At 48.7% G+C, this 52,835-nt stretch carries 30 protein-coding genes (1 of these 30 only partly in view); 10 read left to right on the forward strand and 20 right to left on the reverse strand.

Going from position 1 to position 52,835, the window contains the following annotated elements:
- The 3 genes in view from C233_RS0109545 to C233_RS0109555 are tightly spaced (at most 37 nt apart) and all read left to right on the forward strand, a layout consistent with a single transcriptional unit that may run on beyond the window.
- Window positions 1-2,034 carry the 3' portion of a glycosyl hydrolase family 95 catalytic domain-containing protein gene (locus tag C233_RS0109545; protein ID WP_039747434.1) on the forward strand. The gene continues 1,158 nt to the left of window position 1, outside the view, so only the last 2,034 of its 3,192 coding nucleotides appear in the window; its start codon lies beyond the left edge, outside the window; it ends in the stop codon at window positions 2,032-2,034.
- 37 nt (window positions 2,035-2,071) lie between these two features.
- Window positions 2,072-3,661 (forward strand): glycoside hydrolase family 43 protein, encoded by a 1,590-nt coding sequence (locus C233_RS0109550; RefSeq protein ID WP_018667376.1) that lies wholly within the window; start codon window positions 2,072-2,074, stop codon window positions 3,659-3,661.
- 14 nt (window positions 3,662-3,675) lie between these two features.
- Window positions 3,676-6,264: a glycosyl hydrolase 115 family protein gene (locus C233_RS0109555; protein WP_026314812.1), complete on the forward strand. Its 2,589-nt coding sequence runs from the start codon at window positions 3,676-3,678 to the stop codon at window positions 6,262-6,264.
- On the opposite strand, the gene C233_RS0109560 is transcribed toward C233_RS0109555, so the two are convergent.
- Window positions 6,245-10,336 carry a two-component regulator propeller domain-containing protein gene (locus tag C233_RS0109560; protein ID WP_018667378.1) on the reverse strand — a complete coding sequence of 1,364 codons (4,092 nt, stop codon included), beginning with the start codon at window positions 10,334-10,336 and terminating at the stop codon, window positions 6,245-6,247. The genes C233_RS0109555 and C233_RS0109560 overlap by 20 nt on opposite strands.
- Window positions 10,337-10,664: 328 nt before the next feature.
- Here C233_RS0109560 and C233_RS24500 point away from each other — a divergent pair, with 328 nt between their 5' ends.
- Window positions 10,665-10,889 carry a hypothetical protein gene (locus C233_RS24500; RefSeq protein ID WP_128081900.1) on the forward strand — a complete coding sequence of 75 codons (225 nt, stop codon included), beginning with the start codon at window positions 10,665-10,667 and terminating at the stop codon, window positions 10,887-10,889.
- Window positions 10,890-10,924: 35 nt separating this feature from the next.
- On the opposite strand, the gene C233_RS0109565 is transcribed toward C233_RS24500, so the two are convergent.
- From C233_RS0109565 to C233_RS0109590, 6 genes are all read right to left on the reverse strand, one after another.
- Window positions 10,925-12,901, reverse strand: a complete 1,977-nt coding sequence (locus C233_RS0109565) for an alpha-glucuronidase (protein ID WP_241217469.1) — start codon at window positions 12,899-12,901, stop codon at window positions 10,925-10,927.
- A gap of 73 nt (window positions 12,902-12,974) precedes the next feature.
- Entirely contained in the window at window positions 12,975-13,946 is a 972-nt protein-coding gene (locus tag C233_RS0109570; protein ID WP_018667380.1) for a glycoside hydrolase family 43 protein, read from the reverse strand.
- A 204-nt stretch (window positions 13,947-14,150) separates the two neighbouring features.
- The gene (locus C233_RS25160) at window positions 14,151-16,883 is read right to left on the reverse strand and encodes an endo-1,4-beta-xylanase (RefSeq protein ID WP_018667381.1); all 2,733 of its coding nucleotides are present in this window, start codon (window positions 16,881-16,883) and stop codon (window positions 14,151-14,153) included.
- A gap of 21 nt (window positions 16,884-16,904) precedes the next feature.
- On the reverse strand, window positions 16,905-18,401 hold the full coding sequence (locus C233_RS0109580) for an MFS transporter (RefSeq protein WP_025068720.1): 1,497 nt from the start codon (window positions 18,399-18,401) through the stop codon (window positions 16,905-16,907).
- Window positions 18,402-18,445: 44 nt separating this feature from the next.
- Window positions 18,446-20,077: a sialate O-acetylesterase gene (locus C233_RS0109585; protein ID WP_026314813.1), complete on the reverse strand. Its 1,632-nt coding sequence runs from the start codon at window positions 20,075-20,077 to the stop codon at window positions 18,446-18,448.
- 45 nt (window positions 20,078-20,122) lie between these two features.
- The gene (locus C233_RS0109590) at window positions 20,123-21,838 is read right to left on the reverse strand and encodes a GH35 family beta-galactosidase (protein WP_025068721.1); all 1,716 of its coding nucleotides are present in this window, start codon (window positions 21,836-21,838) and stop codon (window positions 20,123-20,125) included.
- Window positions 21,839-22,286: 448 nt separating this feature from the next.
- Here C233_RS0109590 and C233_RS0109595 point away from each other — a divergent pair, with 448 nt between their 5' ends.
- Together C233_RS0109595 and C233_RS22555 are read left to right on the forward strand one after the other, a co-directional pair.
- Complete coding sequence (locus C233_RS0109595) at window positions 22,287-24,158, forward strand: sialate O-acetylesterase (RefSeq protein WP_025068722.1); 1,872 nt, start codon at window positions 22,287-22,289, stop codon at window positions 24,156-24,158.
- 44 nt (window positions 24,159-24,202) lie between these two features.
- On the forward strand, window positions 24,203-25,312 hold the full coding sequence (locus C233_RS22555) for an endo-1,4-beta-xylanase (protein WP_018667386.1): 1,110 nt from the start codon (window positions 24,203-24,205) through the stop codon (window positions 25,310-25,312).
- Between the two features lie 83 nt (window positions 25,313-25,395).
- Here C233_RS22555 and C233_RS0109605 read toward each other — a convergent pair whose 3' ends face one another.
- The 4 genes from C233_RS0109605 to C233_RS0109620 form a co-directional block, all read right to left on the reverse strand.
- Window positions 25,396-27,408, reverse strand: coding sequence for an alpha-glucuronidase (locus tag C233_RS0109605; protein ID WP_018667387.1), 2,013 nt, complete (start codon window positions 27,406-27,408; stop codon window positions 25,396-25,398).
- 8 nt (window positions 27,409-27,416) lie between these two features.
- Entirely contained in the window at window positions 27,417-29,876 is a 2,460-nt protein-coding gene (locus tag C233_RS0109610) for a glycosyl hydrolase 115 family protein (RefSeq protein ID WP_026314814.1), read from the reverse strand.
- A gap of 97 nt (window positions 29,877-29,973) precedes the next feature.
- Window positions 29,974-31,920, reverse strand: coding sequence for a RagB/SusD family nutrient uptake outer membrane protein (locus C233_RS0109615; RefSeq protein ID WP_026314815.1), 1,947 nt, complete (start codon window positions 31,918-31,920; stop codon window positions 29,974-29,976).
- A gap of 15 nt (window positions 31,921-31,935) precedes the next feature.
- Window positions 31,936-35,001 (reverse strand): SusC/RagA family TonB-linked outer membrane protein, encoded by a 3,066-nt coding sequence (locus tag C233_RS0109620; protein ID WP_026314816.1) that lies wholly within the window; start codon window positions 34,999-35,001, stop codon window positions 31,936-31,938.
- Window positions 35,002-35,447: 446 nt separating this feature from the next.
- Between C233_RS0109620 and C233_RS0109625 the strand changes: the two genes are divergently transcribed.
- Window positions 35,448-39,530 (forward strand): hybrid sensor histidine kinase/response regulator transcription factor, encoded by a 4,083-nt coding sequence (locus tag C233_RS0109625; RefSeq protein WP_018667391.1) that lies wholly within the window; start codon window positions 35,448-35,450, stop codon window positions 39,528-39,530.
- A 214-nt stretch (window positions 39,531-39,744) separates the two neighbouring features.
- On the opposite strand, the gene C233_RS0109630 is transcribed toward C233_RS0109625, so the two are convergent.
- From C233_RS0109630 to C233_RS0109670, 9 genes are all read right to left on the reverse strand, one after another.
- Window positions 39,745-40,959, reverse strand: a complete 1,215-nt coding sequence (locus tag C233_RS0109630; protein WP_018667392.1) for a hypothetical protein — start codon at window positions 40,957-40,959, stop codon at window positions 39,745-39,747.
- A 12-nt stretch (window positions 40,960-40,971) separates the two neighbouring features.
- Complete coding sequence (locus tag C233_RS0109635; RefSeq protein ID WP_018667393.1) at window positions 40,972-41,616, reverse strand: ATP-binding cassette domain-containing protein; 645 nt, start codon at window positions 41,614-41,616, stop codon at window positions 40,972-40,974.
- A gap of 47 nt (window positions 41,617-41,663) precedes the next feature.
- Entirely contained in the window at window positions 41,664-42,764 is a 1,101-nt protein-coding gene (locus C233_RS0109640) for a DUF4836 family protein (RefSeq protein WP_018667394.1), read from the reverse strand.
- 6 nt (window positions 42,765-42,770) lie between these two features.
- On the reverse strand, window positions 42,771-43,469 hold the full coding sequence (locus tag C233_RS0109645; protein WP_018667395.1) for a 16S rRNA (uracil(1498)-N(3))-methyltransferase: 699 nt from the start codon (window positions 43,467-43,469) through the stop codon (window positions 42,771-42,773).
- A gap of 6 nt (window positions 43,470-43,475) precedes the next feature.
- The gene (locus C233_RS0109650; protein WP_018667396.1) at window positions 43,476-44,054 is read right to left on the reverse strand and encodes a bifunctional nuclease family protein; all 579 of its coding nucleotides are present in this window, start codon (window positions 44,052-44,054) and stop codon (window positions 43,476-43,478) included.
- Between the two features lie 18 nt (window positions 44,055-44,072).
- Entirely contained in the window at window positions 44,073-45,323 is a 1,251-nt protein-coding gene (locus C233_RS0109655; RefSeq protein ID WP_018667397.1) for a nucleoside permease, read from the reverse strand.
- Window positions 45,324-45,738: 415 nt separating this feature from the next.
- Window positions 45,739-46,920 carry a class I SAM-dependent rRNA methyltransferase gene (locus tag C233_RS0109660; RefSeq protein WP_018667398.1) on the reverse strand — a complete coding sequence of 394 codons (1,182 nt, stop codon included), beginning with the start codon at window positions 46,918-46,920 and terminating at the stop codon, window positions 45,739-45,741.
- 123 nt (window positions 46,921-47,043) lie between these two features.
- The gene (locus C233_RS0109665) at window positions 47,044-47,703 is read right to left on the reverse strand and encodes a 3'-5' exonuclease (RefSeq protein ID WP_018667399.1); all 660 of its coding nucleotides are present in this window, start codon (window positions 47,701-47,703) and stop codon (window positions 47,044-47,046) included.
- A 10-nt stretch (window positions 47,704-47,713) separates the two neighbouring features.
- Window positions 47,714-48,268, reverse strand: coding sequence for a DUF5063 domain-containing protein (locus tag C233_RS0109670; RefSeq protein WP_026314817.1), 555 nt, complete (start codon window positions 48,266-48,268; stop codon window positions 47,714-47,716).
- Between the two features lie 110 nt (window positions 48,269-48,378).
- Between C233_RS0109670 and C233_RS0109675 the strand changes: the two genes are divergently transcribed.
- The 3 genes from C233_RS0109675 to trxB are packed head-to-tail and all read left to right on the forward strand — an operon-like array spanning window position 48,379 to window position 52,508.
- Window positions 48,379-50,886, forward strand: a complete 2,508-nt coding sequence (locus tag C233_RS0109675) for an FtsK/SpoIIIE family DNA translocase (protein WP_018667401.1) — start codon at window positions 48,379-48,381, stop codon at window positions 50,884-50,886.
- A 20-nt stretch (window positions 50,887-50,906) separates the two neighbouring features.
- Entirely contained in the window at window positions 50,907-51,545 is a 639-nt protein-coding gene (gene lolA1 / locus C233_RS0109680; RefSeq protein ID WP_025068723.1) for an outer membrane lipoprotein periplasmic chaperone LolA1, read from the forward strand.
- A 27-nt stretch (window positions 51,546-51,572) separates the two neighbouring features.
- A complete protein-coding gene (gene trxB, locus C233_RS0109685; RefSeq protein ID WP_025068724.1) occupies window positions 51,573-52,508 on the forward strand; it encodes a thioredoxin-disulfide reductase in 936 nt (311 codons plus the stop codon).
- The last annotated feature ends 327 nt before the right edge of the window (window positions 52,509-52,835 follow it).

Genomic DNA, 52,835 nt, shown 5'->3' on the forward strand with positions numbered 1-52,835 from the left:
ATAGAGAATGCTACGGCCGTTACCCGTTACGTTGCAGGCGGGGTAACATATACCCGTACCGTCTTTTCATCGCTTGCCGACGATGTGATTATCGTACGCATGGAAGCGGACAAACCGGGAGCGCTGGATTTTAGCCTGAACTACGGCTCTCCTTTGAAACATACCGTGAAGGCGAAAGGCAATGAACTGATTGTGAAGTGCGAAGGTGCGGAACAGGAAGGAGTACCTGCGGCGCTGAATGCCGAGTGCCGGGTGCTGGTGAAACACGATGGGAAGTCCGGTAAATCCGACGAATCCGTAGTTGTGAACCGGGCTACCGTAGCCACCCTTTATATAGCCGCCGCAACGAATTTTGTGAATTACCGCGATGTGAGCGGAAATGCGTCTAAGCGTGTTTCCTCCGTTTTGAAGCGGGCGGTGAAAGTTCCTTATGAGCAAGCCCTTGCCAATCATATTGCCGCCTACAAGGAACAGTTCGACCGCGTGAAGTTTTCCATACCTTCTACCGCCGCTTCCACATTGGAGACGGATAAGCGGGTCGCCGCTTTTGCCGGCGGAGACGACCTGAACCTCGTGGCGCTGATGTTCCAGTATGGCCGTTACCTGCTAATCTCTTCTTCGCAGCCCAGCGGCCAGCCCGCCAACCTGCAAGGCTTGTGGTGCGGCAGCGTCAATGCCCCCTGGGACAGCAAATACACAATCAATATCAATGCGGAAATGAACTACTGGCCTGCCGAGGTAACGAACCTGTCGGAAAACCACCAGCCGCTTTTCGATATGGTGAGCGAGCTGAGCACGACCGGCAGGAAAACCGCCGGAACACTTTACGGAGCGCGAGGCTGGGTAGCCCACCACAATACCGATATATGGCGCGCCAGCGGGCCGGTGGATGCCGCTTATTTCGGCATGTGGCCTAATGGCGGAGCCTGGCTGGCGCAACACTTGTGGCAACACTACCTTTTCACCGGCGACAAAGAGTTCTTGCAGCGGTATTATCCGGTACTGAAAGGCACTGCCGATTTCTACCTGAGCCATTTGGTGAAACACCCCGGCAACGGCTGGCTGGTAACAGCCCCTTCCATGTCGCCCGAACACGGTTATGCCGGTTCCTCCATTACCGCCGGATGTACTATGGATAACCAGATAGCGTTCGATGCACTCTATAACACGATGCTTGCCGCCCGCATATTGGGCGAGCCGCAGGCATACCGGGACTCATTGGCTATCGCTGTCAAGCAATTGCCGCCTATGCAGATAGGACATTATAACCAGCTCCAGGAATGGCTGGCAGATGCCGATAATCCCCGCGACGACCACCGTCACATCTCGCATCTCTACGGCTTGTACCCCAGCAACCAGATTTCGCCGAGGCTTCATCCCGAACTATTCCAGGCTGCCCGGAATACGCTCTTGCAGCGGGGCGATGCTGCGACGGGCTGGAGTATCGGCTGGAAGATAAACTTCTGGGCACGTATGCTCGACGGCAACCACGCCTACAAGATTATAAAGAATATGCTCCGCATCCTTCCGGGCGATGACAAGACGCGGGAGTTTCCGCAGGGGCGTACCTATCCCAACCTGTTCGATGCACATCCGCCTTTCCAGATAGACGGTAACTTCGGCTATACGGCAGGAGTGGCCGAGATGCTTCTCCAAAGCCACGACGGAGCGGTGCAGTTACTCCCTGCCCTGCCCGAAGAATGGAGCGAAGGCAGCATCAGCGGTCTGGTAGCCCGCGGCGGTTTTGTGGTGGATATGAAGTGGAGCGGTGCACAACTGCTTCATGCCAAAGTCCGCTCACGCATAGGAGGCGTGCTGCGCATCCGCAGTTATGTACCTTTGAAGGGAACGGGGCTGCAACCGGCAAAAGGCGATTGCCCCAACATGCTGTATGCACCGGCAATGATTGCCGAGCCCTTGAAATCCGAAGCGTTGAAAACACCCCAGCTCCCCATACTCTATAAAGTATATGAGTACGATGTGCAGACGGAACCCGGTAAAGAATATATATTCGAACGGGCTGCCCTGGATTGAGAAACACGTATATGGAACGATACTTAAATAATAACCTATGAATTTAAAGAAAATAACTGTCTCGGCCGTTCTGCTTCTTCTCTCGTTGGGAGCGGCTGCGCAGCAGCAGGAAACATTCAGCAATCCGGTAATAAATGCCGATGTGCCCGACCCGTCGATGATAAGGGTGGGCGATTATTACTACCTGGTGAGTACTACCATGCATCTGATGCCCGGTTGTCCGGTGATGCGTTCGAAAGACCTGGTACATTGGGAAACTATCAGCTACGTATTCCAGAAACTCACCGACCTGCCCCGTTACGATTTGAAGGAAGGAACCGCATACGGCCGCGGACAGTGGGCATCGAGCATCCGCTATCACGACGGGCGGTTCTATGTATGGTTCTCGCCCAATGACGAACCCTACCGCGGTTATATCTATACCGCCGAAGACCCTGCCGGCGAGTGGACCTTGGTTTCGCGTCCGCCTCATCATCACGATGCCTCGTTGCTTTTCGACGACGACGGTAAAGTCTACCTGTTTTACGGAACGGGACAGTTGCGCCAGCTCAAGAGCGACCTCAGCGACGTGGAACCCGGCGGCATAGATATGAAAATATTCGAACGCGATGCCGACGAACAAGGACTGTTGGAAGGAAGCCAGGCTTTCAAACATAACGGCAAGTACTACCTGATGATGATATCCATGGACTGGAGCATACCCGGCAGGCTGCGCCGCGAGGTATGCTACCGTGCCGACAAGATTACCGGTCCGTATGAGAAGAAAGTCATCCTCGAAACCGAGTTCCAGGGCTACGGCGGCGTGGGGCAAGGCTGCATCGTGGATACCCCCGACGGCAACTGGTACGGATTTATCTTCCAAGACCGGGGCGGCATAGGGCGCGTACCTACCCTGATGCCCTGCCGCTGGGTAGACGGCTGGCCGATGCTGGGCGATGCCGAAGGGCGCGTGCCCGAGTCGATGACGATGACCACCTATCCCGACGAATGCAAGGGGAGCATTATGGGAAGCGACGATTTCAGTACCGGCAAGCTGAGCCTTAACTGGCAGTGGAACCACAACCCGCTGGACGATTGCTGGTCGCTGACCGAGCGTCCGGGCTTTCTGCGGCTGAAAACGGGGCGGGTGGCAGACAACCTGTTCCTCGCTCCCAATACACTGACCCAACGCATGAGCGGACCCCGGTGCAGCGGCGTAATTGCCATGGACGTGTCGAAGATGAAAGAGGGAGACGTAGCAGGCTTCAGCGCTTTCAACGGTTTGTCGGGAGTACTTGCCGTGGTAAAGGAGAACGGGAAGAAACACCTGGTGATGTCCACCCAGTCCGTCAGCCTGTCGGAAAAGAAAAAACGGGTGACGGCAGTGGATGTAGCAGAGAAAGAACGTGTAGCTTGTGAGAAAGATTTTGTTTATCTTCGCATCGACGGCGACTTTGCCGACAAGAAAGACGAAGCCACTTTCTATTACAGCTACGACAACAAAGAGTGGAAGCGGATAGGAGAACCCTGTAAGATGATTTTCGACTATACCAAGTTCTTTATGGGAAGTAAGTTCGCTATATTCAATTATGCGACGAAATCCTTGGGAGGCTATGTAGATGTAGACTATTTTAAATACGATAACTAAACGATATGAATACGATGAAAATGAAAAAAAGTTTGGGAATATTGCTGTTTTCCCTTTTCTGCCTGGATGCAGGAGCCATAGACCATAAAGGCATCACCTCCGCCCGGTTGGCTCCCGACCGCTTTACGCTTGTAGAGAACGGCGTTCCCGATGCTATCCTGATAGACGAACAGGAAGATGCCGGCGTAATGATAGCGGCGAAAAACCTCCGGAGCGACTTTAAGCGGGTAACCGGCAAGGCTGCCGATTTGCAGTTCGAACCCCGTGCAAAACGTATGATTATAGTGGGTACGCTCCACAGCCGCTATATAAAAGAACTGGCGAAAGCCAAGAAGATAGACGCCTCGTTGCTGAAATCCAAGAACGAAAAATACTTGATGACCGTAGTATCCGCCCCTTTGGAGAATGTGGACGAGGCGCTGGTTATTGCGGGAAGCGATAAGCGCGGAACGATTTATGGAATATACGAGCTTTCGGAGCAGATAGGCGTCTCGCCGTGGTATGACTGGGCTGATGTGCCGGTAGTGCCGCAGCAGAACTTATCCATTGCCCGCGGAAGCTATACGGCGGGCGAACCGGCAGTGAAGTACCGCGGTATCTTCCTGAATGACGAGGCTCCTTGCCTTACGGGGTGGGTAAAGCACACCTATGGAACGGATTACGGCGACCACCGTTTTTATGCCCGCGTGTTCGAGCTGATTCTCCGTTTGCGCGGCAACTTCATGTGGCCTGCCATGTGGGGCTGGAGCTTCTATGCCGACGACCCCGAGAACAGCAAGACCGCCAATGAAATGGGCGTCATTATGGGAACCTCCCACCACGAACCTATGGCGCGCAATCATCAGGAATGGGCGAGAAAGCGCAAGGAATACGGAGTATGGGACTATGCCTCCAACCAGGAAGTCATCGACCGCTTCTTCCGCGAAGGTATCGAACGGGCAGCCGGTACGGAAGATTTGATAACTATCGGCATGCGCGGCGACGGCGATACCCCCATGGGCGGAAAAGAAGGAGAAGACGACAAGTATGTACCGCGCGACGAAGAGAATATGCGCTTAATGGAGAAAATCTTCAAGAACCAGCGGCGCATCATTAAGGAAGTAACGGGGAAGGCTCCGGAAAAGCGTCCGCAGGTATGGGCTATCTATAAAGAAGTACAGCGCTACTACGATATGGGGCTCAGAGTACCCGACGATGTCATCATGCTGCTGAGCGACGACAACTGGGGCAATGTGCGCCGCCTGCCCAATGCGGAAGAGAGGAAACATCCCGGAGGCTGGGGCATGTACTATCATGTGGACTACGTAGGTGCGCCCCGTAATACGAAATGGCTCAACGTAACCCCTATCCAGAACATGTGGGAACAGTTGCAACTGACCTACGACTATGGAGTAGACAAGTTATGGATACTCAATGTGGGCGACCTGAAGCCCATGGAATACCCCATTACCCTGTTCCTCGACATGGCATGGAACCCTAAACGCTACACGGCGGACAACCTGCTGGAGCATCCGCGCGGGTTCTGCGCCCAGCAGTTCGGCGAGGAGCAGGCGGATGAAGCCATGCGCATCCTGAACCTGTACAGCAAATACGCCGGCAGGGTTACCGCCGAGATGCTCGATAGCGGAACTTATAACCTGGAAACCGGAGAATGGAAGCAGGTTTCGGACGAGTTTATAAAGCTCGAGGCGGAAGCGTTACGCCAGTATATATCGCTCGAGCCGGCGTACAAGGATGCGTACAAGCAACTCATCCTGTTCCCGGTCCAGGCAATGGCCAACCTGTACGAGATGTACTATGCGCAGGCCATGAACCACAAGCTCTACAAAGAGAACAACCCGCAGGCAAATTACTGGGCGGATAAGGTAGAGCAGGCTTTTAAGCGGGATAAAGACTTGTGCCACGACTACAACAACGTGATGTCCGGCGGCAAGTGGAAGAATATGATGATACAGAAACACATCGGCTATACCTCATGGAACGACAACTTCCCGGAGGACAAACTGCCGGAAACATATCGCGTGGAAGCGCCGGAGCAGGCGGCGGGCGGCTATGTATTCAAGTCCCGTAACGGAGTAGTGGCAATGGAAGCCGAGCACTATTTCGAGAAAAAAGACGCTGCCGGGGCACAGTGGACGGTTATCCCCTATATGGGACGCACATTGAGCGGAATGGCGCTGATGCCTTACTCGAAAGAGGTTGCCGGAGCCTCCCTTTCCTATAAAATGGAAATCCCCGAAGATGTTACCGAAGTAACCGTGCATGTCGTCGTAAAGTCCACGCTGGCGTTCCATGATACAAAAGGGCACGAATATGAAGTCGGTTTCACCGGCGGCGATACGCAAACGGTTAACTTCAATGCCAACCTGAACGAAGAACCGGAGAATGTGTACTCGGTATTCTATCCGACCGTTGCCCGGAGAGTGGTCGAGAGCCAGGTGAAGCTGAAGCTGCCGGCTGCCGGCGACAAGCTGCGCACCCTCACGTTGAAACCTTTAGACCCGGGAATCGTATTTGAAAAGATTGTGGTCGATTTAGGCGGATACCGGAAAACCTATCTGTATATGGACGAGTCGCCCTGCTTCATTCCCCGTCCGGAGTAGGCGGTTGCAGGCTCTGCTCCATGTAGGCGGTGGGCGTCATTCCATATAACTCCTTGAAAGCAGTCGAGAAGTAGGCTACATTGGTGAAACCCGTCAAGGCGGCGATTTCATTGATGTTATGCCTCTTCTTGGACAGCAAGTCCGCAGCCTGCTTTAGCCGGACATTGCGTATCAGGTCGCGGGTAGACTGGTTGGTGAGCTCCTTCAGCTTGCGGTGCAAGTGTACGCGGCTGATGCCTACGGTTCCGGCAATCATTTCGACATTCAGTCCCGGATTGCTTATATTGTCGTTGATAACCTTCATTATACGGTTCAGCAGGCGTTCGTCCGGCGACTCCACCTCTAACTTCTGTATCCGTTCCTCCTGTTCCTGGCTGCCCCGGAAGCTGTTTTTCAGCACTTCCCGGCTCTTAATCAGGTTGAGGGCGGTTTGCCGGAGTATCTCGATGCTGAAAGGCTTGGTAATATAGGCATCCGCCCCGGTGCTGAGGCCTTCCAGATTATCTTCCTCCCGTGTCTTGGCGGTAAGCAGGATAACGGGGATATGGTTGATGTTGATATTCTGCTTAATCTTCGTACAAAGAGCCATACCGTCCATTTCGGGCATCATAATGTCGCTGATAATCAAGTCCGGCGCTTTCTTCAATACCCGTGCAAGCGCCTCCTTGCCGTTGCCGCACTCCTGTGTGTGGAAGTCGCTGCCCAGCTCCCGGCAGATGTAGCGGCGTATCTCCTCGTCGTCCTCTACCACCAGTACGCGGTACCTGGACTTGGCATGTATCTTTCCGGGCTCCTCCGCAAGCGGCGGGGTGGGCAACGCCGTGGTTATGTGCACGGCGGCCGGCGCTGTTGCCGGGTCGTCCAGTTCTTCCGGCGTCAGGTGGTCTTTTCCTAAAGGCAGGCGGATGATGAAACGGCATCCGGCAGCCCCCTTGTTGTTTTCGGCAGTAACAGTACCGTGGTGCAGCTCCACCAGCGAGCGGGTGAGGTGCAACCCGATGCCTGTACCGATGTCCGAAGTGTTCCGGCTGTTGCGCACCTGGTAGAAGCGGTCGAAGATGCGCTCTATCTCGGTTTCGTCGATACCGGTTCCGCTGTCCTCTATGCTGATTTCGAAGTAACGGCGCAAGGCTGCCTGCGGTGCGTCCGGGTTGCTGCCGGTGCTCAGGCGGATACATATGCTGCCGTTCTCCGGCGTAAACTTGAAGGCGTTGGAAAGCACGTTCAGGATAACCTTGTCGAAGTTCTTCGGGTCTATCCAGGCTTTCAGCTCTTCCGTTTCCGGCAGAAAACTCATCGTGATGTGCTTGGCGGTTGCCTGGTATTCGAAAGTGTAATATAAATCCTGCAAGAAGCTCACGAGCTCCGTCTCCCGGAACTTGAGCTGCATCTGTCCTTTGTCTATCTTGCGGATGTCCATAAGCTGGTTGACGAGCCGGAGAATTCGCTCGGCGTTGCGGTAAATCGTGTTGTAGTTCCGCTGGCGTTCCCGGTCGCTGTCCGTGCTCATCAGCTTTTGCAGCGGGCTTATGATGAGCGACATCGGAGTACGTATCTCGTGGGAGATGTTGATGAAGAACTGCAACTTCGCCTCATTCAACTGTTCGGCATGGATGTGCTCCAACATTCTCTGGCGGGCGCGGTATCGTTGCCGCACCTGGTACATGATGAAAGAGGCGAGGAGAACGAATGCCAGGCAGTACGCCGTTTTCGCCCACCAGGATACATACCAGGGCGGGGAGATGACGATAGTCAGGTTGCGGGTGTCGGAGCAGGAGTCATAGTCGCGCGCCTTTACCTTGAAGTGGTAAGTACCCGGCGCCAGGTCGCTGAACGATACCCGGTTGACTCCGGGTTGCAGGTTCACCCACGTGTCGTTGTTGAATGCGTACGAGTAGCTGATGCGCTCGGGAGCGTAAAACTCCATGGCGGAGAATTCGATACTGAAAGAGTTGTCCTTGTAAGACAGGCGGAACTTGTCGGCATTCATCACGGCAGTCGTAACGATATCGTGTCGCCCCGACTTCATTCCTGCTACGACCGCCTTGTCGTGGATGTAGAAGTCCGTGATGCGTATTTCCGGTTTCTTGTTGGGGCTCGTTATCTCCTGCGGATTGAAGTAGGTGATGCCGTTGGTTCCGCCGAAGATGATTTCGCCCTGGCGTCCGGCAAAGGATACCCCTTTGCTGAATTCGTTGCCCTGCAAGCCGTCGCCCGCATAGAAGTTGACGAAAGCCTGCGTATCCGGGTTGAACCGGCAGATGCCGAAGTTGGTGCTTATCCACAAATTGCCGTTCGCATCTCCTTCAATAGCGGAAATGGAATTGCTGGGAAGGCCGTCTGCCTGGGTGTAGCTGCGGATTTCCTGCGTCCGGGGATTGAGCCGTTTCAGCCCTTGTGAAGTACCTGCCCAGATATCGCCTGCCGCATCTTCGTGCAGCGCATAGATTACTTCGCCTTGCAGCAGGCGGTTCACCCGGTAGGTGGAGGCGAAGTTCATCGTCGGGATGTCGAGGCAGCCCAGCCCGTCGTAAGTGCCTATGTAAAGTTTGTCGCCGGCGGTGTACAGCAGGCAGTTAATCCATGAGTTGTGCAGTATGTTACCGTCCAGGCGGTATTCGAGACCGCTTGTCGGGGTAGGACAGCGGAATACCTCCCGGTTTTTCAGGTCGATGCGGTACAGCCCTGCTCCCATAGCCCCTACCCATAACTGCTTGTGCTTGTCCTCTACGATGCTGTATATGCTTTGTACGTGTCTCTTGTTCCGGTCTGGCAGGGGGACGTATTCGAAGTACCCGGTTTGCGGGTTCATCCTGGCAAGCCCGTCGCGGTAGGAGCCTATCCAGATAGTGTGCTCCGAATCCTCGCAGATGCTCATAATGGTGGGCGATACCGAGTGCCCGGCGTCTTTGCCCGGTTCGAAATGTGCTTCGAGGGTTCCGTCCGGAGCGATTTTGTACAGCCCGTCGTTGTCCGTGCCTATCCAGAATGTGCCGTTGTGGTCTTTGCATACCGACATGATGCAACTGGAACCTATCGTGTTGTGGGTGGAAGATTTGTAACCCATGTACTTGAAGTTGTTGGTTACGGGCGGAATTATCATAACCCCCTTCTGGAAGAATCCTAACCAGATGTTTCCCTGCCTGTCCTTCAGTATGGAGTGTATCTTGGCCTTGTCGAAGTTGAAACTGGTGATGTTGAGGCGGCTTTCCTCTATTGTCCCCTTCCGGATATCGTACACCTTCATCCCGTTACCGTCTGTCCCGATGTATATCTCGTCCTGGTTCATCGAATACAGCGTTTTTACGGGCAGGTGAGGGTTGGGTGCATACGGGATGCGGACAAATGTGCCGGCCTTGGGATTGTATTTGAACAGCCCGTTCTTCATACATCCTACATATATGTTGCCGGCTTTGTCTTCGCAGATAGAGGAAGGCCATGCCATTTCCTTTTCATGCCGGTGGTGTACCAGGCGGTTGTCCTGTCCGATGCTGTACACTCCCTTGTCGCCGGTGATTATCCATAGCCGTCCTTTCGAGTCTTCGTAGAGCCGGTCTATCAGGAAGCTGGGAACCAGCCCAGGCTGCTGCCGGGCTACGAAGCGCCCTTCTTCCGTGTGCAGGGAGAATATTCCGTGCCCCGACGTGCCTATCAGTATGTCGCCGTTTTTGCGTTCGATGATAGCGGATACATTGGCTTCCATTGTTTCGCCGCTGTCGAAAAGCATGGGGATGTCGGTAAAGACGCCGGTTGCGCGGTGGTAGGTCTGTATACCGCTGAGCGTACCTATGAAGAAATTGTCCTGCAAGTCCTCGAACAGGATGCGGACGTAGTTGTTGCATAAAGAGTGTTCGTTGCCGGGATTGTGTTTGTAGACTGTGAATTTGGCGCCGTCGTACCGGTTCAGCCCGTCCTCCGTGGCTATCCATACGATGCCTTCCTTGTCTTGGTAAATGCTGTTGAGCATACTGCTCGACAGTTCCCTGTCTACGGTAAAAAGTTTGCCTTTCTGCCCGTAGCATAGGGCGGCCGAGAGCAGGTATAAGATACAAAGCGTTATTCTTGAATTCATAGTATATCGTTTCTGCTGACAAATTTACGGAATTTCTTCAATAGTATCATGGGGGCTTTTGCGAATATAACCGCGATTTTTGTGTTTTATAGTGCACCCGGCGGGCTTTTGTACCGGAACGGCGGTTTCCCGTCCGTTGGACGATGTGTTTTCCTATGGGGTGAAACTATCTGTTTTGCTTGTCGGAACAAAGTGTTCTACCCGTTGGAACACTTTGTTTTCTATATATGAAACACTTTGTTCTCCCTGGTGAAACACTTTGTTTTTCCGGCATGGAACACTTTGTTTTTATAGGTCGGAACACTTTGTTTTTTCAGGCTGGAACACTTTGTTCTTTCGGGCTGGAACACTTTGTTCCGCCATTCGGAACAACGGTTATCATACGGAAGGACGGCATTTACCCCTGCTGCTGATGCCGGCAGGCGTGCGTGCCGGGGATGCTTGTCCTATGGACGAATGCAGCGTAACAGGCAGGTGTGATAAAAGGTGTCTATCACATCTGCCTGCCACGCTGCAACTGTTTTCTGCCGGAATCCTGCATCCTTCCGCATGATAGCCTGGCGGATGTTTCCCGGAGGGCGGTTTATCTTATCTGTTCCTGTTCAGCAGTTCTTCCGTGGGACACTCGAAGTTGCTGATAGGAAGGTGCACTTCCTGCAAATCTTTCAGGCTGTGTACAGGCCGCTCGATGTCGTAGGGTATGGGCATGCCTGAGAATTTCTGGAAGTAGAGCAGGCAGGCGTCTTTCCACCATACGGCGTCGCGGGCTTGTATCCTCAGGTGCGACTGTACTTCGCGGAAACGTTCCGCATCGATGTACTTTTCGGCGGCATCCCATACTTTCTGGAACTCCCTTACCTGGCGTACACCGCTGTCGTAGCGGTAGCAAAGCTCGTCCCACAGGTTACGGCCGTTCTTCATCCGGTAAGTCCAGGGTACGTGGTGGAACCATAACAGGTATTCTTCGGGGCAGGTGTCGATGTTACCGTACTGCTTTGCCAGCGCTTCGGGGTATTGTGCAACGGCATTGCTTCCCTTGCTGCTGCGGTCGAAGCCTATTCCTTGCTTGTCCGCTCTATGGTAGTAAGACGGAAGCCAGTCGGGACGCGCACCGGGAATGATACACCACGGCTCGGGACCGTAGTGGTGTCCCCAGGCAAAGATATGGTGCAGGCCGAGGGGCATCATGTAGTTTACTACCGCTTCGCGGCTGTCGAGCATCATCTTTTTCAGCCGGGAGCCGGTTTCGTTTCCGAGCGGCTGGAAAGTCTGTGCTAGCCATTCGCCGGCAATGTCTTCCGATGATAAGGAGGGTTGCCATGCCAGGCGTCCGAAGGCATACCAGTTGGCTTGCGCAAAGGTGTGTCCGCACCAGTTGGTGTCCGTGCCTATGTTGGCAACGCCGGCTATCGCTTTTAAGGAAGCGGGCGGTACGAGCTCGAAGAACTCTTTCCACATCGGAGCCAGGTAGGCTATGTGGTTGGAGTGTCCCAGGTATTCTTGCGTTACCTGGAATTCCGCCATTAAGGGGGTATGCTGCATGGCGCCGAACAGCGGGCTGTACGGCTCGCGGGGCTGGAAGTCTATCGGTCCGTTCTTTACCTGGACGATGACGTTGCTACGGAATTGTCCGTCCAGGGGTTTGAATTCCAGGTATGCTTGCTTGGCACGGTCGGCATCGGAGGGGCTGTACACGAAGGCGCGCCACATAACGATGCCTTTGTAGGGCTTCAATGCGTCTGCCAGCATGTTGGCGCCTTCGGCATGGGTACGCCCGAAGTCGCAGGGGCCGGGCTGTCCTTCCGAGTTGGCTTTCACCAGGAAGCCGCCGAAGTCGGGGATGATGCGGTAGATTTCCTTGACCTTGTTTTTCCACCAGCGGATAACTTCCTTATCCAGTGGGTCGGCGGTGCTCAGGCTGTCCAATATCATGGGCGAGGCGAAGTTTACGGAGAGGTAAACACGCAGTCCGTACGGGCGGAATATGTCTGCCAGCGCCTTTACTTTTTGCAGGTATCCGGCGGAGAGTATCTTAGGAGAGGCGTTTACGTTGTTCAGCACCTTACCGTTAATGCCGATAGAGGCATTGGCACGGGCATATGCCTCGTACCTGCCGGAAAGGGTATCGGGCAGTTCTTCCCAGTTCCAGAGCGACTGTCCTGCATAGCCGCGCTCTACGGTGCGGTTTAGGTTGTCCCAGTGGTTGAGGATACGCAGGCTGTATGCGGGGTTCTCCGTGAGTTGGAAATCGGGAGCCGAGAACGGTGAGCCGGTTGTGCAACGTCCGGTTTCTTGTAGCCTGAGCAGGTGGTAGGCGGCATAGAGCAGCCCGGTTTCGGTGGGAGAGGCGAGCACGATGCGGCCGTCCTTGCGCTGGATGCGGAAGCCTTCCGGCTGCAACTGTTTGTCTTTCTTCACGATTAGCTGTACGGGAGCGCCTTTCCATGCTTGTTGCAACTCGCTCACGGCGATGTCCAGCGTAGGCGAGGAGCGGGGTGCGGATACTTGTGCCTGTGCGCCGGCAGGCAGCCGGAGCCACAAATGGCTACCGTCCTCGGCAGCCATTTGGGTTATGAATACTATTGCGACGCAGAAAAGCGAAAAGATTCTGTGTTTCATGGTTCTATGCAATGAGGGGTTATTGTCCATCGATAGTGATTATCTTGCCGTCGGCATCGTATTCCAGTTCGCAGACTTTCAGGCTGCGGAGCCATGTCTTGCCGTTGGAGGGTACGCAGTCGTGGTGGAACAGATACCATTTGCCTTTGTACTCTGCAATGGCGTGGTGGGTAGTCCAGCCTACCACCGGGGTTAGGATAACGCCCTGGTAGGTGAAGGGGCCGTAAGGGTTGTCACCGATAGCATAGCATAGGCGGTGCGTATCGCCGGTGGAGTAGGAGAAGTAGTACTTGCCGTTGTACTTGTGCATCCAGCTTGCCTCGAAGAAGCGGCGTTCGGTGTCGCCCGCGGTCAGCGGTTTACCGTTTTCGTCCAGTATGATAACGGCTTTCGGTTCTTCTGCAAATTCCAGCATGTCCTCGCTGAGCTTGGCTACGCGGGAGGGCAGTGCCGGTTCGTCGCCTTCGGGCAAGACGGCACTTTCCAATGCTTTGTTGTCGCGGTAGCGTTGCAACTGTCCGCCCCACAGACCGCCGAAGTAGATGTAGCGGTTGCCGTCTCCGTCGTCGAATACTGCGGGGTCGATGCTGTAACTGCCTTTCATCGGATTGGCTTGCGGAACGAACGGGCCTTCGGGCTTGTCGCTGATAGCTACGCCGATACGGAAAATATCGTTCTGGTCTTTCAGCGGGAAGTACATGTAGTACTTTCCGTCTTTCGGAATGACGTCGCAGTCCCATAACTGGCGGCCTGCCCAGGGAATGTCTTCCACCCGGAGCACTACACCGTGGTCTTTGATTTCACCGTGCATGATGTCGTCGGTGGAGAAGACGTGATAGTCTTTCATATTGAAGTGGTCGCCGTTGTCGTTTTCTTCGACGCCGCTTTCCCAGTCGTGGCTGGGGTAGATATATACTCTATCGTTAAAAACGTGTACGGCAGGGTCTGCCATGTAATCTCCCGGAACTAAGTATCTCATTTCTTTTTTCATGGTGAAGCGAATTTAGTTATAAATCGGTTATTTGTTTAATTGGGGTTATTGTTTTTCTTTTTTCTTTCCTTTCTTCTCTTCCTTTTCTTTCTTCTTTTTCTTCTCCTTTCTTCCTCTTCTCTTCTCTTCTTTTCTCTTATCTTATCTTATCTTATCTTATCTTATCTTTCCTTTCCCTATCTCTTTTTTCTCTTTACCCTCTTTTTACTCGGCATAATCGCCCGTGGCGTATATGCCTGTCATGGTTCCCGTGAAGCCACCGGCTGTCTGGGTACTGAGCAAATCGGCGGAGACGGGTTCGCCTGCTTGTTTCCAGTCTTGATTGGGGCTGAAAGAGTAGGAGAAGGTGTAGTACACGCCTTTTTCCGCCGCCTGCATTTCCTTACCCGTTACTTTCAGGTAGACTTTCTTGTCGGCATCGGATGCTTGTAGGGGAACAGTTGTTTCCGTAGCGGGTTTGCCTACGCTGCAAGCTGTCAGTTTCAGGCAAGGGTTACCTTGTCCGTCCATGGTTTTGCCGAAGCGGATGTTGCATTCGTCGTTGTGGAACAGGATGATGCCGGCAAAATCTTCCGGGGCTGTGGGTGCGAAGCCCACGGCTGTCTGCGCACAGAATTCGTTGGCGGTAATCCAGCGGCCGATTGCCGAGGGTTGCCGGCGGTCGCCGATTCTTACGCTGCGGGCGGTCAGCGTTAGTTGGCCGTCGCTGGTTATGTCGTAATAGGTGCTTTGCGGGGTGCGGATGAAGAATGCTTCATCGGCCAGTCCGTTTGCCGTCCAAAGCGGAGTAGGGGCAAGGGGGCGGTCGGTGTAACGAATGGTTTCGCCGGCAGGCAGGATAACGGGTTGACCGTCTTTCCAGCTCACGGGCAGCAGGAAGGTTTCGCGTCCCATGACATCGTGCCCGTCGCGGTAGGGACGTACGGCAAGGAATACGGCATACCAGTCTCCTGCGGGAGTCTGTACCAGGTCGGCATGGCCGGTGCAGGTTACGGGAGCGGGACGGTCTTGCGGCAGGTCGCGCTGTGTCAGTATCGGGTTGATGCTGCAAGGCTTGAAAGGCCCGAACGGGGAGGAAGCCGAGAATATGACTTCGCAGTGGTTGGGCCCCGTACCGCCTTCTGCCGCCATAAGGTAGTAGGTATCGTCTATGTGGTAGAGGTGCGGGCCTTCTATCCAACTGGGATGCTGCGATTTGTCTACACCGCCGTCTATAATTACTTTTTGCTTTCCTACGGTACGGTTGTTTTTCCAGTCGAACTCGCGTATCCAGATAGCACGGTGTCCGCTGTATTCGGGTTTGCCGGCAGGGGCGTCGTTGTTTACGATGTAGGCTTTGCCGTCTTTATCGAACAGGAAACCGGGGTCTATCCCTCCTACTTCGGGCAGGAATATGGGGTCGCTCCATTCTCCTTTTTTAGGGTCGTCGGTCGTTACGAAGAAGTTACCGCCACCGTCTACGGCGGTGGTTATCATGTAGAAGAGCTTGTTATGCGGATTGTACTTGATATCCGGCGCATAGATACCGCCGCTGATGCGTAGACCGTCTTTCAGCGGTAGCTGTGAGGGGCGGTTCAGTACGTATCCCAGTTGTTTCCACTCTTTGAGGTCGGTGCTGTGCCAGATAGGTACTCCGGGGTAGAAGGCGAATGACGAGTTCACCAGGTAGTAGTCGTTTCCTACGCGGCAGATGCTCGGGTCGGGATAGCAACCGGGGAGCAGGGGGTTGGCGATGCAGGAGGCGGCTGCGCTGTCGCTCTGTACGGAGTTGCCGGCATCCGTTTCTTCGTTTCCGGTCGAGTAAACGAAGGGGTCGAACCGGGCGGTCTTGGGGGACAGCAATTCGCGCAGGAAGGGTTTGGGACGGTGGTTGCGGTCGAATAATAAGGGGTATTCCTTGCGGCCTTTCACGGGGAAGTCGTTTTTCCACGAATCGCCGTCGCTCACTCCCCAGACGGTTACGCGGTCTACGATGTCGGCATGTTTTACGAAGAGGTCGAAGAATGCTTTCATGCGGGCGTTCCAGATTCTGGATACGGAGTCGGGCAGGCTTTCGGGATAGGGGTTCATGGCTTCTTTGAAGACAACGGTATCGCTGATGTTGGCTCCGTCGTGTATGGTGGGCAGTGCGCTCATTTCCCATTCGGTAATCATCACTTTTACACCGGTAGCGGCGAAGGCGAGCATGCTCTTTTCAAATTCTTCCACGCTGGGATAGTCCATACCCATATGGCCTTGCAAGCCTACGGCATCTATGCGGAGGCCTTTTTCTTTCAGTGATTTCACCAGTCTCACCACTCCGTCGCGCCGTCCCGGATGATGCATGCCGAAGTCGTTGTAGTACAGCTCTGCATCGGGGTCGGCTTCGTGGGCGTAGCGGAATGCGAGAGGTATGTATTCTTCGCCCAGGATTTCGTAGAACTTGCTTTTGCGGTAGGAGCCGTCGGCTTCTATCGCCTCGTTCACTACGTCCCAGCCTTTGATGCGGCCTTTATAGCGGCTTACGATAGTGGTGATGTGGTCTTTCAGCCGTTGTTTGAGGACTTCGGGCGAAACGTTCTTGCCGTCCTTGTCTACGCAGAACCACGGGGCGAGCTGCGAATGCCACACCAGGCAATGGCCGATGACTGCCATTCCGTTTCTTTCGCCGTATACCACTATGGAATCGGCGGCGGCGAAGTCGTATCTGTTTTCTTCGGGGTGAATGTTCATGCTTTTCATGCAGTCCTCGGCAACGATAGAGTTGAAGTGGTGCTTTATGATTTTCGTTGCGGCACTGTCTTTTCCTGCTACTTGCCGGGTATTCAGTGCTACTCCTACGAGGAATTTATCGCCGAACGCTTCTTTGAGGGAAGGTTCGGCCGCCGCTTTCTTTTCGCTGCTGCATGCGGCCAGGATAGCGGCTGTAATGAATAAGGGTATGTATTTCAGTTTCATGGTTTGCTCTGTTTTACTGTTTTAATAATCTGCTTTACTCCTGCGCTCTTTCAACGCCGCCTGCATGCGTTCGTTGTATTCTTTGGTGATAGGGTAGAAGTAGAGCGCAATGACTCCTATAAAGAATGTCGCAGCGGGTATCAGGCTGGACGAAAGTACGATGCCGTGTATGGCGGAGGCTGTTTGTGCCGTACCTGCTCCCGATACATAGCCGAAACCGGAAAGGAGGAAGCCCAGTATGGCGCCGCCGATGCCTAAGCCTGCTTTGAGGGCGAAAACGACACCGGCAAAGATGAAGCCTGTGGCACGGCGGTAGTTAACGTATTCCGAGTGGTCGGCTACGTCGGCAATCATAGCCCAAAGCAGGGGTACTGTCGGGGCGTATGCAAGGCTTTTGAGGAAGTTCAGCACGAACATCGTTTCCACGTCTGTTTCGTTGGGGAAATAGAAAAAGGCTGTGAACAGTGCGGTCAGCGCCAGGCATATGATGAATACGCGCTTCTTTCCGTAGCGGTTGGCCAGGAAGCTGGAAAGCAGGATTACGCCGAAGAACTGGACTAATGCTCCCAGCATGTTGAATACGCCGAAGCCTACTTCGTATGCCTTGTCCGGGCTGCTTACTATGAGCCCGAAGGCGTTCAGCAGGGTATAGCCTATTCCGTCTCCGGCCTCGGTAGCCACCAGGCCTAATTTATTGAGGAATGCGTAGAGCGCATCGGCGTCTACGTAGTTCTCGAAGTAGTAGTTCATGGCGCTCCCCCACATGGCGAGGGTCGTGAAGATGAACAGTGTCAGGACGAACATGGCACGCCAGGGTATGTTCTTGAAAACGTCTTTGATGTCTTGCTTGGTATCGGTCTTTTGGCTGGCCGGCGGTGTGATGCGCTCGCGGGCGGAGAAGAAGGTGATGAATAGGAATACCAGGCCGATAACGGCAAACAGCGAAATCGTGCAGAGCCACCCGTGTCCTTTGTCGCCCGACTCGCCGGCAAACTTGCTGACCAGCGGGAGGGTGAGTCCTTGTACGATGAACTGTGCGATAGTGGCGGCGACGAAGCGGATGCTGGTAATGCTGTTGCGCTCTTTGATGTCGCTCGTCATTACACCGCCCAACGAAGCGTAAGGGGTGTTGTTGAATGAGTACAGGGTCATCAGCAGGGTATAGGAAATGGTGGCATATACGGCTACGAGTCCTTTGTCTTCGATGCCCGGATTATAGAATGCCAGAATGTAGAACACCATGAACGGCAAAGCTGTCCAGAGCACCCACGGGCGATATTTACCCCATTTGGATTTTGTACGGTCGGACAGGATACCCACCGTAGGGTCTACAAAGGCATCTACGATACGCGCCAGCAACATTACGCTTCCGGCAATGGCTCCTTCCAGGCCGAATACATCGGTGTAGAATTTGGTCTGGTAAATCATCATCATCTGGAACACGAAGTTCGCAGAGCAGTCTCCGAGGCTATAGCCGAGTTTTTCGGCCATGGACACTTTTTGGTTAAGTGTGTTCATTCTATTCATTCTTTATAGGTTTAATCATATCAAAAGTCCGTGTACTATTTCTTTATGCTGTTCAGTACACTTTCGGCGGCGCGTTTGCCCAGGGTCTTTTTGTCGAGCGGGTGTATGTCGTTCCATTCTCCTAAGTCGCTGTTGCGTATAAGATAGGTGTTGGAGTTGGCTGCCGCCGCCTTCGCTTGTGCCTGCCTCATTTCCGCCCAGGCTTTCCGGCCGCCGATGTCGTCTTTAGACAGGAAGTCGGCAAGCTCTACGATGTAGAAGGGGAGTTCCGGCTGGTCGAATGTACGGCGCCAGTCGGCAATCATGGCGGTCAGGAGGGAGGTGTATTCATTCCGGCGCGATACGTTCGATTCGCCCTGATACCATAATACGCCTCGTACGGAATAGTTACGCAGCGGGGCTATCATGGCATTGTATAGGCATACCGGCTGGTAACAGAAGAACATCATGCTTGGAGACGGTGGCATAGGAGCTCCCAGGCGGTATTTCCATTCTTGTTTCAAGGTGATTTCTTCGTTACCGCAGATAATTTTATATGGCTTTTCCTGTACGAAGCTCGGTTGTCCTCCGTTGCTGATGATGCGTACGGTGATATTGTTTTTCCCGGATTTCAATACGCCGGCGGGTATGCGGTAGATGCGGGGTGGGTACTGATAGCCGGTGGTTCCGACGAATACTCCGTTTACATATACGGAGTCGGCATCGACGATGCAGCCCAGGCGCAAGGTGGCTTCTTTGCCTGCAAATGACTGGGGTGCTTCTATGTCCTGGCGCAGCCAGTGCGAACCGCCAATCGGGTTCAGCCCGTTGTTTCCCCATGTGCGCGAGAACATGTTTACCGTTTGCCAGTTGCGGTCGTCATAGTCGGGGGCATACCAGGGAGTCGGTTCGTGCAGTCCTGCATCGCCGCGGTAGAGTGCCGAGTTCCAGCGGCGGAAACTTTCTCCTTCTACTTGCTTGATACGGGCGCAATAGGCGTCGTCCTCATACTGGCGTTTGGCGTTGATGTACAGGGGAAATTCTTCCAGGCCTTCTTCGCTTATCCATGCTTCTACGGGAGTACCGCCCCAACTGGAGTTGATGATGCCTACGGGTATGCCGGTCTTTTCGTACATTTCTTTGGCGAAGAAGTAGGCAAGTGCCGAGAAATCCATTACATTTTCTTGTGTCAGCGGTTTCCAGCCCGTAGCGGACAAGTCTTCTTGCGGTGCGTGGAAGTCGTATTCTTTGGGTACGATGATGTGGCGGATTTTATCGTTGTCGTAACTGCGGATTTCTTGGGCGAACATATCCGTTACCCGTCTTACGGGCAGTTCCATGTTGGATTGTCCCGAGCAGAGCCATACATCGCCTATCAATAGGTCGTTCAGTTCGATGTCGTTGATTTGCATCCGGTAAGGACCGCCTGCTTTCTGCGGCGGTAAGGTGATGCTCCAGCGCCCGCCGGCATCGGCGGTGGCATGATAGCTTTTCTTCTGTAATGTTACGGTGATGTTTTCTCCTACATCTGCCGTACCCCATACTTTGACGGGTTGCTCGCGTTGGAGTACCATTCCGTCTGAAATTAAAGCAGGCAGCTTTACCTTTGCATCTGCCCGTAGGGAAGTGCAAAGGCAAAGCAGCACTGCTACTCCTAACCTAATTCTATCATAAACCAAACTTTTCATATTGTATTCTTTGTATTGATAAATCCAACTGAATATGTTGTGCGCTTACCGATATTCGTACAGCCGTACATGCAATATCTTGAAGTCTCCTACGGAGATGCGCACGTGGCGTCCCTGGTGGTCTTGGTCTCCATTGAGCCGGCGGATATAACGGAGTTTTCCTTCTTTATCTACTTCCACTTCGTCTACATATCCGATACCACAACGCATTCCTTTGAATTTATCGTCATGTTTCGCTTCTGCCTGCTGGCCGTTTTTCAAGGCGAATCCGTCCTCTCCCAGTAATTTACGGGCTTCGGAGGCTTGTTTTTCCGATGTTTTGGCAAATTCCAGAACGATGCCGTTGCCTGCCACGATGTATTCGTTTTCGGAGAGTTTCAGCAGGATGCCACCTCCTTCAGGCCATGGGCTGCCGTCCGTTGCACGCGGGTCCCAGGGGAGTGTGAAGAAATGGCGGGCTGTTATGGTCAGGTCATCGTCTGTGATGATGCGTTCTTTGTTCTTTCCGTCGAAAAGCAGCCCTTTCATCACGCCTTTGCCTTGGTATTTGGTGAGTAAAGGCATCAGCTCTTTCAGCTTGGCATAGCTTTGAACCAGAGGCGAACCGGGAGAGTCCGAACCGTTTTCTATGGAGAACGGGCTGATGCCGATAGCATCGTGTTCGCCGAAGATATAAAATGCCCTGACGCCATTGTTGTCTGTCAAGCCGATTTCCGGAATGAAAAGGGGATTATTGTGTAGTTTGTATTGTGCTGTCCAGTCAATGAACCCGTTATCGTACAAGTCGGGTGCAAGCATATCGATGCTGGGTGCTCCGCAATGCCATACGTCGATTAGATGCGCCAACGGGCCGGCCGAGGGGTATTCGCCCGGTTTGCGTCCACGGCTGTTCATTGCGGCATTGACGTATAACGGGACATTATAAATAGAACGGGCTGTCTGTGCCAGCCGCTCTACGTATTTGGCATAGTGCCATGCCATGAAGATTTCGTCAGTATAGATGTCCGCTCCGAATACTTCCTGCCAGTTGCCTTGTTTCTTGCATCCTTGGCTTTCCCATTTTTTGAGCATCTGCGGGTGGAGCGTTTTCTTGTTCTTTTGCAGGTAGGTCATGAATTCTTCCGGTACAGGGGCGTTGAATGCTTTATTGGCTTCGCGCGAATAGTCGCGGGCGTCTTCCAGCATGCCTATTTCATTTTCTATTTGTATCATGATTACCGTGCCTTCTTCTTTATCGGCGGCGGCTATGTGTTGCATCCATTTGGAAAAAGCGCGTTGGTCGGCTTCGTACACGGCTTCGGAAAAGGCGCTGGCTATTTCGAGCGGTTTCCCGTTCCGGGTGTACGCGCGCGGGAATCTCTTATAGTTTTCTTTGAACCATAGGGGAGCATAGCAGCTCATGGAGTTTTTCCACGCTCCGAACCATAGAAAGACGACTTTCAGGTTGTTCCGGCGTGCCTGTTGCAGGACTTTGTCCGTAAGTGTGAAGTCGAAGCTGCCTTCGGTGGGTTCTATCAAATCCCAATAGGCCGGAACCAATACGGTATTCAGCCCCATTCTTTCTAATTTCGGGAAAATATGTTCGATATCCTGCACACAGGCAGCAGATGAATTGCCCAGCTCTCCTCCTAATATAAGGAAAGGGGCACCGTCTACTACAAGCTGGGTGGCAGTACCTTGTTTTTGTAGGGTGCTGTTTTGGGCGAGGGTATGTCCAATGGCTAAACAGTTTAAAATTAAAAATAGAATAAATTTCGTCATGTATTTTTCGAATGAGCTGTTTAATATGAAACTTCACAAAGGTAGCCAACTGCTTTTTAATTCGTTTTGGAATATGTATCACAAAACTTATTGTATGTTACATCTTTTATCTTATACGTTACATTGCTTGTTGTAATGCTTTGTATTTCTTGTTTTGGTGGCTTTTAAAATTCTTTGGATAGGACATTTGAAGTGGTTACGGTTATTTCCGACATCGCAATCCGATAGTGGGAATTGTTGTTTGGGGATAGCGGTTTATAGTTGCAATATGATGAAATCCTTTGTTTGGGCGGGTGATATGGCAGTCTGTTTGCGGCTTGTTACATGGAAAAAAGAAAAGGTAACATTGAAAATGATATTGTAATCTTGATAGAATAATGTGTAACATGTTCGGCGGTTTGTGTAGAGTGGATTACGTATTTTTGAAGAAGTGAAAATCTACTATGGTATGGAAAGAATTTTTTTAATTATTTGTTTCGTTTTGGGGTCTTGCGCAGCTTCATTGCCGCTTTCGGCTAAAGTCAGGCTTCCTCGTTTGGTGAGTGACAGAATGGTTTTGCAGCGTGATACAGAACTGAAAATATGGGGGTGGGCTTCTCCCGGAGAGAAAATAACCGTACGTTTTCAGGGGAAACATTACGATACGGAAACCGATGTACATGGTAACTGGCAAGTCCTTTTGCCGCCACAACAGGCTGGAGGTCCTTTTCTTCTGGAAGTGAATGAACTCGTGATTCGCGATGTTTTAGTGGGTGATGTGTGGCTTTGTTCCGGCCAGTCCAACCAGGAAACTCCTATTGCACGTCTTACGGATATGTTTCCTGAAATCAATGTGTCGAACAATCACATGATACGGCATTACAAAGTGCCTACCCAGAACTCGTTAGGAGAGTTGAAAGATGAGATTGCAGGTAATGCCGGTTGGCATTCTGCTACAGCTTCCGATGTACTGAACTGGACGTCATTGGCTTATTTTTTTGCTCAAGAGGCGTATAATAAATACAAGGTACCCATAGGGATGCTGGTATCCAGCCTGGGCGGTTCTGCTATAGAGAGTTGGGTGAGTCAGGAACATTTGGTAGAGTTTCCGGATTTGGTTTTTGATAAGGCTGCTATGGATAGCCTGAAATTGGCAAAGCTGGACAAAGGGGCTGGTAAATGGCATTTGACAGATTGGAATGATACGAGTTGGGCGACAATGGAAGTTCCGGGATACTGGTGGGAAAATGGTATCCGTGAAAAAGGTACTGTATGGTATAGAAAATCTTTTCGGGTTCCCGATTCTATGGTAGGAAAACATGCCCGTCTTTATATGGGAACGCTGGTTGACAGTGATTCCATTTTTGTGAACGGAACTTTCGTCGGTTTTACTTCATATACCTATCCTCCCCGTAAATACGATATTCCGGCGGGTGTCCTGATGAAGGATGAGAATGTGATAACCGTGAGACTTACGGCAAATTCAGCCAACGGTGGCTTTGTCAAAGGTAAGGAGTATAAAATTGTGGGAGATGATGCGGAAGTGAATCTTGCCGGTATATGGAAATATAAAAGGGGAATTAACCAGGATGATGTAGAAAAATATGCTGATAAACTAAAGAATCTTACTAAAGCCGGTTCCGGGCTTTATAACGGGATGATTTATCCGATTAGTAATTATCGGGTAAAAGGGGTTATTTGGTATCAGGGCGAAAGCAATGCCGGTCGTCCGCAAACGTATGCTTCTTTACTGGAAGCCTTGATTAAGGATTGGAGAGAACTTTGGGAAATGCCTGATATGCCTTTCTTATTGGTACAGTTGCCTAACTTTATGGAAAAGAATGGCAGCCCTTCCGATAGCGGCTGGGCGAGAATCCGTGAGGCTCAATTAAAAATAGCGTTGAATGTTCCTCATACTTCTTTGGCGGTAACTTATGATGTGGGTGAATGGAATGATATTCATCCGTTAAACAAGAAAACTGTGGCACAACGGCTCTTTCTGGGAGCACGTAAACTTGCATATGGCGAAAAAGTAACCGCTTCCGGTCCGCTGTATAAGGAGATGAAGGTGGAAAGGAATAAGATAATCCTGACTTTTACGGAAATAGGTCGCGGACTGGCTTGTAGGGGGAAAAAGTTGGAGCATTTCGCTATTGCCGGTGAAAATCGTGAGTTTGTATGGGCAGATGCCGTGATACGGGGTAATAAAGTTATTGTGAGCAGTAAGGTTGTAAATAATCCGGTAGCGGTACGTTATGCCTGGAGTAATAACCCGGAAGATGCTAATCTATGTAATAAAGAGGGACTATTGGCATCGCCTTTCCGAACTGATAATTGGTGATAATTCATTTTAATTTTATATAGTTTCAATAATTGAAGAATGATATGAAAAACAGAAAGACACTATTGGTATTGCTGGCAGGCCTTGCTTTAAGTTCTTGTGCCTCCCGCGTTGCAACGGAGACGGAAGCCTCCTTGAAAGGAGTACTGGGCGACAAGTTCCTTATCGGCGCAGCCTTGAACACCCGCCAGTCGTCCGGCATCGACACGGCCGCTGTACGGATTGTAAAGAGGCATTTCAACTCTATCGTTGCCGAGAACTGCATGAAGTGCCAGACTATTCATCCCGAGGAAGACCGTTATGACTTCCGTCAGGCAGACGAATTCGTTAAGTTCGGCGAAGATAACGGGATGTACATCATCGGGCATTGCCTTATCTGGCATTCGCAGCTCGCCCCGTGGTTTTGTGTAGACAAGGAGGGCAAGAATGTTTCGCCCGAAGTCCTCAAACAACGGATGAAGGAGCACATCACGACTATCGTAAGCCGCTATAAAGGGCGTATCAAGGGTTGGGATGTCGTGAACGAGGCTATTCTGGAAGACGGTTCTTACCGTAAGAGCAAGTTCTACGAAATATTGGGCGAGGATTTTATTCCCCTTGCTTTCCAGTACGCCCACGAAGCCGACCCCGATGCCGAACTGTACTACAACGATTATAACATGCATTCTCCCGGCAAACGCGATGCCGTGGTGAAGCTGGTTAGGGATATGAAGTCTAAGGGGTTGCGTGTGGATGCAGTCGGTATGCAGGGTCATGTGGGTCTCGACTATCCTTCCATGAAAGATTTCGAGTCCAGCATGCTCGCTTTCGGTTCTACGGGTGTCAAGGTAATGATAACTGAGTGGGATATGAGTGCCCTTCCTACCTTGAACCGTACTGCCAATATCTCCGATACGGTGGCTTACAAGCAGATGCTCAACCCTTATCCCGATTCGTTGCCCGACAGTATTTCCCGGCAATGGAACGAGCGTATGTCGGGTTTCCTCAATCTCTTTATCAAGCATTCCGATATCGTGAGCCGTGTTACTGCCTGGGGTGTTAGCGACGGTGATTCCTGGAAGAACGATTTCCCAGTACGTGGTCGGAAAGATTACGCTTTGCTGTTCGACCGTGATTATCAGCCCAAGGACTTTATCAAAGAAATATTGGAATAATCCGGCAGATTTATTTTAGATAAAAAGTTATTGAAAAAATCACCCACGCACAGAAGTCACTCTGTAGCGTGGGTGAAGTGTTTTTAAATAGATTTTTTGATAATGACCGGACGGTGGTTTTCGTCATGGTAAGGCATACCGTAACGATTGGATTTCACTCTCCTGTTTATTAGTGAATCGATAGGTGTTTTTAAGGGTTTCACCTCAGCAGGAAGCTCTTTACCGGAGAAAGTCTGGAAATATCCTACGCAAGCGTCTCGCCACCATTCAGCATCATTCTTTTGAATATCCAGTTTTTCTGCTACTTCATTGAAGATAGTTTCGCTGACGTATGGTTTGAGATTTGTCCAAGTTTTCTTGTATTTCTCAACCTGCGAGATTCCTTTGTCATAGTGAAGGCAAATTTCATCCCAAAGTTCTCTTCCGGAAGAGAGTTTATAGTTCCATGGGATATGGTGGAACCAAAGAAGCAGATTTTCCGGGCAGGTTTGAAGGGAGTTGAACCGTGATGCAAGCGGCTCATGGTATTGGTCTACGTTGGCGGAGCCGTTACGGGTACGGTCGAATCCGACTCCTTCTTTATCTGCTTTGTGATAGAATACGGGTGACCAGTCGGGTCTTATGCTGTTTTCCCACGGGCCCGGACCATAGTGGGAACCACCGAATATGTGGTGGAAACCGAGAGGCATCATGTAATTTACGGCTGTTTCACGGGAACTCATCATTATATCTTTGACAGGACTGAGAAATTTTTGTTCATAAGTTTTGGCGTTTACTCCTTTGGGTATGGTAAAGGTCTGGCGTACCCATTCGTCTGCAATCTGTTCGGCACTTAACGTTGGATTCCAGGCAAGACGTCCGAAAGCATACCAATTGGATTGGGCGAAAATGTATCCGCAGAAATTAGATACTTGGCCTGTGTTTGCAACACCTGCAATACCTTTTACCATTTTTGCTACAGTAGCTCCTTCTCCGTCTCTGTAAGTGTCGCTGTCAAGACATTCTTCATAGGTAGTACCGTGGTAAACCAGATGATTGGAGAAGCCGAGGTATTCTTGGGTGATTTGAAACTCTATCATCATAGGGGTTTTGTATAACTGTCCGAAAAGAGGGCTGAAAGGTTCACGTGGCTGAAAGTCGATAGGGCCGTTTTTAATTTGAATAATGACGTTATCTGCAAATTGCCCGTCGAGAGGTTTGAATTCTTCCACGGCCTGATTGGCTCTGTCGTTACTGGTAGGATTGTATACAAAGGCTCTCCACATGATAATTCCACCATAGGGAGCGACAGCCTCGGCAAGCATATTCGCACCGTCGGCATGGGTTCTGCCATAATCTTGCGGACCTGCCTGGCCTTCGGAATTTGCTTTTACGAGGAAGCCGCCAAAATCGGGGATGGCTGCGTAGATTTCTGATGCTTTGTCTTTCCACCACTGACGTACCTTAGGGTTGAGAGGGTCTCCTGATTTTAGTCCGCCAAGGGTGATAGGACTTGTCCATTTTATTGCCAAGTAAGTAGTTATGCCGTATTCTCTGAGTATATCGGCAATCCGGGCAACTCTTTCGATATGTTCTTTGTCGAGAATGAGCGGATTGGAATTGACATTGTTGAGTACAGCTCCGTTTAATCCTACAGAAGAGCATAGCTCACCATAGTGGTGAATTCTTTCTGCTGGAATTTCTTTGGCCGTCCACTCCCACATAGATAGTCCGGCATAGCCTCTTTCTACCGTATCATCGAGATTGTCCCAGTGATTGAGGATACGGTATTCATAATATGGTTTCTCACGAATATCCAGATTGGTATCTGCTTTACCGAGGACTTCTGCTCTTTGGAGGGCATATACTCCGTAACGGATAGCCGACCGGGAACCTCCGTTGATGTAACGTTTGCCGTCGGCATCATAAATATGGTATTCTTCTTTGGCAAGACTACTGTCTATCTTGGTCACCACGGAGTTAAGTATATCTTCGTAGCTTCGTCCGTTTGCGAGCCAAAGCATGGTTCCGTCTTGCTCTACGGGGTCGGGAGCGCTGCAAGCCGAAAATGTCAATGCGGAAAAAAGAATGATAGTAAGCGTTCTGATGTTTTTCATACGTGTATTTATTTAATTAGTTTAGAGGACGGTGCTCCGAGGTATGAGGGTTTGAGCCCCCCGAAATCAATAAGGATTTTTTCCATTACAATACCCGGTTCCGCAAATCTGAAACGGAGGGTGTGTCGTCCGGGGTTACCGAAGTCGACCTCCATATCTGTTTTTATAATACTATTGGCTTGCCACAGGCCGAGTCCTCCGTCGTAGTGTCCATTGAAATTGACTATTTGTTCCTGATTATCATCTATACTGATAGCAAAACATAATCCTTTGTTGGCATTGAAGTTGAGAGTGGGAGCAAGGAGTATGCTTAGTTTAGCCTTACCCGAAGAGGTGGTTTCCAGCTCGTATTCTACATAAGCATTGTCTGGAGTCATGGAAGCCGGCAAAGTAGTGACGGCACATTCTGTTTTGCCGAGGTCGGGAATTACAGTAGCTCCATGATTGGTTTTGAAGTTCCCTGCTTCGATAGAAATATGTCTGTCTGTTTCTTTATGACAGAGATAGGGTGCATCTCCGGATTTTTTTACTTTGGGCATTGTTTGTTTTTCCGGTTGTTGCCAGTAAGTGTATCCGATATGTACCTGGTCCATCATATGATTCCATTTACCTTTTGCAATTTCACGGTTGTAACGGGCGCATAATAGAGAATCTCTTTTGTATAATTCCTCGACACGTTTTGCCCAGTGGTTGATTTCGGTCGGAGATTCTGCTTTTGCGTTCATCGCTACGGAGTAATACATTTCATAAATATTCTGCATAGCTTGAATAGGGAATAGTACAAGTTCTTCATAGGCATCGTACCAGCGAGGGTCGAGGTTCTGATAAACTCTTAAAGCCCGGAGCTCCAGATTATTCCACTCTCTGACAACAGTGGGCCATTCATCATAATTGAACTGGTATGTGTTTGCATTCAAGAGTTCGGGAGTAACCCTACGCGCATATTTACTGTAAAGTTTAATGATGTCGGCTATTTCTTCTGCCTGTTCTTCACCGAATTGATGTGCTGCAAAGGCTATGGTATGACTGAATATATTATTGGGATTGAAAGCTTTGGGATTCCAAGCCATGTCAAGAAAGAATTGGATAGGATACTCCATCGGTTTTAAGTCGCCTACATTGACTATCCAAAGTTTCCTGACACCGTATTCGTAACAAAGGTTCATTTGTTCCCAAATGCGCTCTACTTGGTTACAATTTAGCCATTTATAATTTCTTGGGCCTCCTACATAGTCAAAGTGGTAATATATGCCGTAGCCACCTTTACGAGGTTTGTCGGTTAATGAAGGTAGCTTTCGTACATTACCCCAGTTGTCGTCGCAAAGTAGTAATGTTATGTCGTCCGGAACACGCATGCCTTTATCATAATAGTCTTGTACTTCTTTGTATAAAGCCCATACCTGGGGAGTTTCGGAAGGTTTCTTGCCTGTAACTTTAGCAATAATCTTGCGTTGGTCTTTGACGATATTTTGTAATAGGCTGATGTTGGCATTTTCACTCATTGGCATATCGCCGTCTCCCCGCATGCCTATGGTGATTACTGATTCCCAATCTTTGCAGCGTTCCATTCCCTTTGTCCAAAAATCCCGAAGCGCAGTAGCATTTTGAGTATAATCCCATGTACCTGTTCCACGGCGTTTCCAGTCTTGTTGCGCCAATCCCATCGGTTCGTGGTGAGAAGTCCCCATAACTATTCCCATTTCATTTGCCAGTACCCCGTTTTGTTCATCGTCATCGTAGAAAGCACTAGCCCACATCGCAGGCCACATGAAATTTCCTTTTAGGCGGAGTATGAGTTCGAATACTTTTTCATAAAACCGGCTGTTGAAGCCTCCGAATGTCTTTTGTGCCCAGTTTCCTAAAGAGGGCCATTCGTCATTCAGGAAGATGCCCCGATATTCTATGGCAGGTTCTCCGTCCGTGTAGGTACCTGGAAGAATTGAGATTTTATTTTTGTGCTTTACGGGAACATCTGCCCAATAGTACCAAGGGGATATCCCCATTTGAGAAGATAACTCATAGATGCCATAGATTGTACCTCTTTTATCGCTACCGGCAATTACTACGGCTTCTTCTACTCCCTCCAACGGTTGTTTGACGGTACATAAGATATACTTTTCCCGTTTTTCTTTTAATGCATCAGCCGGAATTTTTCCCGATGATATCAGTTGTTTTATCCAACTGCTACGCTCGAGCGAACCGATTATCAATAATCGTTTTTCGGTTATGGAATTTGTTATTTGAGGGATTACACCGGTTACTGTCTGTGCATCTGTTTGTAAATTCGTAACGGCGCGGAGTATTCCTTTGTAGTCTTTGTTATCTACCAGTATCGGGTAAGATTTCTTTTCTTGTATCCATTTAAAACCAGTATCCTTGTTGGTTATAAAGCGTTCTGCTGCTTTCAGGGGCAATTGCAAACATATGCTTGCCAAAAATAAGATAATGTAAAATCTTCTATTCTTCATAGTATCAATGTTTACAAAAAACCGCTTGCAGAGACATTGAGACATCTACAAGCGGTTTTGATGAATACCTATTGCGGGTTTATCTTAAAAAGATGAATTATCTGTATTCAGGGTTCTGATAGTTCTTCTTTTCATCAGCACTCATTTCCATACCGTCGAGTTGTCCTTGTGGGATAGGACGCAGATAATGTCCGGGATTAATGGTGCGTGTGTAAGTCTTGATTTCACGGTCTCCCTTTTCATCTCCGCAAATCTCATAGCTATCGGCATACTCATTCCACTTTTGTGTACGTACGAGGTCGAACCAACGGTAGCCTTCCCCATAAAATTCGCGTGAGCGTTCATCAAGGATATAATCGATATCGATTGTAGCCGGAGTATCGTTTGTCAGGTCGGAGCCATAATCAACGTCTTTTTCCATATTTTCCGCATTGCTGAATGTCCATTTCCCTGCACGGTCGCGAAGTACGTTAACCAATTCACGTGCACTTTTGTTAGGTTTGGTTGTTGCGCCTTTTACCGCTGCTTCGGCTGCAATTAAATAAAGTTCTGAGAATTTGGCAATATTGTATGGACGTGTACTACCGGCATTCGGTTGGCCTACACCTGTACCATTGTCTGTACGATAAGGACCAAGTTTCCAAAGCCCGGGGTATACACGACGACTGATTGCGCTGGGTCCCATAACATAATCACTACGTCCCGCTATGGTTCCTGCTCCGGTATTGCTGTCTCCTGCTCCATTCGGATATTGGATAGTAGGGTCGTCTTCAGGGAGGAAAGTTAATAAGGGTTCTCCTTCGGTTACTTCCATACCATTAGCACCTATTACACTTGTCCAGTCGTTTCCGTTTGTAGACCAGTTACCGCGGTAAACAGTTGTAAATGTTCCGTCATAACGGGAATCTTTCTTTTTATCTTTAAAAGTATGTGTGAATACACTGTGGGGAGGGGCCATACGTGTCCATGGACGACCATATGCTTGTTCGGCTACACGAATGACCGGTGAAATAACCTTACCGTTTTTGTCTTTGGCCTGGATATCCGTATAGTTCCAATTCATCATCCAACCGGCAAAATTATCAGGGGCTCCACCGCTGCCGTAAGTCAGGCTACCACCATTGTAATATTCATCCTCTTGCGTATGGTCGGCATACAGCAAAATTTCTTTGTTTCGGTCGTTCGGGCCGGCATTGACTTGATAAAAACTTTCCATCAACCCATAAGGGCCGGGGTTGTCGATTGCTTCAGTGGCAATATCATATGCTTGCTGATAATACCACGCTGCGTCATGCCCGTCAGGGTCTGTACGGTCACATTCCGGATATGTAGGGATATTATTGGGATTTTCCAACCACCAGGCATATGTCAGGTATGCTTTTGACAAGTATAAGCGTGCTACCGTCTTGGTAACTCCACCTGTTACACGGGGATTGTCCGGTAAATCAGCAGTAGCAGTCTTTAAATCGGGGAATATGGCTTTAGTGTATACTTCGGGAACAGTGTTGCGTACGGAAGTACGTGAAGTTGATATGTTGAATTTCAATTCACCTGCACCCAAATCCAAGGGTACGCCTCCAAATGTCTGCACTAATAAGAAATAATCCATACCGCGGAAGAAGTGTGCTTCTGCAAGAAGAGATGCTGAAACACCTACTTTAGACCCGTTTTCGATTACACCGTTAGCTGTGTTAATATTCGAAAATGCCGTTCCCCACAATACATCCGAACGGCTGCTGCTTGCTGTCAGGCTTCCTGCTCCCGATAGGTCGGCATCTTTAAAGTTGCCGTCGGCAGATTGAGCATAAGTCGCTTCATCCGTTCCGGTCAGACAGGAGTTGTAATAGTAAGCTTGTCCGTAAATGTAACGTAAGTGTGCGTACATAGAAGTTATACCGCCTTCTACGCCTCTTTCTGTCTGAAAGAATGTAGGTTCGTAAATACTACGTGGCTGTTCGTCCAAGATATCTGAGCAAGAAGTTGCAAAGAGCATGGCTAATGCCGTAGTTCCCAGAACTCTTATATTGGTAAATATTGGTTTCATAGTTTCAAAGCTTAATTAGAATGTCAAGTTAATGCCGAATAAATAATTACGTGTAGAAGGAGAATTGGTTCCCACCGTCAGGAAACGACTTTGGATACCACTTGTAACTGCTACGTTCTCATTTCCATAAGAGTTGGTTTCCGGATCCAAGCCGGTTTCTTTGTGGAATGGAGAGCATATTACGAACGGGTTCTGTATCGTTACATAAGCACGTAAACTTTGAATGCCGAAGTTTTTCAGCCATTTCTGTTTATCGAAATTATATCCTAAAGAAATGTTACGTACTTTCCAGTAAGAAGCGTCGAAGTATCCTAATGTACTACCATATTTGGGGTTGTCACCGCTTTGGATACCACCCGGTTTGGGATACTTGGCATCGGTGTTTTCTTCTGTCCAATAGTCTACATCTACTTGTCCTCTACGTCCGGTCAGCATATTCAGATAACCGTTGGCATGGTGTAATGTACTGATGAGCTTACCTCCGTATTTGAATGCTGTAATGATATTCAGGTCAAATCCTTTATAGGCAACGCGTGTACTGAAACCACCCGTAAATTTCGGTTCCATGCTGATGATTTGGCGGTCGTCCGGTCCGATTTGACGAACGGGAGTACCGTCTTCATTATATTCACCGGTATATTTAACTTTAATCATACCAACATTACCACCGGGTTCCAAAATATCGAGATAGGGGTCACCTTCTTGCCATAAACCTATTTTTTCGTAATCGTAGATTGCATCGATAGGATAACCTACAAACCAGTTGTTGGATTCGTCACGGTCTGCTCCAGAAGCTAATTCCGTCAGTTTGTTACGGTTAGCTGATATATTGAGGCTGGCATCCCAAGTCCAACCGTTGTAGTTATCGAGAATTGTTCCGTTTAGGGTGAATTCGACACCTTTATTTTCTGTCTTTCCTACATTACCTACATAACTGCTTACACCGGAAGTTGCAGGTAGGTTGACGTTTTGCAGCAAATCGGATGTTTTTTGTATATAGTATTCAAATGTTCCAGATAAACGACCGCCGAATAAAGTGAAATCAAGACCGAAGTTCCAAGTGGAAGAATATTCCCAGCCTAAGTCGTAATTGGGCAATGCAGAAACATAATAACCGGTGGCATAACCTGTGGGGCCAAAATTATAAGGACGGGTAGATAGTTTTCCCCATGTGGAATAGGGGCTTACAGCCTGATTGGAGGTTTGTCCGTATCCTACACGTACTTTAAGAATATCCAACCATTCGAAATCGTCCATAAATGATTCTTGACCGATATTCCAACCGGCAGATACAGCAGGATAAGTATGCCATTGGTGGCCTTTTGCCAATCGTGAAGATGCATCGGCACGTACGGTTGCCATTAACATGTAGCGGTTATCATAAGTGTACATTGCACGTCCCATCCAAGACATCAGACCGCTTTTCTGGTAATCCCAATTATCGGGATTGACAGTAATAGTACTTTCTGCACGACCTAAATTATAGTATTGTAGATATTCTGCTGGAATATCACGCGCAGCGATATTCGACTTGGTGTAAACGGTTTCTTCTGCAGAATACATTCCTACTATATTCAATTGGTGTTTACCGAATGTGCGGTCATAAGTTACCAGGTTTTCTATTGCCCAGTTGGTCGTTTCCGAGTGTGACAAAGATGCGGTAGAAGGAGTATCGGCAGTTGTACTGTTTACACCTTCACCAGTGAAAGCGCCTCCTTTGGTAGAACGGTAGTTCAATCCCAGATTGACACGGTATTTCAATCCTTTTACCCATGGGCATTGTATTTCTGCAAAAAGATTGTTATAAGTACCGAAACCTTTTTGCTCATTCAGCCAACTATCCTCCAAGTTTTCCACAACATCACGTGTTATAACGAAATATTCGTCCTGGCTATTCAGTTTTACAGTTCTCTTCAGGCTTCCGTCTTCATTGTACGGATTGGCAATCGGAGAGTTTGCCAATACATTATATAAACCGATATTAGAACCTTTTGTTATATTATAATTGGTGTTGGTGGTTAATCCGAAACGGAAATATTTACCTACGCCTTGGTCGAATGAACCGCGTAACGAATAACGGGTATAATTCTGGGTCGGGATAACCCCCTGGTCTTTATAGTAGGCTGCACCGAAACTGTAACTTCCTTTGTTTGTACCTCCTGCTACACTGACATCATGGCTGGTTACCATACCTGTACGATACATTAAATCTTGCCAATCCGTATTGACATCATCCGATTCATCTAACGAGTTTTCAAATTTGCCGGCGTATTTACGCATTTCAGCAAATTTCTGTCCGCTCATCATCGGATATTTGGAGAATACGGACTTTGCACCTACATAACCATTATATGTAAATTTGGCAGGCGTTCCTTGTGCTCCTTTGTTTGTAGTGATTAAAATAACACCATTGGCTCCACGCGAACCATAGATAGCAGTAGAAGATGCGTCTTTCAATATGTCCGTGCTTTTAATATCACCGGGGTTGATATCGGAAAGATTTCCCATAAAAGGAATACCGTCCAATACTACTAACGGGTCATTGGAAGCTGTCAGAGAACGGGTACCACGAATACGGATTTGCATGGTAGCACCGGGTTGTGAAGATGTCTGTGCCATATCTACACCGGCTATACGGTTTTGCAGGGCGTATGTAATGTTCGTAGCCGGTATTTCGCGTAACTTATCACCGCCCACTGATGCGATAGAACCTGTTACATCTGATTTACGGGCTGTACCATAACCGATAACGACTACTTCTTCCAATGCTTTGGAATCTTCTTTTAATGTAATGTTTAGATTTGCGTTTCCTTTTATAGGAATTTCTTGTGTTACATATCCTATATAAGAAATTACTAAGGTTGAATTTTTTTGTACTGTTAACGAAAAGTTTCCGTCCAAGTCGGTTATCATACCATTGGTTGTCCCTTTTTCTGTTACATTAGCACCAATGATTGGTTCACCGAAATTATCTTTCACAATACCCTTTACCGTGATATTCTGGGCAAAACCCCACAGAGGTATCAGGCAGAGCAACAATAATAGCCCGAAGGGCCTAAAATAATAAGTTGTGCATTTCATAAAAAACAAGGTTTTAATTGAATAAAAATGTTAAATCAAAGTATAGACTCTAAAAGGTTCTTTCTTATGTTTTCATATGCTATATTTTATGTTAGACATTTGTTTTTGAATTCTGCGATTAACAAAGATTAGAGGCGTATACCCCAACTTTCTGATGTAGACAAAAGTAGTAACCATTTATAATATAATAAGATATGGATGATACTTATATTTTTATTTTTGTAACATAGGTTTGCAGCCATGTTACATTTTTTATGATATATGTTACATTGATAGTGGAAAATTATAAAAGAGAGTTTGGGTTGCGATAAAAATAATTAAAATTAATTCATTTTTGCCTTGTTGTGCAAGTAAGTTTTTTTATCACAAAAGTTGCATAAGTGTCGGATAAACCTGCTTTTTGCTTATCTTTGCGAGGCTTTTGTATCTAATAATAAAGAAACACAATGAAAAGATATGTTTGGAAGATACTTGTAGTATGCTTGTGTTGCATTGCCCAGCCTATTGGCGCACAAACAGGAAAAGTATATACTACGGATATGGGCTTGTCCAGTAGCTTGATTAATCAGATATTTCAGGATAAGCAGGGTTTTATTTGGATGGCAACCGAATATGGATTAAATAAATTCGATGGTTCGCGATTCACCAATTACAGGCATGTTTCAGGCGATTCGGCTTCTATAAAGAATAACTATGTACGCACCTTATTTGAAGATAGCCGTCAAAACTTACTGATAGGATGTATCGATGGTTTGATGAAATACGACCGTGAAACAGATACCTTTTTAGAAATCCCGATGTTTCGTGCCGGTAAACGGGTGTTTCCGCATATCACACAGATAAAGGAATTGCATAACGGGGAAATCTGGATGACAACTACCGGGCAGGGAATGTTCCGCTTGGACGAACAACAAAAACAGGCAGTATCCGTAGATGAACTCTTGCGACAGTCTAATTACAATTTCCAATCTTGTTTTTATGAAGATTCTTATTATAATATCTGGATAGGAACCTATGGAAACGGATTGATTTGCTATATGCCTGCCACGAAAGAGGTGCGCGTATTCAAATACCCCATTCTGAACGATAATAATGTAGCTACTATAATAGAAGACAAGGAAGGAAATCTTTTTGTGGGGACTTCAAAACAAGGGTTGTCGCGTTACAATAGGGAGAAAAACAGCTTTACTCCTGTCCCTTATACAGGGAGCGGCGCTTTGTCTGTTTATTGTATGTCGCTGGTAGACGGCCGGTTGTTGGTAGGTACCGACGGGCAGGGGATGAAGAAATATAATCCGACAAAAAAGCTGTTAGAGGATTATACTATAAACTCTGCTCCAATGGATTTTTCGGAGGGTAAAATCCATACGATATTGGAAGATAAGGATAAAAATCTGTGGTTAGGCTTGTTTCAGAAAGGAGTAGTTCTGATACCGAGACAGAATAATCCCTTCGAATACTATGGCAATAGGTCTATCTATTATAATCCTATCGGGCAGGGGTGTGTCATGTCCATTTTTCAGGATAGTAATTGCCACTTATGGGTTGGAACAGATAATGAGGGAATATACGAGCTGGATGCAAAGGGAAAAAGATTGAGACATTATCAACCCGGAAACTCAGCTCATTCCGTAGCCAATACGGTAATGTGCATCTATGAAGATTCGGATAAGAATCTGTGGCTCGGTTCTTACACACGGGGCATAGCAAAATTGAACCGGAGAACCGGAGAGTGCGAGTATTCTTTATCTATCGACAATGAAAAGATATTCTCTATTACCGAGGATAAGCAGAAGAACCTGTATATAGGAACATTAGGCTCCGGTTTCTATCAGTATAATTTGAAGACCGGAAGTCTGAAACATTATGAGTCCTCTAAGGACGAAACCGGCGATTTGAAAAGAAACGAACTTGCCAATGACTGGGTAAACTATATTTTCTGTGATAGCGAAGGATTAATCTGGTTGGGACATTATAAGGGAATAAGTTGTTTTAATCCGTCGACAGGGAACTTTATCAACTATAAAAAAGTCAATACCCTGATTACCGGCTGTGTGGGTTATGTCGTTCAGGAAGATTCTTCGGGTAATATCTGGGCTGGTACTACGGACGGGCTGTACCGTTTTGATAAGGAAACGGAAAAACTGGAAAAGTTTACAATGGCAGACGGATTGCCCAACAATGTAATTTGCGGACTTAGCGAAGATTCACGGCATGACATCTGGATTAGCACATATATGGGAATCAGTAAGTACGATGTGAAGAATGGCCGTTTTATCAATTATTATTCTGGAGACGGGTTGCAAGGTAATGAATTTACGCACGGCGCTTTCTACAAAGACCGGGGCGGAAAGATATATTTCGGCGGTATCAACGGTATCACTTCCTTCTCTCCGGAAAATATCGGGAATGTCTCTAAAGAAACATCCGTATGGGTTACTGATTTTTATATATTCAACCGTCCGGTACATAAAAACAGTCTTTCGGGTGGTAAGCCTGTAATCACCACTTCAGTACAAGATGCCAAAATATTCCGGCTGTCGTACCAGGACAATACATTCAGTGTCGTCTTTTCTACTTTGCAGTACAATAATCCCGAACAAATATCTTATCAATACAAGATAAACGAGCTGAGTACGCAATGGCTCAGTACCGAACCGGGAGTAAACCGTGTGACGTACAATAATTTGCCGCCGGGCAGATATACATTCCAAGTACGTGCGCTTAACTATGGCGACTATTCCGAAATACGTACAATAAAGATTCTGATAACTCCTCCCTGGTATCAGACATGGTGGGCATACTGTATTTATGTCACTTTAATCGGGCTGTTGGTGGCGGGTGTCGTCAATTATATCCTGTCGCGTATGCGGCATCGCCGTGAAATTATGAAACGGGAACATGCCGAACAACTGAACGAGGCGAAGCTACAGTTCTTTATCAACATCTCCCATGAGATACGTACGCCGATGACGCTTATCATCAACCCGTTGGAAAAGCTGCTGGCGGATAAGAAGGACAGCGAACTGCATAAAACGTATTTGATGATTTATCGTAATGCACAACGTATTCTGCGCCTCATTAACCAGTTAATGGATATACGTAAGCTGGATAAAGGGCAGATGTTCCTGAAATTTCGTGAGACGGATATGGTAGGCTTCATAGACGATTTGATGCAGACATTCGAATATATGGCACGTAAGAAGAAAATCCGCTTTATCTTTGAGCATGAAATGCCTCAGTTAAAAGTGTGGATAGACTTGAATAACTTCGATAAAGTGCTGATGAATATCCTGTCCAATGCCTTTAAATATACCCCGGAGGAAGGCGAAATACAAGTGAGCCTGACAACCGGCCAGGACACGACGCGTAAGGATGCCTTGCGGGATTATTTTGAAATTGTAGTAACGGATAGTGGCATCGGCATCGACCGGAACAAGATAGAACGTATATTCGAACGTTTCTACCAGATAGACAACGATGTGACAAAGTCCAATTTCGGTACGGGTATCGGGTTACATCTGTCCCGTTCGCTGGTACAACTGCATCATGGAGTTATTTTTGCCGAGAATAGGGAAGGGGTTTCGGGCAGCCGTTTTATTATACGTATACCGTTGGGGTCGGCGCATTTGCGGACAGATGAGCTGGAAACGGTAGATGCCGAAGGGGTGATGTTCCGTACCGTCGAGAAGCCGGTTTCCGTAAATCTGGAAGAAGAACTGGCAGACGAGGCTGACGAACTTAAAGTCGGTAAGGCAAAGACCCGTCTGCGTGTATTGGTTGTGGAAGATGAAGATGAAATCCGTACTTATCTGAAGTCCGAGCTGTCGGATGACTACAAAGTGGAAACCTGCAATGACGGCAAGGAAGCGTATGATTTGATTTTGCGGGATGCGCCGGATTTGGTTATCTCGGACATTATGATGCCCGAAATGGACGGGCTTACCTTATGCCGCAAGGTAAAGCAGAACACCAATGTGAACCATATTCCCGTAATATTACTTACAGCCAAGTCCAAGCCGGAAGACACTTTGGAAGGAATGGATACCGGTGCGGATGCCTATATGGTGAAACCCTTCAATACGGAATTGCTGAAAAAGACTATTGCCAACCTGATAGCCAACCGCAGGCTATTGCGTAATAAATTCAGCGGTGCGCAGCAACAAGAGGATAAAATGGAAAAAATAACCATGAAATCCAGTGATGAGATATTAATGGGTAAGATTATGAAAGTGGTGAACGAACACCTGGACGACCCTGCATTGAATGTCGAGATGCTTGCTTCCGAAGTAGGGCTGAGCCGGGTACACGTACATCGTAAGTTGAAGGAACTAACCAATCTTTCCACCCGCGATTTCATTAAGAATATCCGTTTACAGCAGGCTGCCGCCTTGTTGACGCAAGACCAGAAACTGACGATTTCGGAAATTGCTTATGCTACCGGATACACTAACCTGTCTCATTTCTCCAGTTCGTTCCGTGAGAAATATGGAATGTCGCCGAAAGAGTATATGAGTCAGCATCGGTAATGTCGCTTTTTAACGGAAAGGGTGCTAAAAATCCGTTGGCTGTTGAGTATGAGAGGCATGTTGCGTCTTGCCATGTACTGGATTTCTCATGCCACTGATATATATAGAAAGAAGGAAGGAAGGAAGAGAGTTTCGACTATACTGGTGGGGTCGAAACTCTCTTCCTACAATGTGTTTTTGAGAAAACTTCTTTTCTATTTCTTGTTTTTATATATTATGCGTATACTTTGTCCCCTTTCCAGATACTCGTAACCTTCCTGTGTATCATCATGATATTCAGCAGCGATACCATAAGGAACAGCATGCCGCCTATTATCCAGCATGGGAGCATCGAGCCGGTTTCTAATTGCGGGAAAAGGTTCCCGATGATTTCCGTATAATAACTGCGCAGCCATACTACCCCGCCAACGGCCAGTATTAAGACCAGCAGGTTGAGGCAGGCGGTCAGAATGGTATAGGGAAGTGCCACTCGGTTCGGGCTGTATCCTATCAGAAGCAGGTTTTCCAGTTTCGCAGTATTCTTTTGCAGCAACAGGAAAATACTCAGCATCAGGATGTAGAAAGATAAAATGCTGATGAACAGTCCTACTCCCATGACGATGCCGGTGATGAGACGTAGGAAATAGGTCGTTTTTCCGGCATCCAGGCTGTCGCCTTCGGTTTCGTAATGCTTCTGCTGGAAATAGTCGGTAATGGCAGTATCGGTAGGATTTTTCACTTCGACGATGAGGCGGGAAGGCCGGGCTTTCTTGCCGGGAGCGAAACTACTGTTTGCCCAATCCATAAACGTTTGGGGAACAAGGATTGTATTCAGGCGGTTGGAGAAACCTGCAATCTTGCCTTTAAAGCGTTCTGTACGCCCGTTGCCACGCAGTGTGATATCCATTTGTATCAGGCTTATGAGCCCTTCGGAAAGTTTCGGCAGGCTGCGGCTTTGTGCGAAGCCGAAATTGTAAAGGTTCAGGTAGTTACGTGGAATGATAATGGGAATAACCTGGTTCTCTTGGTCGAAATGCCATTTATCCAGGCTTACATCCACGTATTCATCGGGTACGGATTCGAAAAACATTTCGGTGGAGAGATGTATTCCGGCCTCCTGCATTCCTAATCCCGCAGATACTTTGAATAAAGAAGGAGTAAAGACCCCCACGTTCCGGGTGAAAGGCTGCTCTTTCATTTCTTCGATATCCTTTGGAGAGAATGTATTGCTCTTTCCGGTAAAGCTGCCGAGTGTACTGATTCTCTTGGTAGCGATGACGTAATTCTTCTTCATGAAACTGTCTCCCTGTGTGAAAATGGGGAGTACGTCCCGGTAGAATTGTACGCTCAGCAATAAAATCATCATGCCGAAGAGGTTGGCAAGGAAAAAACCGGCCAACTGGCCTATGCTGATGTGCCGACGGAGAAGTTTCCAAACAAGTCTGTTCATCTTATTATTCGATTATAGCTCATAACTCAAGTCGTATTCCAGTTCCAGATGCTTTCCGATAGACGTAACTATGATTCCAGCTCCCCGGCTGTCTGCCTCTTGTACAAGCAGCCGGCTCATGATTGCGTTGTTTTCATCATCCAGGTGGCTTACAGGCTCGTCCAGGAAGATAAAATCGAATGGTTGGCAAAGGCTGCGGATAAAAGCGACACGCTGCTGTTGCCCGAAAGAAAGTTTCCCGGCTCTCTCGTTGATTTTATCGGCGATGCCGACCGCTTCGAAAAGGGCGAGAATTTCTTTTTTCTTTTTATAATTGGTCAGGCGGTTCTTTAGCAATACATTCTCGAGAGCAGTCAGTTCGGGAAAGACACGGAGTTCCTGAAAAAGAATGCTGAGCGAATGCTTCCTTATATCTACCCATTCACCGACCGAGAACGAGCGGATGTTCCGTTCGTCGAAACTGATGATACCCTGATAATCGCGGCGATATCCGTAGATATAGCTGCACAGGGAAGATTTTCCCGTACCGGAGGCGGCTTCTATTAAATAACGCTTTCCTTTGCTGAATACGATATCCTGATGCCATATTTGCGAGGTAACGGTATCACGGCCGGCAAAGACCTGGGGCAAAGTCTGTTGTAAATGAATACGGTTCATTAATTTTAATTACAGATGATAAATTATTAATCGCTGGCTTCTTTCTGTCAGAGCCCTGCGAACAATTTGGCAAAGTTGATAAGCTGTTTCAGTGCATTTTCGTTCTTTTCGTTCAAAACCACTGTAAAGTTTGTACGGTTCTTGTCTCCCCGCAGGTTCAGTTCCTCTATTTTCATAATCAGTCGGTAGAGAAGGTCGATTTCCGGTTCGTCCGGTGCATATTCCATAAGGACGCGAAGATTGCTCAAAGTAAGCAATTCGTCGCTGGTCAGTGAAATATTGAATGCCTTCCCATGCATCATACTCATCATGGCCTGTTGCAGCTCCCGCGAGTTCTGGGGGTGGAAAGGCTGGTTGCTTTCACCGGTATCCCCTTTGAAGCCGGCATTTTGCAGGGTGGCATAGATACGCCCGTTTTCGAATAGGATATAACCCAGCAACTGCGTGCCGTGCGGCCAGTTCAACACGCCGCGTACATCCATAGGAAGCGCATCGGGAGTTGCCAGCAGGCGGATGTCTCCCTTCTGCTGCATCATCGGGGTAAAGTACGGGTTTGTATGGATACTCTTGTCGGCAGGCTGCTGCATGAGAGCGGTGATAGCAGGCTGCAATTTCTGTAATTGTTCTGAACTGCCGCCGTAAACTCCCAGCAGAGTGCCGTCATTGTATGCCAGCAATACCCCTGCATCTTTAATCTCGGTGCTCCGGTAGCCGTTGTTCTTTATCGGCTCGGTGCACAGCCGCTCCTGGACGAGTATTCCGAGCATGGCTTCGAACTTCTGTATATCGGCAATTTTCAGGGCAGCCGCCGTGTTGTGCAGAGAGGGAGCCTCGAATACGTAAACCGGTGCATTCCATTCTATCCCACTTTCGGCAGGGTCTTTCAGGAGGGTTTCCACTTCCTTTCCCAAGCCGGCATTTCCACTTTCGAGAAGTAGTCCCGACAACTTTTGCAAGGTTGCCTTACTATCAGGGTCATTCAGCCCGGCTTTATTGATGATACTCTTAACATCGAGCGCTGCTACTTCTGTGGCGTTAGAGGGGATTACATGAGTGTATTCCGTCCTTTTTTCGGGTTTACTGCATGAGCTCAGGCACAGTATGAATAGTAAAACCGGTAGGAAATAAAGGGATATACTTCTTTTCATATCGTATTATTGGTTTTGTAAATTCAATATATGGCAGGCAACGAGTGCGGCAGTTTCGGTGCGTAGCCGGGAACGTCCGAGGCTGATAGGTTCGAAACCGTTCTCGACGGCTTTTTTAACTTCTTCTTCGCTGAAGTCGCCTTCCGGTCCGATAAGCACCAGGGCATCCTCCCCTTTACAGGCAATGTCTTTCAGTAAAGGCTTTTCTCCTTCATGGCAGTGTGCAATGAATTTGCGTCCCTTGAAAGGCAGGTTGATGAATGTACTGAAATCGGTCATTTCATTCAGCCGGGGCAGGCGTGCCTTGAGCGATTGTTTAATGGCGGATATCAGTATTTTGGCAATGCGTTCCGTTTTGATTACTTTACGTTCCGAGAAGCGGCAGTTCAGGAAAGTCAGTTCGTCGAAACCGATTTCTGTGGCTTTCTCTGCAAACCATTCCGTACGGTCTATATTCTTGGTGGGGGCCATTGCGATGTGCAGATGTCCGCTCCATAGAGGTTCTTGGGGGAGGATTTCCAGTATGTCGACGAGGCAGCGCTTATTCGTGGCGGCACTGATTGCCGCCCGGTAGAAGTTGCCTTTGCCGTCGGTCAGTGTAACTTCGTCACCGGCCTGTAACCTCAGTACACGGACTGCATGAGCCGCTTCCTCTCCGGGCAGTTCGGCCTGTGTCTGTATATCGGGAGTATAGAAAACATGCATGATTGTCTATTGTTCTTTGTGTTGGTTGATAATATCCCTCAGTTGGGCGGCACGTTCGTAATCTTCCTTGTCGATAGCATCCTGGAGGGCAGCCTTCAACTGTTCTAAGGTTTTCTTTTGTGCAACGGCGTCCTTGCCGGCATCTCTGTTCTCGCCGGTGGGAGTACCGTGTTCTGCCTTCAGGCATTCGGCCTCTAAAATATCGTCGTATATGAAGATAGGGGCATTCATGCGTAAGGCAAGAGCTACGGCGTCGCTGGTACGTGCGTCGATACGGAGAATCGTTTCTTCTGCCTTCATGTAAAGGTAGGAGTAGAAAACGCCGTTGTCCACCTTATAGATAAGCACACGTAATAACTCTGCCCCCAGTACTTTGAGGACGGAAGCGAACAGAGTGTGTGTGAGCGGACGGGGCGGAACGATACCTTTCATTTCAATCATCATGGATTGTGCTTCGGCGCTGCCGATAATGACCGGCAACTGCCTCGGGCCGTTTATTTCGCCCAGTACCATAGCATAGGCACCGGCTTGTGCCTGGCTGTTTGAAATATTCAATACTTGTAGTTCAATCTTCTTTTTATTCATTTTTATTTTACCACCTTGTTATTTCTTTTCTTCCGGTGTATGTTTGTAGTGGAATACCAATCCGAACACTATTCCTATGACCAGTGCATAAGCTGCGAATATGAGCCATACCGGTGTCCATTCGCGGCTTACCAGGCCACCGCCGGGAGCATATACCGAAAACGCGTCTACTACGGCGCCGCTGGCATAACCGCCAATGATTGCCCCCAGCCCGTTGGTCATCATAAAGAATAACCCTTGCGCGCTGGCGCGGATACTCGGATGAGCCTCCATTTCTGTAAACAGCGAGCCCGATACGTTGAAAAAATCGAAAGCCATGCCATATACAATCATAGAAAGGATAAGCATCCATAACCCACTGCCCGGATTGCCCAGGCCGAATAATCCGAAACGGAATACCCAGGCGAACATGCTGATAAGCATAACGCGCTTGATGCCGAAATGTTTCAGGAAGAAGGGGATAGCGAGAATGAATAGCGTTTCGCTCATCTGGGAGATAGAGAGCAGGATGACCGAGTGTTTCACTCCGAACGAGTCAGCATATTGGGGTATGGAAGCGAAGGAGCCTAAAAAGAGGTCGCCATAGGTATTGGTAATTTGCAGCGCCGCTCCCAATAACATGGAGAACAAGAAGAAAACAGCCATTTTCTTACGTTTGAAAAGCACTAAGGCATCGAGCCCGAATGCGGAAAGCATTGTTTTTCCCTCACTGCGGGCGGGAGGGCAGGCCGGCAGGGAAAAAGCGTAAAGCCCCAGTACGATAGCTGAAGTGGCGGCTATGTAGAGTTGTGCAGCCCCGGTTTTAAATCCGGTGAGGTCTACCGCCCACATAGCACAGATAAAACCAACGGTTCCCCATACACGTATAGGTGGAAAATCCTTTACCAAATCCAGTTTGTACTGTTCCAGTGCATTGTATGAAACGGTGTTCGCCAATGACAGGGTAGGCATATAAACAAGCATGTTGAGCAGCATTGCCCAATACATATGGTTGTATGTGGTGGCTGTGGATGCGTAAATCAGAGCACCGGCTCCGATTAGGTGGAGTATGCCGTAAAGGCGTTCGGCATTTATCCATTTATCGGCGATGATTCCCATAAGTCCGGGCATGATAAGCGAGGCAATTCCCATAGTTGCGAAGATTGCACCAATCTGGCCGCCTTCAAAATGTAACGTACTGCCCATATAACCGCCTAATGAGATAAGCCATGCTCCCCAAATGAAGAATTGAAGAAACTGCATGGCTGTAAGTCGGAATTTGATGCTCATAATATTAGCTGTTTTTTGATTATTGTCGAATCGTGTATTAAGTGCAAATGTACGACGCAACCGGCAGAAAAGCAAGAAGTGTATATAAAAAAAGAAGGCTATCTATCCCAGACAGCCAATCTTTATTAACCTTAAATCTAATACCATGAAAAACACAGTGCAAAGATAAGGGACTTTATGTTATATAACATAATGATTTGCCCATTTTCTTTTGTATATTAACATGTTTTAGTGTTTGATGCCGTTTGTCGGGGTCATTCCGAATGATAGGTTCGGCTTGAATGCAATACGGTATTATACCGATGTGAGCATGGTTGTTATCCCGTTCATATACCGAGAATATCCCAGTCATATACCGAGGGTATCTCAGTCGTATACTGAGGGTGTCTCAGTCGTATACAGAGATACCCCCTGTCTATTCCACGTATAAAACGAGTCCTTTCAGGTATTCGCCTTCGGGGTGGTAAATGCTTACGGGATGGTCGGCAGGCTGCGTTAATTGGTGCAGGATACGTACGCTACGCCCCGACATGGCGGCGGCTGTGAATACGGCCGTGCGGAAGTTCTCTTTGCTTACGGCTTGCGAGCAGGAGAATGTGAAAAGTATACCGCCCGGCTTGATTTTCTCGAAAGCCTTGACATTGAGTTTGCGATATCCCTGTAACGCGTTGCGCAATGCATCACGATGCTTGGCAAATGCCGGTGGGTCCAGGACGATAAGGTCGTATTGGTCGCCCATACGGTCGAGATACTTGAAGGCGTCTTCTGCGTAGGCTGCATGGCGGCTGTCGCCGGGGAAATTCAACCCGATGTTTTTGTTTGTCAGGTCGATAGCTTTGGCAGAACTGTCTACGGAGTGCACCAGTGCAGCGTTGCCGCGCATAGCATAAACGGAGAAACCCCCGGTGTAGCAGAACATATTCAGCACATTGCGTCCGTTGGCGTAGCGTTCCAGCAGCGAACGGTTTTCACGTTGGTCTACAAAAAAACCGGTTTTCTGCCCTTTCAGCCAGTCGATATGGAATTTTAAGCCGTATTCCATTGCTATATTGTCGGTACTTCCGCCTTTCAGGAAACCGTTTTCGGGATAAAGGTCGGCCTTGAAGGGGAGGGTTGTTTCGGATTTGTAGTAGATGTTGTCGATTTGGTCGCCCATAACTTCGGTCAGTGCGTCGGCTATCGCCATACGGTCGAGGTGCATGCCGGCAGAGTGTGCCTGCATGACTGCCGTGCGGGCATAAATGTCGATAACGAGTCCCGGTAAGTTGTCGCCTTCGCCGTGTACCAGGCGATAGGTGTTGTTGGCAGGGTTTCCGGCAATACCGATACGGCGCCGCAGGTCGTAGGCAATACTGAGCTTGCGTTTCCAGAAACCGGCGTCGATAGTTTCATCCTGGAGGAAACTGAGTACACGGACGGCAATGCTGCCGATTTGAAAATGCCCTTTGGCTATGAATTCTTTTCCGGATGTATAGATTTCAACGACTTCTCCTTCTTCGGGTTCTCCGTCGAAGTGTGCAATAGCACCGGAAAACACCCACGGGTGAAAACGTTTCAGTGATTCTTCTTTGCCGGACTTTAAGTATACTTTGTACATAATATATAAGGTGTTATAGCCGGGTATCCGTTTTTCTGGCATGGATTAGGCAGGCCGGTACGGCTTGGGCGCCATGACTGCACGAGGCTGCCGCAAAGCCTGCATAACCTGTGCCCGGAATGATTACGGCCGGTTCGTTAACTTATCGTTTTCAGTTATAACTTCTTCTTTTGTCGCTTCCGGTGCTATTTCAAAATCACCGGTACGCTTCAGCTCTTGCAATCGGTTGTATATGTTGAGGCAAGCCCATGCATCGGTGGCGGCATACTGTTGCTGGGACGGTGTCAGCACTTCGGCTTCCCAGTTGGACAAGCGTTGGCTTTTGGAAATCTTTTCTTTAAAGAGAATGGCGTATATCTTTTGCAGACTTTTGTCCTGGATGCCGAATGTACGCACGTATTCTTGCAGCTCGATGCAGGCGCGTTGCTCGAACGGAGCGCGCTTGTGCAGCATCATGAAGTCGTCGCGCAGGGAAAGCCCTACCTTGGTTATACCGGGATTTTCGAGCAGCATGATGACCGGAAGGGTCAGGCCGGTGAGGTTGAGGCGAAAAAGAAAACAGTGCTCCTCCGATGAAATCTGCAGCAGTGCCACCTTATGGGACTGCCCTTTGGTGAAGGACGGACGCGTTTCGCTGTCGATACCCAGTATGGAACAGCTTTTCAGGTAGGCCACGGCGCGCTCTGCCTCCTGGGGGGTCTGTACGACATGTATCTGTCCCGGGAAAACGGCCTTCGGCATGTCCTTTACTTCTTCTTTATCGATGCTTCTTCTGATAATCATAGTTTAAAGTTTATTCATCATCATCTTCTTCCTCGTCGTTTTCTTCTTCCGGCTGGTTGTATTTCACGTCGTGCAGGGCACGTAAGGTATTCACTAATTTCTGCCCCCAGTATAAAGCGAAATTTTCCTGACAGACGGCGAGTGAATCATTCATCGTTTCATTGAGCCCTAACTGGAATACGAAAATGAAGTCTCTGACATCCTGGTAGATGTCGGCCAAATCTTCGGAGATGTTTCTTTTGATAGGCTGGTCGCTGTATTTCATGTCCGGCACGAATACGTCCAGATAGTCGTCCTTTTCGGCGAGGATGCCTGCCAGGTTCATGCGGAGTATTTCGTATGTCTCTTCCGTAACGAATGTTTCGAGCGCTTCATCGCCTATCGTCTCGCATTGGGGCAGCATGGACGCTTTGAGATATAGTAGGGGGAGTATCTTTAAGGATGTATCGACGAAGACGGAACGTTTCATCGTTTCCGTCTGTTCCAGGAATTTGCAGAACTCGGCGGCTACGGTTACGAATTCCACGACATTACGGTCGAATATCACTTGACTTTCTTTTTTCATATCTTCTCGATTTGAAACGCAAAGGTACGAAAAAGGTTTGAAAGCGGTGCTGCATAAGCTTTTTTTTGTTACTTTTGCGTCATTGTACAGATATTAGCAGAATACGTTTTATGGCCAGAAAAAATATAACCAAAGATACAGAACCTTCCACTTCTTTTTTCAGGAAGATAGCCGCAGTCTTAAAGAATGAAACCGTCCATTTTGTCGTTGGCCTGGTACTGGTAATCTTTTCGGTTTACCTGCTGCTGGCATTTTCATCGTTCTTTTTTACAGGAGCGGCAGACCAGAGTATCATCGACTCCGGTAATGCGCAGGACTTGATTTCCACACATAACGGGGTAAAGAACTATGCCGGTTCGCGCGGAGCGCAGCTTGCCAGCTATCTGATAAACGACTGTTTTGGGATATCGTCTTTCTTTATCCTGGTGTTTCTGGCTGTGGCGGGATTAAAGCTGATGCGTGTCCGTGTGGTGCGACTGTGGAAGTGGTTTATCGGGTGTTCGCTGTTGCTGGTTTGGTTTTCGGTATTTTTCGGATTCGTATTTGTAGACCAGTATAAAGATTCCTTCCTCTATCTGGGCGGCATGCACGGATATAATGTCAGCAACTGGCTGGTGTCTCAGGTGGGAGTACCGGGTGTATGGATGATACTGCTGGTTACTGCGGTCTGTTTCCTCATCTACCTGAGTGCACGTACTGTTATCTGGCTGCGGAAGTTATTCAGTCTTAGTTTCCTGAAAAGCAGAGAGAAGAAAGAAAGCGTGCCCGGTGAGGCTCCGGAAGAGTTTACGGACTCCTGGACAGTGAAGGGCGAGGGTGCGCCTGCGGTTGCGGCTTCTGTTTCTGATACGGAAGGAGAGGATTTGTCCGGAAAGCCCGAAGAGGACGGCAAGGACAAGGAGACGGATGAGGATGCTCGTGAGATACTGCTTGATGTGGGGAATACCGTAAGGAGCGGGGTAACCCGGGATGAGGATGAAGTGCCCATGACCATTGAAACTCCGTTGCCTGACACCGCTTCTGCCGCCCCGGTACAGAGACAGAAAGAAGTGAACGAACCCACTTTCGAGGTGGAAACGGTGGAGGATGAAGAATACCGCGGCCCAGAGATAGAGCCGTATAACCCTTGCCTCGATTTGGAGAACTACCGTTATCCGACAATCGATTTGATGAAACACTACGATAATGCCGAGCCTACAATCGATATGGCGGAACAGAATGCCAATAAGGATAAGATTATCAATACGCTGCGCAGTTTCGGCATTGAAATAAGTACCATTAAGGCTACGGTGGGGCCTACGGTGACATTGTATGAGATTACTCCTGAACAGGGGGTACGTATTTCGAAAATACGCGGTTTGGAGGACGATATTGCGCTCAGCCTTTCCGCACTGGGCATCCGTATCATCGCTCCGATACCGGGTAAAGGGACAATAGGCATCGAAGTGCCTAACTCCAATCCGAAGATTGTTTCAGGCCAGAGCATCATCGGCAGTAAGAAGTTCCAGGAATCTACGTACGACTTGCCTATTGCACTGGGCAAGACCATTACCAATGAAGTGTTTATGGTGGATTTGTGCAAGATGCCGCATGTGCTTGTTGCCGGAGCCACCGGCCAGGGTAAGTCTGTGGGGCTGAATGCCATTATCACTTCCTTATTATATAAGAAACATCCGGCGGAATTGAAGTTCGTACTGGTAGACCCCAAGAAGGTGGAGTTCAGCATCTATTCGGTAATCGAACATCATTTCCTCGCCAAACTGCCCGACGGGGAAGATGCCATTATTACGGATGTAACCAAAGTCGTCCAGACTTTGAATTCTATCTGTATTGAAATGGATACCCGCTACGACCTGTTGAAGGCTGCGCATGTACGTAATATCAAGGAATACAACGAGAAATTTATCAATCGCCGCCTGAATCCGGAAAAGGGGCATAAGTTCATGCCGTATATTGTGGTGGTGATTGACGAGTTCGGCGACTTGATTATGACCGCCGGCAAAGATGTGGAGTTGCCCATTGCCCGTATCGCCCAATTGGCACGTGCCGTAGGTATACATATGATTATTGCCACACAGCGTCCTACAACGAATATCATCACGGGTACTATTAAGGCCAACTTCCCGGCACGTATCGCTTTTCGGGTGTCGGCTATGGTGGATTCCCGCACTATCCTCGACAGGCCGGGAGCCAACCAGTTGATTGGACGCGGCGATATGCTGTTCCTGCAGGGGGCCGACCCTGTGCGTGTGCAATGTGCGTTTATCGATACGCCGGAAGTTGCGGAGATTACGAAGTTCATAGCCCGCCAGCAGGGATATCCTACCGCATTCTACCTGCCCGAGTATGTGGATGAAAATACGAGCGGCGATTTGAACGATGTGGATATGGGGCGTCTCGACCCGTTGTTTGAGGATGCCGCCCGGCTGATTGTTTATCAGCAGCAGGGCTCCACTTCGCTTATTCAACGTAAGTTCGCTATCGGTTATAACCGTGCGGGGCGTATTATGGACCAGTTGGAGAAGGCCGGCATTGTAGGACCGGCACAAGGCAGTAAGGCGCGCGAGGTGTTCTGTGTGGATATAGCGGATTTGGAAACGTGCTTGAACAATTTGTAATAAATCAACGTTTGGATTACATGAAAATCAAAAGTCTTTTGTTTACTCTTTGGATGTGTTGCCTGGCATTGCCGGTGGCGGCACAGCAACCGGATGCCAGAAATATACTGGACCGTGCGGCGGATGTTTTCCGTAAGGAGGGGGGAGTGAAGGTTGTTTTCTCCGTTAGTGAGCCCGAGGGGAATTCGGAAGGAACTATCCGCTTGAAAGGCGATAAGTTCCTGCTGGAAACGGAGGGAGTGACGACGTGGTTCGACGGGCGTACGCAATGGAGTTATCTCGCTTCCGGCAATGAGGTCAATGTATCCGAACCTACTCCGGAGGAGTTGCAGGGTATCAATCCTTATGCATGGCTGGCTCTCTATAAGCGGGATTATAAGCTGGAGGTCGCCAAGACTGGCAACGCTTCGGACAACAACAATACGGCTTATAAGGTGGTTATGACGGCTATCAAGCGGAGCCAGGATATACAACGTGTCGTCTTGTATATAGAAAAGAGTTCTTTCCGGCCTTTGGAGCTTAGCATGGTTCGCAGGGGGAGTAAAGAGGCGGCGACAGTGTCCGTTAACTCCTGCCAAACGGGGAAGGATTATGCTGACAGCCTTTTTGTTTTCGACAAGAAAGCTTATCCTACGGCTGAAATCATCGACTTAAGATAATGAAACGAATTTGATAAAACAATGGATATGGAAACAGAAAAAGTAAAATGTTTGATTATAGGTTCCGGCCCTGCCGGATATACAGCGGCTATCTATGCTGCACGTGCCAATCTCTCTCCGGTTCTTTATGAGGGGTTGCAGCCCGGCGGGCAGTTGACTACCACAACCGATGTCGAAAACTTTCCCGGCTATCCGGAAGGTATCAGCGGTACGCAGATGATGGATGACTTGCGCAGGCAGGCCGAACGTTTCGGTACAGACCTGCGTTTCGGCGTGGCTACAGCCGCCGATTTGAGCAAGTCTCCGTATAAAATAACCATTGATGAAGAAAAGGTTATCGAGGCGCAGACCATTATTATCGCAACCGGAGCTGCCGCCAAATACTTGGGACTGGAAGACGAGAAGAAGTATGCAGGTATGGGTGTCAGCGCTTGCGCCACTTGCGACGGTTTTTTCTATCGCAAGAAGGTCGTAGCGGTAGTGGGCGGCGGCGATACTGCCTGCGAGGAGGCTTCTTATCTGGCGGGTTTGGCAAGCAAGGTATACCTGATTGTGCGTAAACCTTTCTTGCGTGCTTCTAAGATTATGCAGGAGCGAGTGATGAGCAACGAGAAGATTGAGGTTTTGTTTGAGCACAATGCAGTGGGGCTGTACGGAGATAATGGTGTGGAAGGCGTGCATCTGGTAAAGCGTATGGGTGAACCGGATGAGGAACGTTATGATTTGGCAATCGACGGTTTCTTCCTGGCTATCGGCCACAAGCCCAATTCCGATATTTTCAAGCCTTATGTGGATACGGACGAAACCGGTTATATCCTGACGGAACCCGGTACTCCCCGTACAAAAGTTCCCGGGGTATTTGCAGCGGGAGATGTTGCCGACCCTCATTATCGCCAGGCTATTACAGCTGCGGCTACGGGATGTATGGCGGCTATCGAGGCGGAAAGATACTTGTTGGGCTAAGGACAAGGATTAAAAAGATGAAGGCTGCGCAATGTTGTTCCCTATTCGGTGCAACTGCGCAGCCTTCATTTTTTAGGGACATTCAGTAAATAATATAAAATCAGCCAACTAATTCATACACAAAATATTGCGAATTAGCTGGCTTTTTTGTATCTTTAGGTATTCCCCCGCAAATAAGGTTTGAAGGCCAAAACGGGGGAAATTCCCCGACTAAGATATGGCTAAGATACAAAATATTTCCGAAATTCACCCAACTTTGGGCTTCACAGAATTTGATGTTCTGGAAAAATACCGCAAAAGTTTTAATGAGAGTGAGCTTGGCAGGCT

Source organism: Bacteroides gallinarum DSM 18171 = JCM 13658 (genome assembly GCF_000374365.1).
Classification (GTDB): Bacteria; Bacteroidota; Bacteroidia; order Bacteroidales; family Bacteroidaceae; genus Bacteroides; species Bacteroides gallinarum.

What these genes read in the sequence shown, in the direction of transcription:
- C233_RS0109630 (WP_018667392.1), bottom strand. Translation starts at nt 40,959, where the DNA reads ATGAACAGACTTGTTTGGAAACTTCTCCGTCGGCACATCAGCATAGGC.
- C233_RS0109605 (WP_018667387.1), bottom strand. Translation starts at nt 27,408, where the DNA reads ATGAAAAACATCAGAACGCTTACTATCATTCTTTTTTCCGCATTGACA.
- C233_RS0109550 (WP_018667376.1), top strand. Translation starts at nt 2,072, where the DNA reads ATGAATTTAAAGAAAATAACTGTCTCGGCCGTTCTGCTTCTTCTCTCG.
- lolA1 (WP_025068723.1), top strand. Translation starts at nt 50,907, where the DNA reads ATGAAAATCAAAAGTCTTTTGTTTACTCTTTGGATGTGTTGCCTGGCA.
- C233_RS0109620 (WP_026314816.1), bottom strand. Translation starts at nt 35,001, where the DNA reads ATGAAATGCACAACTTATTATTTTAGGCCCTTCGGGCTATTATTGTTG.
- C233_RS0109670 (WP_026314817.1), bottom strand. Translation starts at nt 48,268, where the DNA reads ATGAAAAAAGAAAGTCAAGTGATATTCGACCGTAATGTCGTGGAATTC.
- C233_RS0109555 (WP_026314812.1), top strand. Translation starts at nt 3,676, where the DNA reads ATGAAAATGAAAAAAAGTTTGGGAATATTGCTGTTTTCCCTTTTCTGC.
- C233_RS0109585 (WP_026314813.1), bottom strand. Translation starts at nt 20,077, where the DNA reads ATGAAAAGTTTGGTTTATGATAGAATTAGGTTAGGAGTAGCAGTGCTG.
- C233_RS0109580 (WP_025068720.1), bottom strand. Translation starts at nt 18,401, where the DNA reads ATGAACACACTTAACCAAAAAGTGTCCATGGCCGAAAAACTCGGCTAT.
- C233_RS0109625 (WP_018667391.1), top strand. Translation starts at nt 35,448, where the DNA reads ATGAAAAGATATGTTTGGAAGATACTTGTAGTATGCTTGTGTTGCATT.
- C233_RS0109595 (WP_025068722.1), top strand. Translation starts at nt 22,287, where the DNA reads ATGGAAAGAATTTTTTTAATTATTTGTTTCGTTTTGGGGTCTTGCGCA.
- C233_RS0109660 (WP_018667398.1), bottom strand. Translation starts at nt 46,920, where the DNA reads ATGTACAAAGTATACTTAAAGTCCGGCAAAGAAGAATCACTGAAACGT.
- C233_RS0109565 (WP_241217469.1), bottom strand. Translation starts at nt 12,901, where the DNA reads ATGGCTGCCGAGGACGGTAGCCATTTGTGGCTCCGGCTGCCTGCCGGC.
- C233_RS0109640 (WP_018667394.1), bottom strand. Translation starts at nt 42,764, where the DNA reads ATGAAAAGAAGTATATCCCTTTATTTCCTACCGGTTTTACTATTCATA.
- C233_RS25160 (WP_018667381.1), bottom strand. Translation starts at nt 16,883, where the DNA reads ATGAAACTGAAATACATACCCTTATTCATTACAGCCGCTATCCTGGCC.
- C233_RS0109610 (WP_026314814.1), bottom strand. Translation starts at nt 29,876, where the DNA reads ATGAAGAATAGAAGATTTTACATTATCTTATTTTTGGCAAGCATATGT.
- C233_RS0109635 (WP_018667393.1), bottom strand. Translation starts at nt 41,616, where the DNA reads ATGAACCGTATTCATTTACAACAGACTTTGCCCCAGGTCTTTGCCGGC.
- C233_RS0109645 (WP_018667395.1), bottom strand. Translation starts at nt 43,469, where the DNA reads ATGCATGTTTTCTATACTCCCGATATACAGACACAGGCCGAACTGCCC.
- C233_RS0109665 (WP_018667399.1), bottom strand. Translation starts at nt 47,703, where the DNA reads ATGATTATCAGAAGAAGCATCGATAAAGAAGAAGTAAAGGACATGCCG.
- C233_RS0109655 (WP_018667397.1), bottom strand. Translation starts at nt 45,323, where the DNA reads ATGAGCATCAAATTCCGACTTACAGCCATGCAGTTTCTTCAATTCTTC.
- C233_RS22555 (WP_018667386.1), top strand. Translation starts at nt 24,203, where the DNA reads ATGAAAAACAGAAAGACACTATTGGTATTGCTGGCAGGCCTTGCTTTA.
- C233_RS0109650 (WP_018667396.1), bottom strand. Translation starts at nt 44,054, where the DNA reads ATGAATAAAAAGAAGATTGAACTACAAGTATTGAATATTTCAAACAGC.
- C233_RS0109615 (WP_026314815.1), bottom strand. Translation starts at nt 31,920, where the DNA reads ATGAAACCAATATTTACCAATATAAGAGTTCTGGGAACTACGGCATTA.
- C233_RS0109590 (WP_025068721.1), bottom strand. Translation starts at nt 21,838, where the DNA reads ATGACGAAATTTATTCTATTTTTAATTTTAAACTGTTTAGCCATTGGA.
- C233_RS0109560 (WP_018667378.1), bottom strand. Translation starts at nt 10,336, where the DNA reads ATGAATTCAAGAATAACGCTTTGTATCTTATACCTGCTCTCGGCCGCC.
- C233_RS0109675 (WP_018667401.1), top strand. Translation starts at nt 48,379, where the DNA reads ATGGCCAGAAAAAATATAACCAAAGATACAGAACCTTCCACTTCTTTT.
- C233_RS0109570 (WP_018667380.1), bottom strand. Translation starts at nt 13,946, where the DNA reads ATGAAAAAAGAAATGAGATACTTAGTTCCGGGAGATTACATGGCAGAC.
- trxB (WP_025068724.1), top strand. Translation starts at nt 51,573, where the DNA reads ATGGAAACAGAAAAAGTAAAATGTTTGATTATAGGTTCCGGCCCTGCC.